This window comes from Streptomyces sp. NPDC029674, assembly GCF_044903205.1.
GTDB lineage: Bacteria > Actinomycetota > Actinomycetes > Streptomycetales > Streptomycetaceae > Streptomyces.
In genome coordinates, this window is sequence record NZ_JBJDPY010000019.1 from 1 (window position 1) to 55,470 (window position 55,470).

A 55,470-nucleotide genomic window follows, 5' to 3' on the forward strand; every position below is an offset into this window, starting at 1 on the left:
GGCGGCAACGCGGAGCGTTGACAACCGACGACAACGCCGCAGATCGGCGTGCCAGACCCCGCGGCCCGCGGCATGATCCGCCGGACAGGCCCTAGGCGGCCACGCCCGCGTGGTGCACGGCGGCTCGCGCCAGGGCCCGCACGATCGGGTGCGGGCGCGAGCCGTCGCCGCCCAGTTCCGGCTGGAAGAGGGTGATCAGGAAGAAGGGGTGGCCGGGGAGTTCGGCGATCCGGGGCCGGCCCTCCTCGTCCTCGCCCGTGAAGCGCAGCCCGTGCTCGCGGAGCGTGTCGAGGTGGGCGCCGGGGCCGTAGGAGCAGTGGTAGCGCTCGATCGACGTGCGGGCACCGACGACGGACTCGGCGAGCGAGCCCGGGGCGATGGTCACCGTGCCCTCGTGGCCGACCAGCGAGCAGGCGAGCGGAGCGATGAGGAGGTCGTCCGCGTCGGGGTCGTTCTCGGCGTGCGCGACACCGGTCAGACCGCACACGTTCCGTGCGTACTCGAGAAGTGTGTGCTGGAAGCCGCCGCAGGTGCCGAGGAAGGGGATGCCGCTCTCGCGCGCCGTGCGGATCGCGGTGAGCGCGCCCGCCTCGCTGCGGTAGGGGCTGCCCGGCAGCACCCACACCGCGTCGAAGCCGCGCACGGCGTCCGGGTCCTCGGCGTCCTCGGTCGGTATCCAGTACGGGTCGAGCGCGAGGTGGTCCGTGGCGGTGAGGGAGTCCAGGAGGAGCGGGATGCGGGTGTGGGCGGTGACATTGGGGGAGCGGTCACCGACGAGGGCGATGCGGGCGGCGCGGGACGCGGAGGCGTCGGGGGCCGCGGAGCGCTGCGTTGCTGTGGTCATGCCGATCATCCTGGGCGCGGTCGCGGTTCACGTCCAACGACGAAATCTGCACGCTTCATAAGCGTTACTGATGCCCAGCACGATCTGCCCTGCACGATCCTTGAGGGCATGGACCCGCACCTCCTGCGCACCTACGTGACAGTGGCCCGCCTCGCCTCGTTCTCCGAGGCCGCCCGCGAGCTCGGCTACACCCAGTCCGCCGTCTCCCAGCACATCGCCGCCCTGGAGCAGGACCTCGGCGCGGCCCTGCTGACCCGCCGCCCGGTGGCCCCCACTCCGGCGGGCGCGCGCCTCCTGGAGCACGCCGACCCCCTGCTGCTGCGCCTTGACGCGGCCCGCGCCGAGATCGTCCGCATGGCGGCCGCCCCCGAGCAGGGCCTGACGCTCGCGGCCACGCCGACCGCGCTGACCCGGCGCACCCTGCGGGCCCTGCCCCTCGCGGGGGTCACCCTGTCCGTACTGCCCCACGACGAGATACCCGCGGCCGTGGCGACCGGCACCGCCGACCTCGGCCTCGTCGACGGTCTCGCCGCTCCGAACGACCCGCTGCGCCTCCCGGACGTGGCGCCGTTGACCGCGCGCGGCATCGCGCAGGAGCCGGTCGCCGTGCTGCTCCCCATGGACCATCCGCTGGCCGGTCGCGCGGGGCTGCGGCTCGCCGACCTCGTCGATGCCCGCTGGCTCGACGCCCCCGGCACCGGCATGCCGTTGGCCCGGCTCCGCACCGCCTGCGGCACGTCGGGCTTCCGGCCCGCGCTGCGCTACGACGGCACGGACCTGCGTACCCTCGTGGCGCTGGTCGCGGCGGGCCACGGTCTCGCCCTGCTGCCGCGGCCGGTGGCCGACGAGGCGCCGGGCACGGTCGCCGTGCCGCTGACGGCGCCCCGTGTCGTCCACCGTACGGAGCTGCTCCACGCGGGCGCCCTGCGCGGGCCCGCGGCGGCACTGGCCGCACAGCTGGACGTCACCCGTTCGTGAGGCGTCACCGTGGGGTCACTCCGGGTAGAGCTGTGGCCGGAGGCGAGCCATGGATGAGACCACGTTGCGTCCCAAGCCGATGCCGGGCCGGCACCCCGGCCGGAGTCAGGGCCCTGCCCCCGGGAAGAGCCGTCGCCCGCATGCCGCCAGGCGCCGCGGCGGGCGCCTGACGACCCTGTGGTTCGGGCTGCTCGGCGCGGCGGTCCTGGTGCTCACGGGCATCGGCCTCGGCACCGTGGGCGCCACCGTCATCGGCATGAGCAAGCTGGCGGAGGTGCGGAGCGAGACGGGGAAGGCGCAGCCGGGGGCGGCCGCTCCCGGCTCGGCCGCCGCCCCCGGAAGGCGGCCGCCCGGCCACCCGAAGAGGCCCCCGCGGCCACCCGCCGCGCCGCCCCGCGCCGCCGCCCTCGGCATCGAGGCGGTCGACTCCCCGAGGGGCCGGGGCGCCCTCCTGGTGGGCGTCCACATCCCGGGCCCCGGCCACACGGCCGGACTGGTGCGCGGCGACACGCTGCTGGCGTTCGGCGGCACCCGGATCGAATCGGCGGCCGGTCTCGCCACGGCCGTCGGCGCCGCACGGCCCGGCAAGCCGGTCACCCTGACGGTGCGCCACACGAACGGCGCCCGTCAGCTCCTGTCGACCAGACCGGGCATCGTGACGTGACACCGCGCCTCGCCCCGAGCTAGGGCGTGTCTTTCGGATCAGCCCGGGCCGATCCAAAAGACACGCCCTAGCGCCCCCGGACGCCCGGGGGGAGGATTCCTGACGTAGCCCACAGGAGGTCCTCATGAGCAGCGCGCCCGCGCCCTTCACCGTCGACGACTACCGAGCACGCATGGAGCGCGCCGCCACCGCAGCCGCGGACGCCGGGCTCGCGGGCGTTCTCGTCGCTCCGGGGCCCGACCTCGTGTGGCTCACCGGGTACCGGCCGACCGCGGCCACCGAACGGCTCACGGTCCTCGTGCTGGCCGCCGGGCAGGACCCCGTCCTCGTCGTGCCGACCCTGGAGGCCCCGGACGCCGCGAAGGCCGCGGGCGCGCCCGCGCTCACCCTGCGCGACTGGACCGACGGCAAGGACCCGTACGCCGTCACCGCGCCCCTCCTGGACGTATCGGGCCGCTTCGGAGTGAGCGACAACGCCTGGGCGATGCACCTCCTCGGCTTCCAGCAGGCGCTGCCCGGCACCTCCTACGTCTCCCTCACCCAGGCCCTCCCGATGCTCCGTGCCGTCAAGGACGCCGCCGAGCTGGAGCGCCTCGCGGCGGCGGGCGCGGCGGCCGACGCGGCGTACGAGGAGATCCAGAAGGTGCCCTTCGCGGGGCGCAAGGAGACGGACGTCGCCGCCGATCTCGCGGAGCTGCTGCGGCGGTTCGGCCACTCCCAGGTGGACTTCACCGTCGTCGGCTCGGGCCCCAACGGCGCCAACCCCCACCACGAGGCCGGCGACCGCGTCATCCAGCGGGGCGACATGGTCGTCCTCGACTTCGGCGGTCTGCTGCACGGCTACGGCTCCGACACCTCCCGCACGGTCCACGTCGGCGAGCCCACCGCCGAGGAGCAGCGCGTCCACGACGTGGTGCGGGAGGCGCAGGCGGCGGGCTGCGCGGCGGTGCGGCCCGGCGCCGCGTGCCAGGACATCGACCGCGCGGCCCGCGACGTGATCACCGAGTTCGGCTACGGAGAGCACTTCATCCACCGCACCGGACACGGCATCGGCGTCACCACCCACGAACCGCCCTACATGATCGAGGGCGAGGAGCAGCCGCTCGTGCCGGGAATGTGCTTCTCCGTAGAGCCCGGCATCTATCTGCCGGGGCGCTTCGGAGTACGCATCGAGGACATCGTGACGGTCACCGAGGAGGGCGGGCGGCGGCTGAACGCCACCGCCCGCGAGATGGCGATCGTCAGCTGAGAGACGTCAGCTGAGAGACGTCAGCTGAAGTCCGTGCGGGGGCCGGTGCGCGGCTCGCGGCCCGGGTAGTACGCGAGGACGTCGTACGGGTAGGGCAGCGGCCGCGCGCTCGCCGCCGTCAGCCGCTCGTGCTGCTCGGGCGTCAACTCCCAGCCCACGCAGCCGAGGTTGTCCGTCAGCTGCTCCACGGACCGCGCCCCGACGATCGGCGCGGTCACCCCGGGCTGCTGGAGGAGCCAGCGCAGCGCCACCTGTGCCGGAGTGCGCCCGGCCTCCTCGGCGACCTCAAGGACGGCGTCGACGACCTGCCAGGTCTCCTCCGTGGCGCGCTCCTCCCAGCTGCCCGCGCCCCGCGTGCCCTCGGGCGGCGCCGCCATGCCGCGCCGGAACTTCCCGGAGAGCCAGCCGCCGCTCAGCGGGCTGTACGGAATGACACCGACGCCCTCCGCCGCGCTGAGCGGCAGCAGCTCCCACTCGGTCTCGCGCGCAAGGAGGTTGTAGAACGGCTGCAGACAGGAGTACGGCTCCCAGCCGTGCGCCCGCGCCACGTCGAGGGCCTTCTGCAACTGCGCCGCGGAGTGGTTGCTCGCTCCCAGGTAGCGGACCTTGCCCGCCTTCACCAGGGTGTCCAGGGTGGACAGGGTCTCCTCGACGGGCGTCGTCGCGTCCCACACGTGCGTCTGGTAGAGGTCGATGTGGTCGGTGCCGAGGCGCCGCAGGCTCGCGTCGACGGCCGACATGATGTGCTTGCGGCTCAGGCCGCCGGCGTTCGGCGCGTCGCTCATCGTCGAGAACACCTTGGTGGCGATGACCAGTTCGTCCCTGCGGCGGCCCTTGAGCCAGCGGCCGAGGATCTCCTCCGACACACCGCGGCCGTACATGTCGGCCGTGTCGATGAACGTGCCGCCGGCTTCCGTGAAGGCGTCCAGCATGTGGTGGGATGTCGCCTCGTCCGCACCGATGCCGAACATCATCGTGCCGAAGCAGACCTCGCTGACGCGCAGACCGGTCCGGCCCAGAAATCGTTGCTTCATCGTCCGTCTCCCCTTGGTAGGCCCTCCGGAGAGGGCGGACGTGACGCTACCGGGTGGCCAGGATCACGCATGATTCGGCGGGCAGGCGCACCACGCCGTCCGGCCCCGGCGCCGCCACCGGCTCCCACGCGGCGACCACGCGCGCGTGGCGCCCGTCCAGCGGTACGACGACGGGCTCCTCGCCGAAGTTCACGGCGATCCGCAGATCACCGCGGCGGAACGCGAACCAGCGGGCCCTCTCGTCGAAAGCGACCCGCACCGCCGCCAGGTCGGGGTCGGTCAGGTCGCCCCGGGAGCGCCGCAGGGCGATCAGCTCGCGGTGCCAGGCGAGCAGCCGGGCATGGTGGCCCCGCTCGGGCTCCGACCAGTCGAGACAGGACCGGTCGCGGGTCCCGTGGTCCTGCGGGTCGGGAATGTCCTCCTCGGCCCACCCGTGCGCCGCGAACTCCCGCCGCCTGCCCCGGCGCACGGCCTCGGCGAGCTCGGGGTCCGTGTGGTCGGTGAAGAACTGCCAGGGCGTCGTGGCCCCCCACTCCTCGCCCATGAACAGCATCGGCGTGAAGGGGCTCGTCAGGGTGAGCGCGGCCGCGCAGGCGAGCAGGCCGGGGGAGAGGGAGGCCGAAAGGCGGTCGCCCTGCGCCCGGTTGCCGACCTGGTCGTGGGTCTGCGCGTAGCCCAGGAAGCGGTACGCGGGCGTCCGCGCGCGGTCCACCGGGCGGCCGTGGGCGCGGCCCCGGAACGTCGAGTACGTGCCGTCGTGGAAGAACCCGCGCGTCAGCGTCTTGCCGAGCGCGGCCAGCGGGGCCCGAGCGAAGTCTTCGTAGTAGCCCTGCGACTCGCCCGTGAGCGCGGTGTGCAGCGCGTGGTGGAAGTCGTCGTTCCACTGCGCGTGCATGCCGAGGCCGCCGCTCGCGCGCGGGGTGACGATCCGCGGGTCGCCCAGGTCGGACTCGGCGATCAGGGACAGCGGTCTGCCGAGCTCAGCGGCCAACGCGTCGACGGCGGCCGAGAGTTCCTCCAGGAAGTGGCACGCGCGCGTGTCCCGCAGCGCGTGCACGGCGTCGAGTCGCAGGCCGTCGATCCGGTAGTCGCGCAGCCAGGCGAGGGCGCTGCCGATCAGATACGCGCGCACCTCGTCCGAGCCGGGCGCGTCCAGGTTGACCGCGGCGCCCCACGGCGTCTGGTGCGTCTCCGTGAAGTAGGGCCCGAACGCGGGCAGGTAGTTGCCGGACGGGCCGAGGTGGTTGTGGACGACGTCAAGGATGACACCGAGCCCGTGCGCGTGCGCCGCGTCGACGAACCGTTTCAACGCCTCGGGGCCGCCGTACGGCTCGTGCACCGCCCACAGCGACACCCCCTCGTACCCCCAGCCGTACCGCCCGGGGAAGGGGCACAGCGGCATCAGCTCCACGTGCGTGACGCCGAGCTCCGCGAGGTGTCCGAGCCGGCCCGCCGCCGCATCCAGCGTGCCCTCGCGCGTGTACGTCCCCACGTGCAGCTCGTACAGGACCGCCTCCCGCACGCCGCGCCCCGCCCAGGGCGTGCGCCACGCGTAACGGTCGTGGTCGACGACCGCGCTCGACCCGTCGGGGCCGTCCGGCTGGCGCCGCGAGCGCGGGTCGGGCAGGACGGGGCCCCCGTCCACCGAGAAGCCGTACCGCGTGCCGTCCTCGGCCTCCGCCTCCGCCGTCCACCACCCTCCGCGGTCCGCGTCGCGCTCCATCGCGCGCGTGGAACCCGCGCACTCCAGCTCGACCCGCTCGGCCTCCGGCGCCCACACTTCGAACCTCACCGACGGTTCTCCCTCGTCCGCTGTCCGTCACACCGTGCGTCCCATGGTGCGTCAGAAGCCGTCGTTCCGTGGGAGGAAGCGGTCGATCGGCCTTCGGTCCACCCGTTCTGGACACCCGGGGCGCGGGTGTCCGACAATTGCCTGGTGACATCCTCTTTCGAGTTCTCCACGTTCCCGGCGGCGCCCGCGCGGGTGACGGACGCCGAGCGCGACCGGGCGCTGGACGCACTCAAGGAGGGCGCGGCCGTCGGCAGGCTCTCGCACGATACGTTCCTGCGGCGCATGGAGCTCGCGCTCGCCGCCCGCAGGCCCGACGAACTGGCCGCACTCACCGACGACCTGCGGACCGAGGGCCGCTGGTCACGCATGGTGCTCGGCGGCGTGGAGGCCGTCTCCGGGTTCACGATGAAGCTGCGCAGGGCCTGGGAGGCCGAGCGCCTGCCGAAGCTGCTGCTGCCGTCGCCCGACAGCCCCTACCCGCTGCGGATCGGCCGCGACCCCGCCAACGGACTGCGGCTCAGCCACGACACGGTCTCCCGGGTCCACGCCGAGCTGCGGCGGCAGGGCGGCATGTGGGTGCTGCGCGACCTCGGCTCGACGAACGGCACGTCCGTGAACGGGCGCAGGGTGACCGGTGCGGCGGTCGTCCAGGACGGCGACTCCGTGAGCTTCGGCAGGATGGCGTTCCGGCTCGCGGTGGACTGAGACCTCTTCCGGCGGGGCGGGCGCTCAGTCGCGCGCGTGCCACGCGGCCGCGACCGTCGTGCGCGACTGGTGCTCCACCTGATGCTCCAGCGGCACCCAGCGGGCCCTGAACCGCTCGGCGAACGCCTCGCTCCACTGCGTCACGAGCCGTTCGAGGCGCGGCGCCGCCCGGTCGCCCGCCTCGTCGAGGACCCGCAGGAGCATCGCGGCCGCCCGCAGGGGCAGCCGCCGACCGAAGGCGTCGACGCTGCCGATGCACGCCATGGAGGTGCCCGCGGGCGGCAGCCGCCGCCAGTCGTCGGCGAGCCCCGGCGCAACCAGGGCGAGCGCCCAGCGCGCCGCCCGCAGCGGCGGCCCCTCGGCCCCGGAGAGCCGCGGCAGCGCCTCGGCCAGGATCTCCTCGACGAGCCGCGCGTCCCGCCGCAGCCGCCTCGCGAGCGCCCGCATCGCCCGCACCGGCGCTGGGTGCGCCACTGAGGCCATCGCAGTACGCCATGGGGCGGAGGGCGTGTCAAGGACGGCATCACCCGTACAGCCGTACGAGGCCTGCGGCGCGGGCCGCGTGGTGGTCGTCTTGAAGACACCCGCGCGGCCGCTCGCCGCGCCGACGCACAGGTGGGAGCCCCGCGGTGCGCTGCCTCTCCGTCCCGCCCGAGGAGCCGATATCCGCGGTCACCCCGCCCGGCCTCGTCTCGCCCGCGCTCGCGCGGGACCCGTACCCGGCGTTTCGCGTGCTGCGGGAGCGGTATCCCCTGGCGCGCGACGAGTTTCTCGGTGCGTGGCTGGTGAGCCGGTACGGGGACGTGTGCGAGGCCCTCGCGCGGGACGAGCTCGTCGCGCTGCCGCCCGGGCGGACCCTCACGCACATGGAGGGCGCCACGCACCGCGCGCACCGCGCCCTGGTCGAACCCGCGCTGCGGGGCCGCGCCGTCGCCGCCCTCGCCGCGGGCGCCTCGCGCACCGCCCACGTACTGGCCCGCCGGATCGCCGCCCGCCGGGAGACCGACCTCGTCGCCGAGTTCTGCCGGTGGCTGCCGACCGCCGCCGTCGTGGCCGCGCTGGGCCTGCCCCACGAGGACACCGCACGCGTCCAGGGGTGGTGCCGGGGCGGCCTCGCCCACCTCGGCGGCGGCCACCACCAGCTGGACGCCTGGCTCCGCCCCCACCTGGCGCGGCGACGGGCCCACCCCGGCGACGACCTGCTCTCCGTGCTGTGCGCCGCCGAGGTCGGAGGGCGGCCCCTCTCGGACGGCACCGTGGCCGGCCTCGTCGGCTCGCTGCTCGGCGGGGGAGGTGAGACCACCGCGCTCGCGCTCGCCTCCTTCCTCGCCAACCTTCTCGACGACCCGGCGCAGTTGGCGCTGGTCCGTGCGCGGCCCGAGCTGATCCCCGCCGCCTGGGCGGAGTCCCTGCGCCGCGACCCGCCCGCACCCGTCGTGCGGCGCCGCGCCGTCCGCCCGGTCGTCGTGGCCGGGGCCACGCTGCCCGCGGGCGCGGTCGTGGCGTGCCTGGTCGGCGCCGCGAACCGGGACCCCGCGCGGTTCGCCGACCCCGACCGCTACGACATCCGTCGCGCGGACCCGGGCCGCCTCGCGTTCGGCGCGGGCCGCCACGCCTGCCCGGGCGCCGAACTCGCGGGCCGCACCGCCGGGTACGGCCTGCACGCCCTGCTGGACGCCCTGCCGGGACTGCGCTGGGCGCCGGGCTTCAGACCGGATCCCCGGGGGCTCCTGACGCGCGGCCCGCGGACTCTGCTCGTACGCCCACAGTGACGTCCTCGGTGACGCCCTCCGTGACACCCGCGTCGGCGACCCGCTCCAGGAGCGCCACCGGCGACACGGCGAAGAGCTCCGCCACGCACGCGTGGCCCTCGAACTGCCTCCCCGGAGCGAGCAGATCAGCCCACCGGCCCGCCGGGAGCGCCAGCTCCGTCTCCCGCCAGCCGCCCGCGTCGTCGAGCCGCAGGGAGAGCCGGGTCACCGCCACCACGACCTCTCCGGAGCGGGCGAACGCCAGGCAGTGCGCCGCGCCGGGGCCCTCGGCGGCCAGCGGCTCGTACGTCGCCGTGCCCCCGAACAGCTCCGGCCGCCGCGCGCGCAGCCGCAGCGCCGTCGCGGTGAGGGCCAGCTTCTCCTCCGAGAGGTCCCACCGCTCCCGCTGCGAGTCGAGCCGCTCAAGGACGTGCGGCTGGAAGCGGGCGGGCTGCCGGTTGTCCGGGTCGACCAGGGCGCGGTACTCGCCCTCGGTGCCCTGGTAGAGGTCGGGCACCCCGGGCATCGTCAGGTGCAGCAGCGCCGCCCCCAGGACGTTGGCCCGCACGTGGCCGCCGAGCTCGCGCGCGAAGGACGCCACCGCGTACAGGGGCGGCCCGCACGGCCCCGCCTCCACGAACGCGCCCACCGCGTTCTCGTACGCCTCGTTGGGCTCGGTCCAGCTGGTGTGCAGCCCCGCCTCCCGCACGTGCTTCAGGAGGGCGTTCTGCAGCCGCATGTCGTAGGGGAAGCCGAAGCCGACCGCCGTCTGCCAGGCCGCCCACGCCAGTTGGGGGTCGGGCGCGCATGTGCCGCCCACGCGCGAGGTCTGCTCGGTGACCTCGACGAGGAGGTCGGCCCACCGGTCGGGGCACTGGGTCAGGACGGAGATACCGGCCCGTACGTCGGCGCTCCGCTTGGTGTCGTGGGTCGTCAGGACGGTGCCCGAGTAGGGCCAGTCGCGCTGCACGCGCGCGCAGTACGCGTGGAACTCCTCCACCGGCACCGCGGGACGCTCGGGCGCCCCGCCCACCTCCGCCGCCGAGAGGAGCGGCGCGTGCCGGTAGAACGCGGTGTCCTCGACGGCCTTGGCCCGCAGCGCCGAAGCGGTCTGCGCGAACCGCGCCCGGAACTCCTCCACGGCCGGCAGGACCTCCGGAGCCACCCGCAGCCGCCCCAGCGCCAGGTCCCGCACGACGTCGACCGTCCGGGCCTCCTCGGGCACGCTGAAGGCCGCCCTGGCCTCCTCGGCGGCACGGGCGGTGAGCACCGTCTCGGGCGCGTCGCCCCCGGAGACGTACGGCCGGTAGACGGGCAGCCGCACGAGCAGTTCCCTGAGCGCGGTGCGCAGCATCCACGGCGCGTGGTCGCGCAGCGCGGGGACAGCCGCGCAGACGGCGCCCGCCGCGCGCGTGAGGCGGTCGACCTCGGCGGCCAGCTCGCGCGTGACGACCTTGTACGCGGCCCTGCGCACCGTCGCGTCCCAGTCGCCGCCCCGGTCGGCGGGCGGCGCGGCGAAGCGGCGGTACTGGCCGAGGAGCTCGCCGGCGCCCGCCGGGTCGGTGAGGACGCCGTCGACGTGCCGCAGCGCGTCGTATCCGGTGGTGCCTGCCACGGGCCAGGCGGCGGGCAGGTGTTCGCCGTCGGCGAGGATCTTCTCGACGACCGTCCAGCGCCCGCCGGTCGCCTCGTGCAGTCTCTGGAGGTAGGCCCCGGGGTCGGCGAGGCCGTCCGGGTGGTCGATGCGCAGCCCTTCGACGACGCCCTCGTGGAGCAGCCGCAGGATCTTCCCGTGCGTCGCCTCGAAGACGTCCGGGTCCTCGACGCGCACGCCGATGAGATCCGAAATGGTGAAGAAGCGCCGGTAGTTGAGCTCCGTGCGGGCGAGACGCCACCAGGACAGGCGGTACCACTGCGCGTCCAGGAGCTCCGGCAGCGGCAGCTCCGCGGTGCCCTCCCGGATGGGGAACGCGTGTTCGTGGTAGCGCAGTACGTCCCCGTCGACCCGCAGCCGCCCCAGCTCGTCGCCGAGCCGGCCGCCGAGGAAGGGCAGCAGGACGCGCCCGCCGCCCGCGTCCCAGTCGATGTCGAACCAGCGCGCGTACGGCGACCCCGGGCCCTCGCGCAGCACCTCCCACAGCGCGTGGTTGTACCGCGGCACCGCCGCCATGTGGTTCGGCACGATGTCCACGACCAGGCCGAGCCCGGCCTGCCGGGCGGTGCGGGACAGGGACCGCAGCCCCTCCTCGCCGCCCAGCTCGTCGCGCACGCGCGCGTGGTCCACCACGTCGTAGCCGTGCGTCGATCCGGGGACCGCTTCGAGCACCGGTGACAGGTGCAGATGCGAGACACCGAGCGAGGCCAGATGGGGGACGGCGGCCTCGGCGGCCGCGAAGGGGAAGTCCGGCTGCAGCTGGAGCCGGTACGTGGCGGTGGGCGGTGGCGGTACCGCGGGGCCGGGGCGCCCCGGCGTCATGCGCGTCATGCGAACGTACGTACCCGGTCTGGAGGCTTTCGTGTCATCGACTCATGCGTGTCCGCACTACGACGTCGTTAGCGTCGGACGATGGCTCAGAACACCCGGGACGCATACCGCACGGTGATCCGGATGACGGGGGCGCCGCTCCCCGTCGTCTCGTTCTTCGGCAGGCTCCCCGTGGCGATGATCCAGTTCGGCAGCGTGCTGCTGGTCACCGAGACCAGCGGGTCGCTGGCCACCGGCGGGATCGTCGCCTGCGCGCTCGCGCTCGGGCAGGTCTCCCTGGGGCCGTTCGTCGGGCGGCTCGCGGACCGGCACGGCCAGCGCACCGTGGTGCTCGCCCTCTCGCTCGTCAACGCCGTGGCGATCGCCGCGTACACCCTGGGCGCCCTCGCGGACCTGCCCACGCCGGGCCTCGTCGCCCTGGGCGCCCTGGCGGGCGCGACGATTCCGGGGATCGGCCCGCTCGCCAGGGCCCGCGTCGTCCCGCTGGTGCGCGCCAAGGGCGGCGACGACCGGCTCGCGAGCACCGTGCTGTCCCTGGAGAGCACCATGGACGAGCTCTCCTTCGTGCTCGGCCCCGCCCTGGTGGGCCTCGCCGCCGTGGCGGGCCATCCGGCGTACGCCTTCGGGGCGGCCGCACTGCTGGTCGCGGTCTGCGGCACCGCCTTCGCGCTGCACCCCACGGGACGTACCGCCGAGGCGGTCACCGGGGGAGCGTCACGCGCGCGTGGCGGCCGTGCGCCGCTGCCGCGGTCCGTGTACGTGGTGCGGGCCGGCCTCCTCTTCCTGGGTGTGCTGCTCGGCGCCTGCGGGGCGGGGATCACCGCGCTGACCGAGGAGCTGGGCCGGCCGGGTCAGGCCGGGCTCGTGTACGCGGCGATGGGTGTGATGAGCGCGGTGGTGGGGATCTCCATGGCCGCGCTGCCCGAGCGCTTCGGGCTGATCGCGCGCTGGCGCGCGGCGACGGCGGCCGCGGCGCTCCTGTCGCTGCCCCTGGTGTGGACCGACAGCCTGCTGGGCCTCTACGTAGTGGTCACTTTCTTCGGCGCGGTCTACGCCCCGAACCTCATCACCGGCTTCGCGCTCACCGAGCGCGCCGTGCCGCCGCGGCGGCTCGCCGAGGGCATGACCTTCGCGGCGAGCGCCTTCGTCGGCGGCCAGGCGGTGACGCTCGCGGTGGCCGGGCGGCTCGCGGAGTCGCACGGCGCGGGGGCGGCGTTCGCCCTCGGCAGCGCGGCCGCGGCGGTGGCGTTCGTGGTCGCCCTGATCGCCCGCCACGAACCCCACCGCCCCGATGTCCCCGCTCAGCCGCCCCGCGCCGCCGTCACGCCGGACGCCGCAGCACCGTGAGGCTCCGGTCGGCCAGCGTGAGCCGGTCGCCGGCCCGCACCTTCGGCCCCGGCTCCGGCGGCACCCCGTCCTCGTGCGCCGTGTCGATCACGAGCTGCCACTGACGGCCGTGGTTGACCGGCACCACGAACTCGATCGGCTCCGGCGACGCGTTGAACATCAGCAGGAACGAGTCGTCGGAGATCCGCTCGCCGCGCGGCCCCGGCTCCGAGATGGCGTTGCCGTTCAGGAACACGCTCAGCGCCCGCGCCTGTGAGGCGTCCCAGTCCCGCTGCTCCATCTCCTCGCCCTCCGGGGTGAACCAGGCGATGTCCGACAGTTCGTCGTGCGTGCCCTGGACCGGCCGGCCGTGGAAGAACCGGCGCCTGCGGAAGACCGGGTGGTCGCGCCGGAGCATCGCCATCGTGCGGGTGAAGGCGAGCAGCGAGTTCTCGCCGTCCGGCCAGTGCACCCACGCCAGTTCGTTGTCCTGGCAGTAGGCGTTGTTGTTGCCGCCCTGCGTGCGCGCGAACTCGTCGCCGTGGCTGAGCATCGGCACGCCCTGGGAGAGCATCAGGGTGGCGGTGAAGTTCCGCATCTGCCGGGCGCGCAGCGCCAGCACGTCCGGATCGTCCGTCTCGCCCTCGGCGCCGCAGTTCCAGGAGCGGTTGTGGCTCTCGCCGTCCTGGTTGTCCTCGCCGTTGTCCTCGTTGTGCTTCTCGTTGTACGAGACGAGGTCGTGCAGCGTGAAGCCGTCGTGGCAGGTGGTGAAGTTGATCGAGGCCAGCGGGCGCCGCCCGTCGTCCTGGTAGAGGTCGGACGAGCCGGTGAGCCGGGAGGCGAACTCCGCGAGGGTGCGCTGCTCGCCGCGCCACAGGTCGCGCACCGTGTCGCGGTACATGCCGTTCCACTCGGTCCACAGGGGCGGGAAGTTGCCCACCTGATAGCCGCCCTCGCCGACGTCCCAGGGCTCGGCGATCAGCTTCACCTGGCTGACCACCGGGTCCTGCTGCACGAGGTCGAAGAAGGACGAGAGCCGGTCCACCTCGTGGAACTGGCGTGCCAGCGTCGCCGCGAGATCGAAGCGGAACCCGTCCACGTGCATGTCCGTGACCCAGTGCCGCAGCGAATCCATGATCATCTGCAGTACGTGCGGCGAGCGCATCAGGAGCGAGTTGCCGGTCCCCGTGGTGTCCATGTAGTAGCGGGGATCGTCCATGAGGCGGTAGTACGAGGCGTTGTCGAGGCCCTTGTAGGAGAGCGTCGGGCCCAGGTGGTTGCCCTCGGCCGTGTGGTTGTAGACGACGTCGAGGATCACCTCGATGCCCGCCTCGTGCAGCGCCTTCACGGCCTGCTTGAACTCCAGGACCTGCTCGCCGCGGTCGCCCCAGGAGGCGTACGCGTTGTGCGGGGCGAAGAAGCCGATGGTGTTGTAGCCCCAGTAGTTGTTCAGGCCCATGTCCACCAGGCGGTGGTCGTTCACGAATTGGTGGACCGGCATCAGCTCCAGCGCGGTGACGCCGAGGCCGGTGAGGTGCTCGATGATCGCCGGGTGCCCGAGCGCCGCGTACGAACCTCGGAGCTCGTCCGGCAGGTCCGGGTGCAGCATCGTCAGGCCCTTCACATGGGCCTCGTAGATCACCGTCTCGTGGTACGGGGTGCGGGGCGGACGGTCGTCGCCCCAGTCGAAGTACGGGTTCACCACGACCGACGTCATCATGTGCGGCGCCGAGTCGAGGTCGTTGCGCTCGTCCGGCTCCTCGAAGTGGTAGCCGTACACCTCCTCCCCCCAGTCGACGCGCCCGCTCACCGCGCGCGCGTAAGGATCGAGCAGCAGCTTCGCGGAGTTGCAGCGATGCCCCTGCTCGGGTGCGTAGGGGCCGTGCGCCCGGAAGCCGTAGCGCTGTCCCGGCATGATGCCGGGCAGGTACGCGTGGCGCACGAACGCGTCGGACTCGCGCAGTTCGACGGCCGTCTCCGAGCCGTCGTCGTGCAGCAGACACAGCTCCACGCGCTCTGCGGCCTCGGAGAAGACCGCGAAATTCGTGCCGGCTCCGTCGTACGTGGCACCTAAGGGATACGCCTGCCCAGGCCAGACCTGCATGAATACGACTCTTCCACTAACGCCCCCTCTGAGTGGGGCCACTTCGGCCAGAGTCGCCCGGAAAGTGGGGCAACCACCCTGGAGTTGTACCCGTCTAACCGTCTGACCACATACTCGGTATGCCCACGAATGGGGCGCCAGGGGAGTAGGGGGAGTAGTGCGAGAGATAGTCAGACGCCACTTGGGGAAGGTGGTGGCGGGCGCGGCGGTCGCGGCCGTCGCCACCGCCGTGCTCGTGGGCGTCGCTCTGCCGGGATCGGAGGCAGGCGGCTCGGGGGACCGCCAGGCCAACGCGGCAGCGGCGAAGCAGGACGCCATCGCGAAGGACGGCGTCGTGGAGGCCGCGCCCGAGGAGGGCGCCAAGGGCATCGGCAGCGACCCGCTGACCGACGAGGAGATCGAGCGCGCCGAGAAGGCGTCGGTATCGGGACAGCTGCGCTCCAGCGCCCGGGACGTCGAGGGGGACCGCGGCCCGCAGCTGCTGTCCACCAACCTCAGCGAGCCCGACCCGACGGACAGCGGTGACGCCCCGCGCAGGGCCGAGGTCGTCTACTACGACTACAAGAAGGACACCGTCATCACGAAGACGGTGAACGTGGAGACCGGCAAGGTGGACGAAACGGTCACCACGAAGAACGTGCAGCCGCCGCCGAGCCAGGAAGAGCTCGTCGAGGGCGCCAGGCTGCTGATCGCCGACCCGCTCGGCAAGGGCCTGAAGAAGGACTTCAAGCACGCCACCGGCAAGGCGCTGACCGGACCGGACCAGCTGCAGCTGAGCGGCATGGTGTTCCGCAAGGAGACCGTGAAGCGCGTGCCGTCCGACCTCACCGAGTGCGGCAAGCACCGGTGCCTCCAGGTCGTCACCAAGGTCAAGAACGGTCCGTGGATCGACACCCGGGCCCTCGTCGTCGACCTGAGCACCCGCACGGTGGGCCGTCTCGGCTGATCCCGGCCGCCCGCGCAGGACACCACACATCAACTTCTCCTCTTACGAGGGAGTGCACTCCGTAATGCACGTCAACAGACTTTCGCGCGCCCGCAAACGGGCCACCATGGCCCTCGCGGTCTCCGCGCTCCTCGGCGGCGCCGTCACCGTCGCCTCTCCCGCGTCGGCGGCCCCGGCCAAGGCTCCCGCCAAGGCCCCCGCCCCCGCGGCCGACTGCAGTGACGCCTACAAGATCGAGCAGACCCTCGACGGCGGCACGACCTGGCGCATGTGCTGGCACTACAACTCGCTCTCCGGCCTGATCCTCGACAAGGTCAGCTACCAGCCGAAGGGCGAGGCCAAACCGATCCCCGTCCTGACCAGCGCCCGGCTCGCCCAGGTGCACGTCCCCTACGACGACGGCCAGGCCGAGTACGACGACGTCACCGGCACCGACTTCGGCCAGGCCCTGCAGAACCTCAACCCCGCTGAGTGCCCCGGCGGCACCATCAAGACCGTCAAGGTCCCGCACCGGGGTGACGTGAAGGGCCTGTGCACCACCACGCGCGCGCGTGGGCACGCGTACCGCCTCAACGACGACGCGAGCACCGGCGGCACCGGCAAGGTCTACACCGGCCAGGCCAAGGACCTGCTGGTCTACACCGTGAACAAGGCCTCCTGGTACGAGTACATAACGGAGTGGCGGTTCTCCTCGGACGGCACCATCACGTCCAACGTGGGCGCCACCGGCAGCCTCTCCCCGTACGACTACGACGGCGGCGACAGCCGCGGCTGGCCGATAGGCAAGGGCGACCAGGCCAAGGCCGAGAGCCACGCCCACAACGTCTTCTGGCGGCTCAACTTCGGCCTCGACGGCTCCCCGAAGGCCAAGGTCGAGCAGTACGACTCCAAGGTCACCCCGCCGACCGGAGACGGCAGCCCCACCACCAAGACCACCCGCACCAAGGTCACCAAGGAGCTCGCGGGCGACCGCAAGGACATGCGCTGGTGGCGCGTGGTCAGCGGGGCCGGCAAGAACAAGGACGGCCACCCGCGGTCGTACGAGTTCGTGCCCGGGGCGAGCAGCAAGCACGCCGGCCGGCCCTTCACCAAGCACGACGTGTACTTCACCCAGTACAAGAAGTGCGAGCAGTACGCGAGCAACAACCCGGGCTGCCCCAACGGCACCCCGGACAGCGTGGACAAGTGGGTGAACGGCCAGACCATGGACCACCCCATCTCCTGGGTGCACATCGGCTACCACCACATCGCGCGTGACGAGGACCAGCAGCCCATGCCGGTCCACTGGCAGGGCTTCTCGCTGGCCGCCCGTGACGTCACCGCTATGAGCCCGCTCACTCCGGCGGACCTCGCGAACCAGAACGGCCAGCCGCCGATCGGTGGTTGAGAAACCACCCTGCCCATCGGGCTGCACCTCCTGCCGCTCCCGGAGTACCCTTCCTTGATCGTTGACCGGGGGAGTGTCCGGGAGCGGAAGGCGGTGCGCGGGTGAGCTCGGGTGGTCGGGAGCTGCCCCCTGGTGACGAGGGTCACGAGGGGAGCTCCGCCGACGTACCCGCTGGAGCGGTGTCCCTGGCCCGGCCGATGGAGACGGGATCTCAGATCGGACCCGAACTGGACTGGGACGCCGACGCCTGGCGCGAGGTCCGTACGCGCGCCCAGCGCGCCGGGCGGGCCTACATCTGGCTGAATCTGGTCGAGCAGCGGCTGCGCGCGGTCGTGGCCGCTGTTCTGCGTCCCGTCTACGAACCCGTCCACGCCGACGACTGGGTCGTCGCCGCGGCGGGCCCCGCCGGGCAGGAGTGGGTGCAGCGGGCCGTCGCGGTGCGCGAGGTGAGCCGCCGCAAGGGATACCTGCTCGATCCGGCCGACGACAACGTCCTCAGCTTCCTCACGCTGCCGCAGCTGCGCGAGCTGATGGTGCAGCACTGGCCCTGCTTCGAGCCGTACTTCGACGACCGGCGCGACGTCGAGCTCGCCCTCGACGAGCTGGAGGTCACCCGGAACGTCGTCTCCCGCAACCGGGCCCTCTCCGAGGCGGTCCTCGCCCAGGCGGAGCGCGCCTCGGCCCGGCTCCTGGACATGCTCGGCTCGGGCACCGACACGCCCTCCGCGCGCCGGCTGCCCGTCGACGCCGTGGAGGACCTGGTCGGCGACCGGTACGCGGACGTGGTGGGGGTCTACGGGGACCGGGTGCGGCTGCTGCGGCAGTTCCCCGCCGAGGACATCTTCGGCGGCGCCCGCCGACTCGACGCGATCGGCATCGGCCTCAACCTCCTCGTGCAGAACTTCTCCGGGCGCCGCCTGGTCAGGCTCGCCGAGTCCGGGTGCCGGGTGCGGCTGCTGTTCCTCAACCCGGCGAGCAGTTCGGTCAAGCGACGGGAGCGTGAACTCGGCATTAGGAAGGGCGAGTTGAGCCGTTCCGTCGAGATGAACATTCTGCACATGCGCCGGGTCAGGGCGCGGCTGCGCGATCCGGGCGCCTTCGAGATCCAGGTCTTCGACGAGACGCCGCGCTTCACCGCGTACCTGGTCGACGGGGACGGTGCGGACGGCATCGCCGTCGTCCAGTCGTACCTGCGCAGGACCCGTGGGATGGAGGCGCCGGTGCTGGTGCTGCGGGGTGGCAGCCGGGTGGTGAAGTCGGGCGATCCGGGCGAGGGCGGTCTTTTCACCACATACCGCGAGGAGTTCGAACTGGCCTGGGCGGACTCGCGGCCGGTCTCCTGACCTCCGGGCCACCCTCCTGACCGGCAGAAGCGGAATGCGGTCCTCGGATTGTCAGTGGCGCATGGGATCGTGGTGGTCACTGGGGGAAAGCACCACAAAGAAGGGGGCGGCCATGGGCTGGCACCAGGAGCTGCTGATCGGTTTCGACCTGGAGACGACGGGGACGGACCCGAGCGAGGCGCGCATCGTCACCGGCGCTGTCATCGAGGTCAAGGCCGGTGAGACGCTGGGGCACCGCACCTGGCTCGCGGACCCGGGGGTCCCGATCCCCGCCGACGCGGTGGCCGTGCACGGCATCACGAACGAACGGGCGGCGGCCGAGGGCAGGCCCGCCGACGAGGTCGCGGACGCGCTCGCCGGCGTCCTCACCTCCTACTGGCAGTCGGGCGTCCCGGTCGTGGCGTACAACGCGGTCTTCGACCTGAGCCTGCTCTCCGCGGAGCTCCGCAGGTACGGCCTGCCGTCGCTGCGCGACCGCCTCGGCGGCATCGACCCCGGCCCGGTGATCGATCCGTACACGATCGACCGCTCCGTGGACCGCTACCGCAGGGGCAAGCGGAACCTGGAAGCGGTCTGTACGGAGTACGGCGTGCTCCTGGAGGCCGCCCACGACGCCGCGGCCGACGCCCAGGCCGCGGCCCGCCTCGCCTGCGCGATAGCCGACCGCCACCCGAAGGTCGCCTCCCTCGGCCCGGCGGACCTGCACCGCCGCCAGATCGAGTGGTACGCGGAATGGGCGGCGGACTTCCAGAACTTCCTGCGCAAGAAGGGCAACGCGGACGCGGTGGTGGACGGTGTGTGGCCCCTGAGGGTCGAGGGCGTCGAGGGCTAGCCCCTCAGAAGGGGTACCAGCGGACGGTCGCGTCGCCGTCCCGCAAGGACGCCACCCGCCGGCGGAACTCGGCGAGCGCCTTCGGGTTGGCCGGCGCGTGCTGCGCGACCCACGCGCAGCTGGCCGTCTCCCGGGCGCCGCGCAGCACCGCGCACCCCTCCCACTCCCGCACGTCCCACCCGTAGACCGACACGAATCCGTCGTACGCCTCCGGGGAGAGGCCGTACCGGTCGCGGGAGAGTGCCATGACGACCAGATCGTGCTCCCGCAGATCGGAGGAGAACGTCTCCAGGTCGACCAGCACGGGCCCACTCGGACCGACCACGACATTGCGGGGGAGCGCGTCGCCGTGGATCGGCCCCGGCGTGAGGTGCGGGGTCAGCGCCGCCGCGGCGGCGAACCCGTCCCTGCGCTCGCGCAGATAGTCCGCGTCGGCCGGGTCGATCGCGTCACCGGCGAGCCGCAGCCAGCGCTCGACGCCGCCGAGCAGTTCACGGCGGGGCAGTTCGAAGGAGGGGGAGCCGGAGGAGGGAGAGCCGGAGAGGGAGTCGGAGGGGGAGTCCAGTTCGTGGACGAGACGGAGCAGGGCGGCGACGTCGCGCGGCTCGGCCGGCCGCACCGCCTCGGGGAGACGGTGCCAGAGCGTCACCGGATGGCCGTCGACCAGCCGCGCCTCCGCTTCGGCGGCCCGCACGGCGGGGACGCCCGCCTTCTCGAGCCACGCGGCGACGGTCAGCTCGCGGCGCGCCCTCGCGAGGAGTTCGGGGACGGCGCGACCGACCTTGACGACCAGCTCGCCGACGGCGAACACCGCGTTCTCGCCGAGCGTGAGCAGCCGGGCCCCGCCCGCCGGAACCGGCAGCTCCGCCGCGTCCAGTACGTCCCGCGCCCGCGCCTCGTCCATCCCGTGCCTCCCGCACCTGTCGCCCCGTTCGTCCGACAGTCTCGCATTCGCACAGGCCAACCGGCGTGCGAGGGCGCGCAGCTGCTTGACGTACCAAGATCACATCAGCACGATGACGGGGGCCGCCGGGGCGGCCGGACCCGTACGAGCCGCCCGAAGGAGCCGATTCCGTGACATTGGCGACCGCGCCGAAGCGGTCAGCGAGAGGCGCGCCGGGGCGCGGGGCCGCGGACCACGGCGCGTGGTTCCTCGTGCTGCCCGCCCTGATCCCGATCCTGGTCCTCAGCGTCGGCCCGCTCCTCTACGGCATCGCGCTGGCCTTCACCGACTCCCAGTCGGGCCGCACCGAACCCACCCAGTGGATCGGCGCCCTCAACTTCCAGGACCTGCTGCACGACACGCTGTTCTGGGACTCGTTCAGGATCGGCCTGCTGTGGGCCGTCGGCGTCACCGTGCCGCAGTTCTTCCTCGCCCTGGGCCTCGCCCTCCTGCTCAACCAGCCGCTGCGGATGCGCTGGCTGGCGCGGGCCCTCGCGATCATCCCGTGGGCGATGCCCGAGGTGGTCGTCGGCATCATGTGGCGGCTCGTCTACCACCCGGACGCGGGCGTGCTCAACGAAACGCTCGCCGACCTCGGCCTGGGGGACGGCAAGGACTGGCTGACCGGCACGGCCACCGCGCTCCTCGCCGTGATCGTCGTCGGCATCTGGGCGGGCATGCCGCAGACCACCGTCGCCCTGCTCGCCGGACTGCAGAACACCCCGCGCGAACTGCACGAGGCCGCCGCGATGGACGGCGCGGGCGCCTGGCGCCGGTTCCGCACCGTCACCTGGCCCGCGATCAAACCCATCGCCCTCGCCATCACGGCGCTCAATTTCATCTGGAACTTCAACTCCTTCGCCCTGGTCTACGTCCTCACCCAGGGCGGCCCCGGCGGCCGCACCCGCCTGCCCATGCTCTTCGCCTACGAAGAGGCGTTCCGCTACGGCCAGTTCGGCTATGCCGCCGCCATGGGCTGCGTGATGGTCGCCGTGATCTCCGTCATCCTCGCCTTCTACCTCGTGGGCCGCCTGAAGGGAGGCGACGAGGCATGATGCGTACAAAGAAGTCGACACGCGCCGCGCAGTACGTGGCGCTCGCCGCCTATCTGGTCTTCCTCGCCTTCCCGTTCCTCTGGCTGATCTCCACGGCCTTCAAGCCCGCACGGGAACTGGGCAGCCTGCACCCCACCTGGATCCCGAAGGACCCGACGCTGGAGAACTTCCGGCAGGCCTTCGACGAGCAGCCGCTCCTCCGGGCCGCCGGCAACTCGCTGATCGCGGCGCTCAGCGCGGCCCTGATCGCGGTCGTCATCGCGACCCCGATGGCGTACGTCATGGCCAGGCACCGCAGCCGCCTCGCGAAGGCGGCCACCGGCTGGGTGGTGATCAGCCAGGCGTTCCCGTTCGTCCTGATCATCATCCCGCTGTTCCTGATCCTGAAGAACCTGCACCTGATCAACTCGCTGGCCGGACTGATCCTGGTGTACGTGGTGTGGTCGCTGCCGTTCGCGCTGTGGATGCTCGTCGGGTACGTCCGCGCGGTCCCCACGGAGCTGGAGGAGGCCGCGGCGGTGGACGGCGCGAGCAGGGTGCGGACGTTCGTGTCGGTCGTCGCGCCGCTGCTCGCGCCCGGCATCGTGGCCACGGCGATGTTCGCCTTCATCACCGCGTGGAACGAGTTCTTCTTCGCGCTCGTCCTGCTCAAGACCCCGGAGAAGCAGACCTTGCCGGTCATCCTCAACCGTTTCATCGGCTCGGAGGGCGTCGCCGACCTCGGGCCGCTCGCGGCGGCGGCGTTTCTCGCGACCATCCCCTCGCTGGTCATCTTCGCGATCATCCAGAAGCGGATCACGGGCGGCATGCTGGCCGGGGCGGTGAAGGCATGATGCGTACGACACCACGGCTGCTCGCGGCCACGGCGACCGCCCTCGCACTGCTGCTCACCGGCTGCGGTGGCGACTCCGGCGACGACGACGGGAAGATCACCCTCCAGTTCCAGTCCCTGGCCTGGCAGAAGGAGTCCGTCGACGCCAACAAGGCGCTCGTCGAGGAGTGGAACGCCACACACCCGGACGTCAAGGTCGAGTACCTCCAGGGCAGTTGGGACAACGTCCACGACCAGCTGCTCACCTCCTTCGAGGGCGGCGAGGCGCCGGACATCATCCACGACGCCTCGGACGACCTCGCCGACTTCGCATACGGCGGATATCTCGCGGACATCGGCGACCTGCTCCCCGAGCGCCTCAAGGCCGACATCCCCGAGCGCAGCTGGGAGACGACGACCTTCCGGGGCAAGGTCTACGGCGTGCCGTTCCTCCAGGAGCCGCGCGTCCTGATCGCCAACGCGAAGTGGCTGAAGAAGTCGGGCGTACGGATCCCGACGCCCGAGAAGCCCTGGAGCTGGGCGGAGTTCCAGCGGATCACCAAGGAGCTCGGTGCCGGCGAGGACGGGAAGTACGGCGTCGCCTGGCCGCTCAAGGAGCCGGTCTCCGCGACGCTCAACCTCTCGCTGTCGACCGGCGGCAGGATGTTCCACCGGGGTGCGGACGGCAAGGTCGACGTCCGCTTCGGCGCGGCCGACGCGATCATGCCGCGCACGGTTCACGACCAGGTCAACAACGACAAGAGCGCCTCGGGCACGACCCTCGGCATGGGCGGCTCCGACACCCTGCCCGGCTTCTTCGGCGGCAAGTACGCGATGGTTCCGCTCGGCTTCTCGTACCGCCAGCAGATCGTCCAGCAGGCGCCCGAGGGCTTCGACTGGCAGGTCCTGCCCGCCCCGGCGGGCGAGGACGGGCTCGCGCAGGGCGTCAGCCCGCAGACCCTGTCCGTCTCCGAGGACAGCCCGCACAAGAAGGAGGCGGCCGAGTTCATCGACTTCTTCCTCCAGCCGGACAACATGGTGAAGCTCGCGCGCGGCGACTGGATGCTGCCCACTGGCACGGAGGCCCTGAAGGATCCCGCCCTGCGGACGGAGAAGGACGACTGGGCCGCGGGTACGGTGCTCGCCGAGCATCTGCGGCCTGCGCCCGCGCAGACGGTGCGGGGTTATCCGGAGTGGAAGGACAAGGTCGCGACGCCTGCGCTGCAGGAGTACTACAGCGGGGCGATCGGCCTCGATGAGCTCAGGAAACGGCTCGTCAAGGACGGGAATCTGGTGCTCAAGAGGTATCAGCGGTAAGGGCTTCGTGGGTGTTCTTCCCTGCGGGCGCGCTGTGGCTGGTCGCGCAGTTCCCCGCGCCCCTTAAGAACCCCAGTTCCCCTGGCCCGCCCGCACGAGCCCCGACTCGTACGCGGCGATGACCGCCTGCGCGCGGTCGCGGACGCCCAGCTTGGCGAAGATGCCGGTCGCGTGGTTCTTCACGGTCTGGACGCCGATCGACATCCGCTGCGCTATCTCGGCGTTGTCGAGGCCCGCGGCGATCAGCCGGAGCACCTCGACCTCGCGCGGGGTGAGTCCGGAGAGGTCCCCGGCCGGCGGGTGCGAGGCCGGGGCCGGGGTCACGAAGGTGGCGAGCAGCCGGGTCAGCAGCCGCGGGGCGACGACGGCCTCACCGCGGTGGACGGTGCGCAGCGCGGCCACCAGCTCCTCCGGGGAGACGTCCTTGGGCAGGAATCCCGAGGCCCCGGCCCGCAGCGCGCCGACCACGTGCTCGTCCATGTCGAAGGTGCTGAGCGCGAGGACCCGGCACCGGGGCAGTTCGGCGGCCAGCCGCTCGGTGGCCCTGACGCCGTCGAGAACCGGCATGCGGATGTCCATCAGGATGACGTCGGGGCGGAGTTGGCGGGCGGCCGTGATGGCCTGCTCGCCGTCGCCGACCTCGCCGACGACCTCGATGGCGGGGTCCGAGCGCAGGATCAGGGACAGGCCCCGGCGTACGAGTGGCTGGTCGTCGGCGATGAGGACGGTGAGCCGCTCCGTGTCCGGTTCGGCTCCGGACACGGGCCCGTGGGGAGAGGTCATCGCGTCCCGTCCTTCTCATACGTGTCGGCGGTGTCAGCGCTGTCGGGGGTTTCGGCGTCGTGCGTGCCGACGGGCAGCGGCACGCTCGCGACCACCTCGAACCCGCCCTCCGCACGGCTGCCGACGTGCAGGGAGCCGTCGTGCAGAGCGATGCGTTCCCGCATGCCGAGGAGACCGTATCCGCTGCCCCCGACGGGCGCCCGGCCGCCCCCGGCACCGGCCTTCGTGCCGGCCCCGTCGTCGGTCACTTCCACGGTGACGCGGTCGGGAAGATAGGCGAGCCGCACCGTCGCGCGGGCGGGCCCCGCGTGTTTGCGGGCGTTGGTCAGCGCCTCCTGCACGACGCGGTAGAGCGTGAGCCCGACGGTCATCGGGAGCGGGCGGGGCCGCCCCGTGACGTGGAGTTCGGCCGGCAGGCCCGCGGCGCCCGAGTCGGCGACGAGCCGCTCGATGCCGTCCACCCCGGGCTGGGGCTCCGACGGTGCCTCCTCCAGGGTGTCGGTGCTGCGCAGCACGCCGAGGAGCTGCCGCATCTCGTGCAGGGCGGTGCGGCCGGACTCCTCCAGGGTGACCAGCGCCTCGCGGGCCGTCTCGGGGTCGCGGTCCAGGGTGGACCTGGCGCCGCCGGACATCAGGTACATGGTGGTGATGTGGTGGGCCACGATGTCGTGGAGCTCCCGCGCGATGCGGCGGCGCTCCTCGGTGACCGCGCGGTCGGCGAGCAGCTTCCGGTTGATGTCCAGCTGCCGCTTCCACTGCCGCACGGCCAGGCTGACGGCGACGATGAGGCAGGGCGTCACGAGTACGTCGGTGAGGCCGACCCCCAGGAACGCCACGTCGTTGTGCCAGTACCGCACGATCTGCACGGGCGCGGTGGCCACGACGCCCAGTGCCACGGCGCGCCGCCCGCTGTATCTGGCCACGGTGTAGAGCGCCACCGCGACGGCGCCGCCGTAGCTGTTCGACATGGGCGCGCCCGGGTCGACGGCGAGCCCCAGATTGACGGCCAGCTGCACGGCGAGGGTCGCGCCGAGCACCGGCACGGGGTGACGGCGCCTGAAGAGCAGCGGGACCAGGGAGACGATGATCAGCAGGACACCCGGCACGGTGACGGGCGCCCCCGTGCCCTCCTCGCCCGGGGCGAGGTACGCCAGCACGTCGAGCCCCACCGCGACCACGGCGACCGCCACATCACCCGGCGTAGGACGGGTCCCGCCGGTGGGTGGTACGGGCGGGAAGAAGTCGCGGCCCATGCGGGCGCCTCCAAGTCGAACCAGTCCGGCGGGCCCTGATGTCCCGCCTTTCCGCTCCATTACATCCCGGCCGCGGAGGGCTCCGGATCGGCGCGGGGTCGGTTCTCCGTACCAGTACTGGAGTACTGCCCGCGGCGACGTACCGGACCACGGTCACGGGTGCGTCCCCTTCCGGCGGCCGACGCCCTCAAGGGCCGCCGCGTGATGACCTGTTGGCATGATCCGCAAGCTGACCTCTCTCTCCACCCGGCACCGATGGCTGACGGTCGTCGTCTGGACCGTCCTCGGAGCGGCACTGTCGTTCGTGGGGCAGACGATGATGTACGACGTCACCGACTCCCAGGCCGGGGACTTCCTGCCCAAGAAGTACGACTCGGCGGTGGCGCTGCGCATCGCGGAGGACGAGTTCGGCGCGAAGCCCGACCCCAACGCGCTGACCGTGCTCGTCGCCAGGGACGACGGCGGCAGGCTGACCGCCGGCGACCAGCGGCGCATCGCGGACACCGCGGCCGGTCTGGGCCGGGAGCGGATCGTCGCGGCCAAGCCCGAACCGCTCATGAAGGACCACTCGCAGACCCCGCGCGTCTCACCGGGGGCCGTGGCGCCGGACCGGAGTTTCCGGCTCCTGACGGTGTCCCTCGACGGAAACCCGCAGGACCCCGGGCTCCAGGGCGTCTACAAGGAATTCCGCGACACCGCGAAGAAGGAGTTCGCCGACGCGGACATGCGGGTCGGATTCACCGGCGGCATCGCCTCCACGGTGGACGACACGGAGGCCGAGGAATCCACCGCGAAAGTCGTCTCCAGCCTGACGATGGGCCTCATCGTCCTCCTGAACGTGCTGGTGTTCCGCAGTCTCGCGGCCGCGTTCGTGCCGCTGATCGCGGTCGCGCTGATCGGCGGAGTCGCCTCGGGGGCCGTGGTCGGCGCGGCGAAGCTCTTCGGCATCAGCCTCGACGCGTCGACGCCTTCACTGATCGGCGTCGTCCTCATCGGCATCGGCATCGACTACTTCCTCTTCCTGATGTTCCGGTTCCGGGAACAGCTCAGGAACCATCCCGAGCAGGACGCCCGGACGGCCGCGGCCGTGACGACCGGGCGGGTGGGAGGGGCGATCACCTCGGCGGCGCTGACGATCGTCGCCGCCTTCGCCACCCTCGGCCTGGCCAGCTTCGGGCAGTTCCGGGTGCTCGGCCCGGCCATCGCGATCTCCGTACTCGTCATGCTCCTCGCCAGCCTCACCCTCATGCCCGCGCTCCTCGCCATCCTCGGCCGCGGCATGTTCTGGCCCGCGCGCGCCTGGAAGAAGGAGCGCACCGGCGGCTTCGCCGCACGCCTGGGCCACGCGGTGAGCAGCCGGCCCCTGCGGTACGCCCTCGGCAGCCTGGTGCTGCTCGGCGCGCTGGGCGCGGGCGCGCTCGGCATGAAGATGAGCTACGACCAGCAGGGCCTGCACGAGACGGCCGCCGTCAGGACCGCCGAACGGATCTCCCGCAGCCTGCCCGCGGGCGTCTCCGACCCGCACACCGTGTACGTGCGGAGCACGAACGGCGGCGACATCAAGGCGAGTTCACTCACCGCCATGACCCGCTCCCTCGCCGAGACGGAGGGTGTCGGCGAGGTGGGCAAGCCGGTGCTCAACAAGGACCGCACGGCCGCGCGGGTCGATCTGTTCCTCGGCGTCAAGTCCGATACGCAGAAGGCGCGGGACCTGGTCTCCGGACCCGTCAGGGAGACGGCCGCGCGGACCGCTCCCGAGGGCACCAAGGCGTACGTCACGGGGACCGCCGCCGTCTTCGCCGACATCTCGACGGCCGTGGAGAAGGACCTGCGTCTGGTCTTCCCGGTCGCAGCCCTGCTGATCGCGGTGATCCTCTTCCTGCTGCTGCGCTCCCTGCTCGCCCCGGTCGTGCTGATGATCGCCGTGGGCCTCGGGTTCCTGGCCACGCTCGGCGCGAGCACGCTGCTGTTCCAGCACGGCCTCGACCGGCCGGGCGTCTCCTTCACGCTGCCCCTCGTGCTCTTCCTCTTCGTCGTCGCGCTCGGCACCGACTACAACATCCTGATCACCGACCGGATCAGGGAGGAGATGGCGAAGCCGGTCACCGCCCGGCGCGCCGTGGCCGAGGCGGTACGGCACACGGCGCCCGCCATCGCCACGGCAGGCATCGTGCTCGCCGGTTCCTTCGCGAGCCTGGCCGCGAGCCCCGCCACCCAGGAGATCGGCTTCGCCACCGGCCTGGGCATCCTCCTCTCCTCGCTCGTGCTCTCCCTCGTGCTGGTGCCCGCGCTGGCCGCGGTACTCGGCCGCGGTCTGTGGTGGCCGCGCAGGTCGGGACGGACGCAGGGCCGCCACCACGCGCCGGACGGGCCGCGCGCCCCCGAACAGCGGCAGCCGCAGTACCAGTACCAGCCCTAGAGACCGTCGCCGCACGCCCTCCCTCGGACCGCTTGCACTCTTGCACGAGACGTCTCGTCTCGTCTAAGGTCGGGGCATGACCTCACCAGGGCCCGCCCACATCGCCATGTTCTCGATCGCCGCCCACGGGCACGTCAATCCGAGCCTCGAAGTGATCCGTGAGCTCGTCGCACGCGGGCACCGCGTCACGTACGCCATCCCGCACGCCTTCGCCGGGAAGGCCGCCGAGACCGGTGCCGAGCCCCGGCCCTACACCACCACGCTGCCCTCCCCGGACGACGACCCGGAGGCGTGGGGGACCGAACTCATCGACAACATCGAGCCGTTCCTCGCGGACGCGATCCAGGTCCTGCCGGAGCTGGCCCGCGCCTATGAAGGGGACGAGCCCGACCTCGTCCTGTACGACATCACCTCCTACCCGGCGCGCGTCCTCGCCCGCCGCTGGGGCGTCCCCGAGATCTCGCTCTCGCCGAACCTCGTGGCCTGGGACGGCTACGAGGAGGAGGTCGCCGAGCCGATGTACGCGGAGCTGAAGGAGACGGAGCGCGGCCGGGCGTACTACGACCGCTTCACCGGCTGGCTCGCCGGGAACGGCATCAGCCAGCACCCGGACCCGTTCGTCGGCCGGCCGCCGCGCTCGCTCGTGCTGATCCCGAAGGCGCTGCAGCCGAACGCCGACCGGGTCGACGAGAGCGTCCACACGTTCGTCGGCGCCTGCCAGGGCGACCGGGCGGCGCAGGGCGACTGGGAGCGGCCGGCGGGCGCCGAGAAGGTGCTGCTCGTCTCGCTCGGCTCGTCGTTCACCAAGCAGCCCGGCTTCTACCGTGAGTGCGTCAAGGCCTTCGGGGACCTGCCCGGCTGGCACGTGGTGCTCCAGGTGGGCAGGCATGTCGACGCGGGGGAGCTGGGGGACGTACCGGCGAACGTAGAGGTGCACCCCTGGGTGCCGCAGTTGGCGGTCCTCAAAAAGGCCGACGCCTTCATCACCCACGCCGGCGCGGGCGGCAGCCAGGAGGGTCTGGCGACCGCGACGCCGATGGTGGCCGTGCCGCAGGCCGTGGACCAGTTCGGCAACGCGGACATGCTCCAGGGGCTCGGTGTGGCCCGGCACGTGCCGATGGAGGAGGCCACCGCCGAGACGCTGCGCGAGGCCGTCCTCACGCTGGCCGGGGATCCCGATGTGGCCCGCAGGCTGGGGGAGATACGGGACGCGATGGCGGCCGAGGGCGGTACGCGGAGAGCGGCCGACCTCATCGAGGAGGAGCTGGCGAAAGCGCAGGCCCGAAGGTCCTGACGTGACGCTGCGTGACGCGGTTCCCGTGACGGCCCGGTTATTCGGTAACGCTCTGATAACACGGCCCCGTCCTGGAAGGGCCATTGACTCGTCCTGAAAGGTTGACCGTTACCCCGGGCCAAAGGTTGCACGCGGCAGATCTTGTTCCTTGGGCAACCATCTTCCTAGCGTGGGGTGAACTTTCGCCGAACACCAGGAAGTTGACCCCCATGCGTCGAGACATACCGCCCCTCGCCGAGGTGCGCCGCATCACCGAGAAGAAGCGCGACGCGTGGTGGACCGTGTTGCTTGTCGACCCGGTCGCCACGCCCCTCGTGCGGTTCACCGCGATGCGGACGAGAGTCACGCCCAACCAGATCACCTGGGGCGCGTTCATCCTCGGCCTCGGTTCGGCGGCGTGTTTCGCCTTCGGCGACTGGAAGTGGCTCGCCCTCGGCGCGGTCATCTACCACTTCAGCTTCATCTTCGACTGCATGGACGGCAAGCTCGCCCGCCTCACCGGGCAGGGCTCCGTCTTCGGCGCCTGGCTGGACTTCGTCTTCGACCGGATCCGCGTCATGGTGTGCGGCGTCGCACTGATGTGGGGCCAGTACGACCGCACCGGCGACACCCTCTACATCTGGCTCGCGCTCGCCGTCGTCGCGCTCGACACCCTGCGCTACATCAACTCGCTGGAGATCTTCAAGATCCGGCACACCATGCGCAAGCAGATCAAGACGCGCATGCGGGCCGCGCGGCGCGCGCAGAACGAGGCGGAGCTCGCCTTCATGGAGGACCTGCTGCGGGACAACCCCTCGGCGGACATCGAGCAGGACCTGCAGCGGGCCGCGGGCGAGGCGCCCTACGCGCAGCCGACCGAGCGGGGCGTGGACGACGGGGAGGCGGCCCCGGCCCCCAAGCCCCAGGTGATCGACCTGCACCAGGAGTTCCGGCGCAAGTTCCCCGCGTACCTGCGGGTCCGCTCCTTCCTGCTGCGCCACCGCATCCGCGCGCACCTGGTGAGCGGAATCGAGTTCCAGATGGGCGTCTTCATGATCGGCCCGCTCTTCGACGCGGTGATACCCGCGACGATCATTTCCGGTGCGCTCCTGCTGGTCTTCGAACTCGCCATCATCTACAAGCTGTTGCTTTCGACCCGGGATTTCACCCGGACCATCGACTCCTTCGAGGCGGAGAAGGTTCTGACGACGGTCTGAACCACGTTCCTCGCACCACCGGGCGGGCTGGAATCTCCAGCCCGCCCGGTGGTGCGTGTGGGCTCAAAGTGACTGCTGTTACCGCGAGTTGGGGGGTTTGTGGCCCAGGATGTCCGTTCCGGTGCAACAGATCCGGTTTGTTATTACGGAACCTTGTTGAACAAGTCACAGCTGTATGTAGGTATTGATCTGCGCGCGTCAATCAGACAGGGTTTCGTCCCAACACCCGGAGATCTTCCGGTCCCCAAGGGATGCCGCGACGAACTTGTTGCCGCGGCGAACCTTTGGCAACACAGCTGAATACCCCCCACATCCCCCCACACACAGCACTGAGGAGACCCCTCTTCATGGCAACACACAAGCGTGCCCGCACGATGAAGCTCACCGCCGCGATAGCCACCGCCGCCACCGCGGTCGGTGTCACCGTCTTCGCGACCTCCTTCGCCGGCGCGGCCACCCCCGCCGAGGGCAAGGTGTACGGCCTGGACGCCAAGGGCGCCGTGGCCGGCAGCTACATCGTGATGCTCGACGAGAAGGTCGACAAGGCGGGGAAGACCGACCTCGCCGAGGAGTACGGCGGCGAGCTCAAGCGGAACTACTCCTCCGCGATCAACGGCTTCTCGGCCAAGGGCCTGAGCGAGACCGAGGCCAAGCGCCTGGCCGCCGACCCGTCCGTCGGCAAGGTCGTCCAGTCGAAGAAGTTCACCATCGACGCCACCCAGGACAACCCGCCGTCGTGGGGCCTGGACCGCATCGACCAGGCGGACACCGCGGCCGACAAGAAGTACACCTACCCCGACGCCGCGGGTGAGGGCGCCACCGCGTACGTCATCGACACCGGTGTCCGCGTCAGCCACAAGGACTTCGGCGGCCGCGCCGTCTCCGGCTTCGACGCCGTCGACAACGACGACAACGCCGACGACGGCAACGGCCACGGCACCCACGTCGCCGGCACCATCGCCGGTGACGCGCACGGCGTCGCCAAGAAGGCGAAGATCGTCGCCGTCCGTGTCCTCGACGACCAGGGCTCCGGCACCACCGAGCAGGTCGTCGCCGGCATCGACTGGGTCACCAAGAACCACCAGGGCCCGTCCGTCGCCAACATGAGCCTCGGCGGCGGAGCGGATGAAGCGCTCGACGCGGCCGTCCAGAAGGCGATCGACGCCGGCGTCACCTTCGCGGTCGCCGCGGGCAACGAGTCGACCGACGCCTCCCAGGGCTCCCCGGCCCGCGTGAAGGACGCCATCACGGTCGCCTCCTCCACCAAGGACGACGAGCAGTCGGACTTCTCCAACTACGGCTCAATCGTGGACATCTACGCCCCGGGCTCGGACATCACGTCCGCCTGGAACACCGGTGACGACGCCACCAACACCATCTCCGGAACGTCGATGGCCACCCCGCACGTCGTGGGCGCCGCCGCCGTCTACGTCGCCGCCCACCCGGACGCCAAGCCCGCGGACGTCGCCAAGGCGCTGACCGACGGCGCCACCCCGGACAAGATCTCCAACCCGAGCGAGGGCACGCCCAACAAGCTCCTGAAGGTCGTCGAGTAACCCTCGCCGCCTGCTGAGCCGCGGCCGTCGTGCCCACCCCCACGGGGCACGGCGGCCGCTCTATCGTGTGCGCATGGCGATCACGACATACGCGGCGCTGCTCCGCGGCATCAACGTGGGCGGTCACAAGAAGGTGCCGATGGCCGAACTGCGGGCGCTCCTGGAAGGGATCGGCCACGGCGGCGTACGGACCTATCTGCAGAGCGGCAACGCGGTCTTCACCGCGGACCACGGCGACGAGGAGTCCCTGGCGGCCGAGGTGCGGGCGGCGATCGAGGAGCGCTTCGGCTTCGCCGTCGACGTCCTCGTGCGCGACAGCGCGTACCTCAAGGCGGTGGCCGACGCCTGCCCGTTCCCCGCGGCCGACCTCCAGCCCAAGCAGCTGCACGTCACCTACTTCTCCGCACCCGTCGACGGGGAACGCTTCGCGACCATCGACCAAGCCTCCTTCCTCCCCGAGGAGTTCAGGCTCGGCGACCGCGCCCTCTACCTGTACGCTCCCGAGGGCCTCGGCCGTTCCAAACTCGGTGAACAGCTGGCGAGGCCCGCCCTGAACAAGGGGGTCATCGCCACCACCCGCAACTGGAACACCGTCACGCAACTCGTGGAGATGACCCGTGGCTGAGCGCACCCCCGCCGTAGAGGCTGCCATCGACGGAGAGCTGCGTCTCCTCGACCCCGAGGTGCGCGCCTCGCCCGAACTCTTCGGAGATCTTCTGCACCCGGAGTTCACCGAGTTCGGCGCCTCCGGCACGCGCTGGGACCGCGCCTCGATCGTGCGCGTCCTCACGGCGAGCGGGGAACCCGGCACCCGCCTCGTCACCACCTCTCACATGCGGGGCGTCCAGCTCGCCGACGACCTGGTGCATCTGACGTTCGACACGGACAGCAACGGCCGCCGCGCGCACCGCAGTTCACTGTGGCGACGCACCGGCGGCAACTGGCAGCTCTGGTTCCATCAGGCGACACCGTTCAGCGAGGAGTGAGGACGCCCATGCGCTACATCATCATCGGAGCGGGAGCGGTCGGCGGCACCGTGGGCGGGCGGCTCGCCGAGGCCGGACACGAGGTGGTGCTCGTTGCGCGGGGCGCCCACGCCGCGGCACTGCGGGACGGCGGACTGCGCCTCAGGACGCCCGAGGGGATACGGACGCATCGGCTGCCGGTGACGGAACACCCCACTGAGCTGGGCGAGTTGCGGCCCGACGACATACTCTTCCTCGCCGTGAAGACCCAGGACGCCACGGCCGCCCTCGACACCTGGGGCGGACGCCCGGTGGCCGGCGGCGGTACGGCGGCCGAAAGGCTCCCCCTGGTCTGCGCGCAGAACGGCGTGGAGAGCGAGCGCATCGCCCTGCGCCGCTTCCGGCACGTGTACGGCGTATGCGTCTGGATGCCCGCCTCCCACACCGAACCAGGCGTGGTCCTTGCCGCAGGCAGCCCCCACTCGGGCATGCTCCACATCGGCCGCTACCCGGCCGGTACGGACGACACCGTCCGGCGGATCGCCGAAGACCTGGAGAAGTCGCGGATCCTCGCGCCCGTCGTCGCGGACGTGATGCGCTGGAAGTACGCGAAGCTGCTCGCCAACCTGGCCAACTCCGTCGAGGCGGTCACCGGACCGATCACCGGCGACGAGGCCAGGAGCCTGTACGCCAGGGCCCGCGCCGAGGGCGAGGCCGCGCTCACCGCGGCCGGGATCGCCTGGGTGGACGACGAAGAGCAGCGCAGGGCCCGCGCCGACCGCGTCCGCTTCGACCCCTTCGACGGCTCCCCGCGCGGCGGCGGCTCCTCCTGGCAGAGCCTCGACCGCGGCACGGGCAGCATCGAGGCCGACTACCTCAACGGCGAGATAGCCCTGCTCGGCCGGCGGCACGGGGTGCCGACGCCGGTGAACGACGCCCTCCAACGGGTGGCGAACACATTCGCCCGCGAGCGGCGGCCCGCGGGATCCATGACGGTCGCGGAGCTGGCGCGGGAGGTCGACGGCGGCTGAAGTGGCCCGGCTCTTCGGCGGATTCAGCCCTCGGAGCGCCGCGACGTCAGCTGGACGGTGAGCGTGCCGGACTCCTCGGCGACCGTGCGGGTCCGTGTGTAGCCGAGGCGTTCGAGGAGGGCGAGGGAAGGGGCGTTCTCCGAGTCGACGGTGGCGTGGACCTCGGACAGGCCCAAAGTCTCGTGCCCGTACGAGGTGAGGAGCCGCGCCAGCTCGGTGCCGAGGCCGAGGCCCCAGCTCTCCCGGGTCAGGCCGTAGACGATCTCGTGGCCGTCGAGCCAGGCCTCCGGCGAGGGCTTGATCTCGGCGTGGCCGGCGTAACGCCCCTCGTACCGGACCGCCCACACGGAAAAGAGCCTCTCCGCGTACACACGGCTGAAGATCCGCCCGAACAGCTCCCGGTCCGCCGCCTCGCTCTGCATCCCGTCCCCGAACCAGCGCCCCACCGCCTCGTCCTGGAACAGGGCCACGAAGTCCGCCTCGTCGGAGGCGGCGTAGGGGGAGAGGGAAAGGCGTTCGGACCGCAGTTCGGGTGTCATCCGCGTGACGGTAGGGCGCCCGGTGCGGGGGTGCAAACGGATTCGCGCGGGACGCTCAGCCCACCGCCCGCGGCAGTCCGATGGGGTTCGGGAACGGCAGGACGTCCGAGTCCAGGATATGGCGGGCCGCCGGTTCCAGCGCGGCGAGCAGCGCCTCCGTCTCGCCGTGGGGCAGCGGGCGCAGCAGGCGTGCCGCGAGGCGGTCCGTGTCGTCCTCGATCAACTCCCGCTCCGTCACGCCGCGTTCCGTCACCCGGCCCGTCGCGTCGAGCAGGCCGAGGCCGCGCATCCGGTCGACGGACGCCGCCCACTCCTCCTCGGACCAGCCCCGGTCCTGCCGGATGCCGGCCGGGTCCACGCGGTCCGTCGCGGCGGCCAGGACGAGGCTCTCGCGGGCGTCCAGGCCGTGGTCGGCGAGGACCGCGACATGTGCGTCGCCACGGAACTCGCGTACGCAGGTGACCAGTTGCCAGAGCCGCTCGACCGGGTCGGAGCGGTGTGCCAGGTCGCGGTTGGCGGCGAACAGCGGGCGGGCGAGCGACGGCGCGTCCTCGACCATGGCCATCAGGGGGCCGTTGACCGCGTCCGCCAGCGCGTCGGCGAACGGCACCAGTTGGCGCAGGGCGGCAGCGGTGAGGCGGGCCCGCTCCTCGATGACGCGGTCCGGTGACGCGTACTCCCAGGCCGACGGCAGTGAGCGCGCCACCATGCCGGGGGCGAAGACACCGAGTGCCGCGGCGGCCACTCCCGGCCCGACCCGGCCCATCGGCGCGGTGCGGGCCGCGAAGTACCCCATCCAGAAGCCCTTGAGGCCCACGGCCCTGCCGAGGCCCTGGCAGCGGTCCTCGAAATAGACCACCGCGTGCAGCGGTTCGGTGCGCAGCCACAGGGTGCGGGATCGGCTCGGGGTCATGAACCCACAAGCTAGGCCAGTGCGGGAGTCCGCGCCAGGGGCGCAACCTGGCAGGTGCCAGGCGCATAGGCCTCGTCGTAGCGCCGCACCAGGAGCCGGGCGACCGCCGGCGCCGGTCCGAGGACGTCGGCCAGGACGTCGGCGTCGGCCGAGCCCCGCGCGATGCGGTCCGGCAGGAAGCCGGGGGCCAGGACGTAGGGGGCGACGGCCACCCGCCGCACCCCGGCCACGGCCCGCAGCTCGCGCACGGCGTCCTCCGTGCGCGGCAGAGATGCGGAGGCGAACGCAGGCCGCACGGCGCACCAACCGGTGTGCCGCCACTCCCGCGCGATTTCAGCGATCACTGCGATCGCCTCCGGGTCCGATGACCCCGCCGAGGCCAGTACGACCCCGGTCGAGGACCTGTCGGCGGGGTCGAGCCCCGCCTCGTACAACCGCTGTTCCAGGGCGGCCAGGAGCAGCGGGGACGGGCCGAGCACCGCCGCCTGCCGGACGCGCAGCACCGGCGGTGCCTCGCGCAGCACCGCGGGGATGTCCGCCTTGGCGTGGAACGCCCGCGTCAGGAGGAGCGGGAGCGCCACGACGTCGCGCACGCCCTCGGCCGCGAGCCGCTCCAGCACCCCGGGGACGGAAGGGGTGTTGAAGTCGAGGAAGGCCGTCTCCACGCGCAGCCCGGGGCGCAGCGACCGCACCCGGCGCACCAGCGCGTGCACGGTCGCGGCGTGCCGCGGGTCGCGGCTGCCGTGGGCGACGACGAGAAGGACGGGGCGGACGGGACGGTGCACGGGACTCAGCTCCTCACGAGGAGGCCGCGGCTGCGCAGGACGCGCCGCTCCAGCGGGCTGAAGATCAGCAGGTCGATGGCGATGCCCACGATCAGGATGAGCAGGATGGCGAGGAAGATCATGGGCATGGAGCTGGCGTTGCGGCCGTTCTCCAGGAGCTGGCCGAGACCGACGCCCAGCTCCGGCGAGGACGCGATGATCTCCGCGGCCATCAGCGAACGCCAGGAGAACGCCCAGCCCTGCTTCAGCCCCGCGAGATAGCCGGGCAGCGCCGCGGGGAGCACGATGTGCCAGGTGTGGCGCAGACCCGTCGCGCCGAGCGTGCGGCCCGCGCGCAGGAACAGCGGCGGCACCTGGTCGACGCCCGACACCAGGCCGTTGGCGATGGAGGGGACCGCGCCGAGCAGGATCACCGCGTACATCATCGAGTTGTTCAGGCCGAGCCACAGCACCGCGGGCGGCACCCACGCCACCGACGGAAGTGACTGCAGACCGGAGAGGATCGGGCCGATCGCGGCGCGGATGAACCGTACCCGCGCGACGATCAGGCCGAGCGGCGTGCCGATCGCGAGGGCGAGCAGGAAGCCGAGCAGACCGCGCGAGACGGAGGTCCAGATGTAGTCGAGCAGTGTGCCCTGCAGCCACGCGTCGGTCACCTCGTCCCACACCGCGGACGGCGAGGGCAGCTTCGTCGGATCGTCGACGATCTTGAAGGAGACCAGCGCCTGCCACACGAGCAGGACGAGGATCACGGCGGTGAGCGGCGGCAGCACCTTCTGGACGAGGACCTGCCGCACCGGCGTGCGGGTGGGGCCCGCCTTCGTCTCCAGCGCGTCGAGGCCCGCCTCCAGGCCGGCGAGGTCCTGGCCGTCCTCGGCTTCCTTGACCGGTCCTGTCGTCTCAGTGCTGGCCATGGCGGCGGATCTCCCCACGCAGTTGTTCGGTGATCTCGACGGACAGTTCCGCCACGGCGGTGTCCTCGATGCGGCGCGGGTGCTCGATGCCGACCCGCCACTCGTGCGCCACCCGGCCGGGACGCGACGAGAGGAGCACGACGCGCTGGGCGAGCCGCACGGCCTCGCGGACGTTGTGCGTGACGAAGAGGACGGAGACGTTCGTCTCGCGCCAGATGCGGGTCAGCTCGTCGTGCAGCACGTCGCGCGTGATGGCGTCCAGTGCCGCGAACGGCTCGTCCATCAGCAGCAGCCGGCTGTCCTGGGCCAGCGCCCGGGCGAGCGCCACGCGCTGGCGCATGCCGCCGGACAGCTCGTGCACCCGCTTGCCGTACGCGCCCTTGAGCCGGACCAGTTCGAGGAGCTCCTCGGCCTTCGGGCGGCGCTCGGTCTTCGGCACGCCGCGCAGCTTCAGGGCGAGCTCGATGTTCTTGCCCGCGGTCAGCCACGGGAAGAGGGCGTGCTCCTGGAACATCAGGGCCGGGCGGCCGTCCGTCGCGATGGTGCCCGCGGACGGCTCGTCGAGCCCGGCGACCAGGTTGAGCAGGGTCGACTTGCCGCAGCCGGAGGCTCCCAGGAGGGTGACGAACTCGCCCGGCGCGACATCGAGCGTGATGTCGTCCAGGACCAGCTGGGGTCCGGCGGCACCGTCGAAGGACTTCGAGACGTGCTCGATCCGCGCGGCTTGTCCGGCCGTGGTGCGGGTGTCCTCCGCGGCCTTGGCGAGGGTGGTTGCCATGGTCGTCACCTCCTGGGAACGGGTCGTGGTCCGGGGCTACTTGACGCCGAGACCGGCGTCGTCGACCGGGGACTCGCCCGCGGCCTTGAGAACCTTGTTCAGCGGGCCGAGGTCGTAGATGCCCTTGAGGTCGGGCTTCTCCAGGAGACCGGCCTTGACGGCGTGGTCCGCCTCCGCGTCGAGGGTGGCGGCCAGCGGGTCGTTGGTCGTCTCGATCGACTTCCACGCCGGGTCGAGGACCTCGGCGGGCAGCGCCTTGCCGGAGTCCGCCTTCAGCCGGGCGTTCGCGGCGGCCTTGGCCTTCTCCGGGTTCTTCTCGATCCACGCGTTGGTCTTCACGGCGCCGCGCAGCACGGCCTCGACGACCTTCGGGTGCTCCTTCAGGAACTCCTGCCGCACGATGATGTTCGTGATCACGAACTTCTTGTCCGGCCACAGGTCGGCCTCGTCCAGCAGGACCTTGCCGCCCTCGGCGACCAGCTTGGAGGCGGTCGGCTCCGGCACCCAGGCGCCGTCCACGGAACCGGACTTGTAGGCGTCCGGGGTGATCTTGTTGTCGGTGCGGACGACCGACACGTCGCCCTTGCCGCTCTCCGCGTCGACCTTCCAGCCCCGCTCGGCGATCCAGTTGAGGAAGGCGACGTCCTGGGTGTTGCCGAGCTGCGGCGTCGCGATCTTCTTGCCCTTGACGTCGTCCAGGGACTTGATCTTCCCGGGGTTCACCACGAGCTTCACGCCGCCGGAGGCGGAACCGCCGATGATCCGCAGGTTCTTGCCCTGCGACTTGGTGTAGCCGTTGATGGCGGGCGACGGGCCGATCCAGCCGATGTCGATGGAGCCCGCGTTGAGCGCCTCGATCTCGGAAGGGCCCGCGTTGAAGTGCGAGTACTTCGCCTCCGTGCCGCCGAGCTCCTTCTGGAACAGGCCCTCCTGGCTGCCGACGAGGGCGGTGGCGTGGGTCAGGTTCGGGAAGTACCCGATCTTCACGCTGTCCAGGCCGTCGATCTTCTCGGCGCCCTCGACGACCTTGGACTTCTCGTCGGCGTCGGACGCCTCGGAGCCGTAGCCGCAGGCGCCGAGCGCCAGGGCAAGGAGGGGCAGTGCCGCGAGGGCGGCGAGGCGGGTGCGTGGTGCAGGCACGGGAGGTGGTCCTCTCGTTGGCCCGGTCTCACGCCGTCAGGTCGTGGCCGGGTGGTCGGCAGGTCTTCGTCTTCGTACGGGGGCGCCGGTGCGGCAGGGGCGGGCGTGGGCGCGCACGCGGAGCGCGTGCGCGAGGCCCGCCGGGGGCGTCACGCCGCACATCGCGCCACCCCGCCCTGCCCGCTGCCGAGGGCGCCGCTGCCGATGCGGCCGCCCTCCTTCGCGAACGTCGCGAACACGTCGACGTAGGTCATGGTCAGAAGTCCCAGCCCTCGTCGTCGGCGGTGGCGGAGCCGGTCTCCGCCACGGCGTCGGTGGGCGCGGCGAACGCGTCGCCCGCCATGCCCGCGGCGAGCGTCGTGCCGTCCGCCGGGTCGATGAGCAGGAACGAACCGGTGCGGCGCGAGTCGGCGTACGCGTCGAGGGCGAGCGGCTCTGCGGTACGCACCTTCACGCGGCCGATGTCGTTGGCGACGAGCTGCCCGGGCTCGGGGTGCTGGGAGAGGTCGTCGAGGGTGAGCCGCGACGGGATCTCCTTCACGATCGCCTTGACCGTGCGGGTGGTGTGCTTGAGCAGCACCCGCTGGCCGACGGTGAGCGCGGTGTCCGCGACGTGGCAGACCGTCGCCTCGATGTCCTGCGTGGTCGGCGGGGTGTCGCTGCTCGGCACGATCAGGTCGCCGCGCGAGATGTCGATGTCGTCCTCGAGGAGCAGGGTGACGGACTGCGGCGTCCACGCCACGTCCACCGCCTTGCCCAGCAGGTCGATCCCGGTGACCTTCGAGGTGCGGCCCGACGGGAGCACCGTCACGGACTCGCCGACGCGGAAGGCGCCGGCCGCGATCTGTCCCGCGTAGCCGCGGTAGTCGGGATGCTCGGCGGTCTGCGGGCGGATCACGTACTGGACGGGGAGGCGCGCGTGGCAGGTGGTCAGGTCGTGGCTGACCGGGACCGTCTCCAGGTGCTCGAGGACCGTGGGGCCGCCGTACCAGTCCATGTTCGAGGACGGCTCGACGACATTGTCACCGGCCAGCGCGGAGATCGGGATCGCGGTGATCTCTGGGACGCCCAGCTCGCCGGCGTACGCGGTGAACTCCTCGGCGATCCGCGCGAAGACGGCCTCGTCGTACGCGACGAGGTCCATCTTGTTGACGGCGAGGACGACGTGCGGGACCCGCAGCAGCGCGGCGACCGCGGCGTGGCGGCGGGTCTGCTCGATGACGCCGTTGCGGGCGTCGACGAGGACCACGGCGAGGTCGGCCGTGGACGCGCCGGTGACCATGTTCCGGGTGTACTGCACGTGCCCGGGGGTGTCGGCGAGGATGAACCGGCGCCGGGCCGTGGCGAAGTAGCGGTAGGCGACGTCGATGGTGATGCCCTGCTCGCGCTCGGCCCGCAGGCCGTCGGTGAGCAGCGCCAGGTCGGGGGCGTCGGCGCCGCGGCTCGCCGAGACGCGCTCGACGGCCTCCAGCTGGTCGGTGAGGACCGACTTGGAGTCGTGGAGCAGGCGGCCCACCAGGGTGGACTTGCCGTCGTCGACGGAGCCGGCGGTGGCGAACCGCAGGAGGGTGGTGGCCGACAGCTGCTCGGTGGAGAGCGGCTGTACCGGCTCAGTGGTGCTGTTGCTCATGGTTAGAAGTACCCCTCGCGCTTGCGGTCTTCCATCGCGGCCTCGGAGAGCTTGTCGTCGGCCCTCGTCGCGCCGCGCTCGGTGAGGCGGGACGCGGCGATCTCGGTGATGACGGCGTCCAGCGTCGTCGCGTCGGAGTCGACGGCTCCGGTGCAGGACATGTCGCCCACCGTGCGGTAGCGGACCAGCCGCCGCTCGACCGTCTCGCCCTCCTTGGGGCCGCCCCACTCGCCGGCGGTCAGCCACATCCCGGAGCGCTTGAAGACGTCCCGCTCGTGCGCGAAGTAGATCTGCGGGAGCTCGATCTCCTCGCGGGCGATGTACTGCCACACGTCCAGCTCGGTCCAGTTGGAGAGCGGGAAGACGCGGACGTGTTCGCCCGGCGCGTGCCGGCCGTTGTAGAGCTGCCACAGCTCGGGGCGCTGGCGGCGCGGGTCCCACTGCGAGAACTCGTCGCGCAGCGAGAACACCCGCTCCTTGGCGCGCGCCTTCTCCTCGTCGCGGCGCCCGCCGCCGAAGACCGCGTCGAACTTCTCGCTCTGGATCTTCTCGGTGAGCGGCACGGTCTGCAGCGGGTTGCGCGTCCCGTCGGGGCGCTCCCGCAGCTTTCCGGCGTCGATGTACTCCTGTACGGACGCGACGTGCAGCCGCAGCCCGTGCTCGGCGACCACCCGGTCGCGGTACTCGATGACCTCGGGGAAGTTGTGTCCCGTGTCGACGTGCAGCAGCGAGAAGGGCACCGCCGCCGGGGCGAACGCCTTCAGCGCCAGGTGCAGCATGACGATGGAGTCCTTGCCGCCGGAGAAGAGGATCACCGGCCGCTCGAACTCGCCCGCCACCTCGCGGAAGATGTGCACCGCCTCGGACTCCAGGGCGTCCAGGTGGCTGAGCGCGTAGGGGCTGTCGGTGCCCTCGTCGGTCACTGTGGCGACGGTCGTCATGCGAGACCCCTCTCGGTGAGCAGCGCGTGGAGAGCCGCCGCTGACTCCTGCACGGTCTGGTTCTGCGAGTCGATGCGCAGGTCGGGCGATTCGGGCTCCTCGTACGGGTCGTCGACCCCGGTGAGCCCGGAGAGTTCGCCCTTCGCCTGCTTCGCGTACAGGCCCTTCACATCCCGTACGGAGCACACCTCGACCGGCGTCGCGACATGCACCTCGACGTACGCGGTGCCGTTCACCTGGTGGCGCTTGCGCACCGCCTCGCGGCTGTCCGCGAACGGCGCGATCACCGGCACGAGCGCCAGCACGCCGTTGCGGGCGAGCAGTTCGGCGACGAAGCCGATGCGCTGCACGTTGGTGTGCCGGTCCTCGCGGCTGAAGCCGAGGCCCGCCGAGAGGAACTCACGGATCTCGTCGCCGTCGAGCACCTCGACGCGGCGGCCCTCCTCGCGCAGGCGGCCCGCCAGTTCGTACGCGATGGTGGTCTTGCCGGCGCTGGGCAGGCCGGTGAGCCAGACGGTGGCTCCGGTCGTCACGTGGTTCTCCCGGGTCTGTTGCTGCTGGGTCTGAGGGGCGGTCATCCGTGGATCCCGCACTCGGTCTTGGCGTTCCCGGCCCAGCGGCCTGCCCGCGCGTCCTCGCCCTCCAGGAGGCGGCGGGTGCAGGGGGCGCAGCCCACCGAGCCGTAGCCGTCCATCAGGAGCGGGTTGGTGAGGACGCCGTGCTCGGTGACGTACGCGTCGACGTCGTCCTGGGTCCAGCGGGCGATCGGCGAGATCTTGACCTTGCGGCGCTTCTCGTCCCAGCCGACGACCGGGGTGTTCGCCCGGGTCGGCGACTCGTCGCGGCGCAGGCCGGTGGCCCAGGCGGCATACCCCGCGAGCCCCTCCTCGAGCGGCCGCACCTTGCGCAGCTTGCAGCACAGGTCGGGGTCGCGGTCGTGGAGCCTGGGACCGTACTCGGCGTCCTGCTCGGCGACGGTCTGCCGGGGCGTCAGGGTGATGACGTTGACGTCCATCACGGCCTCGACGGCGTCGCGCGTGCCGATGGTCTCGGGGAAGTGGTAGCCGGTGTCCAGGAACACGAGGTCGACGCCGGGCCTGGCCCGCGAGGCGAGATGGGCGACGACCGCGTCCTCCATCGACGAGGTGACGCAGAACCGCGCGCCGAACGTGTCGGCGGCCCACTGGAGGATCTCCAGGGCGGAGGCGTCCTCCAGGTCGCGCCCGGCCTGCTCGGCGAGCGCCTTCAACTCGTCGTCGGTGCGCCGCTGTTGGTCCTGAGCGGTCGTCATATCCGGTCCTCTCCACCGCTGGTGTGCTGAACGCCCCGGGCGAGCAGCCCGAGGAACTTCAGCTGAAAGGCCCGATTGCACGCCGCGCATTCCCATGCGCCGTGCCCGGTCTCGTTCGGGCGCAGGTCCTCGTCACCGCAGTAGGGGCAGTGGAACGGGGCGGCTCGCTCGCTCACTTGAGGGCCTCCTCGGACGCGCGCGAGGCCCAGGTGGCGAACCGCTCGCCGTCCTCGCGCTCCGCCTGGAAGTGCCCGAGGACCCGCTCGATGTAGTCGGGCAGCTCGGCCGCGGTGACCTTCAGGCCGCGGACCTTGCGGCCGAAGCCGGCGTCCAGGCCGAGCGCGCCGCCCAGGTGCACCTGGTAGCCCTCGACCTGGTTGCCGTCGGCGTCGAGCATGAGCTGGCCCTTGAGGCCGATGTCGGCGACCTGGATGCGGGCGCAGGCGTTCGGGCAGCCGTTGATGTTGATGGTGATCGGCTCGTCGAACTCCGGGATGCGGCGCTCCAGTTCGTCGATGAGCGAGGCGCCGCGCGCCTTGGTCTCGACGATGGCGAGCTTGCAGAACTCGATGCCGGTGCAGGCCATCGTGCCGCGCCGGAAGGGTGAGGCGTTGACGCGCAGGTCGAGGGCTTCGAGCGCGGAGACGAGCGAGTCCACCTGCTCCTGCTCGACGTCGAGCACGATCATCTTCTGCTCGGCGGTGGTGCGCAGGCGGCCGGAGCCGTGCGCCTCGGCGACCTCGGCGATCTTCGTCAGGGTCGTGCCGTCCACGCGTCCGACGCGCGGGGCGAAGCCGACGTAGAAGCGTCCGTCCTTCTGGCGGTGGACGCCGAGGTGGTCGCGCCAGGTGCCGGCGGGCTGCTCGGGGGCGGGCCCGTCGACCAGCTTCCGCTGCAGGTACTCGTCCTCGAGGATCTGCCGGAACTTCTCCGGGCCCCAGTCGGCGACGAGGAACTTCAGCCGGGCACGGTTGCGCAGGCGCCGGTAGCCGTAGTCGCGGAAGATGCCGATGACGCCGCCGAACACGTCCGGCACCTCGTCGAGCGGCACCCACGTGCCGAGCCGCACGCCGAGCTTGGGGTTGGTGGAGAGGCCGCCGCCGACCCACAGGTCGAAGCCGGGGCCGTGCTCGGGGTGGTGGACGCCGACGAAGGCGACGTCGTTGATCTCGTGCGCCACGTCGAGCTGCGGCGAGCCGGAGATCGCGGTCTTGAACTTGCGCGGCAGGTTCGAGAAGTCGGGGTTGCCGATGAAGCGGCGCTGGATCTCGTCGATGGCGGGGGAGCCGTCGATGATCTCGTTCTCGGCGACGCCCGCCACGGGGGAGCCGAGGATGACGCGGGGCGTGTCACCGCAGGCCTCGGTGGTGGAGAGCCCGACGGCTTCGAGCCGCCGCCAGATCTCGGGGACGTCCTCGATGCGGATCCAGTGGTACTGGATGTTCTGCCGGTCGGTGAGGTCGGCGGTGCCGCGCGCGAACTCCTGCGAGACCTCGCCGATGACGCGCAGCTGCTCGGTGGTCAGCCGGCCGCCGTCGACGCGCACCCGGAGCATGAAGTACTCGTCGTCCAGCTCCTCCGGCTCCAGGATCGCGGTCTTGCCGCCGTCGATCCCGGGCTTGCGCTGGGTGTAGAGCCCCCACCAGCGCATCCGGCCACGGAGATCATTCGGGTCGATGGAGTCGAATCCACGCTTCGAATAGATCGTCTCAATACGTGTCCGCACATTGAGACCGTCGTCGTCCTTCTTGAACTGCTCGTTCCCGTTGAGCGGCGTGAAGTGACCTGCGGCCCACTGGCCCTCGCCGCGGTGACGGCTCGCCTTGCGGCGGGGCGTGGCTGGGGCGGGCTTCTCTGGCGTGGTGGGCATCGGGGTACGTCCTTCGGGCAGCGGAAAAATGCGGCTCTGACCTGCGGGGATGGGCACATGACGAGATGTGCGCGCGGCGCTGCGCAGGGAGGGAGTCAGGGGGGATCGGTGATCAGATGTGCGGCGGTGCTGAGCTGATCAGCAAGCCGGACACATGGCGCTGGACATGCGGCCGAGGTCGACGTGACGTCGACTCACCAAGGCGTTTCCAGTGCGATCCATGCCGGAAGCGTGTCACGGGACTTTCGGCCCAGTCCAGCATTATCCAAAATGCGGACACCCTTGTCCCGCATCGTGGACAAGGGTGTCGTGGGTCACTGCTGAGCCGGGGGCCGCCCCGGGGGGTTCAGGCGCGGTGCGCTCCCGGCCAGGGCCCCGGGGACGGCGCCTCCGACTCCTGCTCGACCTTGGTGTCGAAGAGCTTGAAGCCGCGCCGCCGGTAGTTGTCCATGGCGTGCTCACCGTCCTTGGAGCAGGTGTGCAGCCAGACCCGCTCGGTCGGCGCGAGCCCCGGCCACCGCTCGGCCAGGTCCCAGGCGCGCGCCACGGCGTACGACAGGAGGTGCCCGCCGATGCGGCGCCCACGGAAGGCGGGCAGCAGCCCGAAGTACACGATCTCGACGACGCCCTCCGCCGCGTCCCCGTTCTCACCGCGCGCCGCCAGCTCCACGTACCCGGCGGGCGTCCCCTTCTCGTACGCGACCCAGGTCTCCACGCCCGGCCGCTCCAGCAGCTTCTGCCACTCCGCGTAGGTGAGGGAGAGCCGGTCCGACCAGTGGATGTCCCCGCCGACGGACGCGTAGAGGAACCGGCTGAACTCGGGCGAGGGGACTTCGGCCCGCACGATCCGTACGTCGCCGTCGGGTGCGGCGGCCGGGAGCAGGTCGGTGGGTGACGTCTGCTCGAGGGACCAGGTGGTGACTGTGATGCTCATGCGGCACAGAGAATCATGGCCGCTCAAGGCTCCGCGACCCGTCTCGCCGCGCGGACCGCCGGCGCCGTCGAGTGGGGCAGCAGATCCGCCGGGCTGTCCGGCATGACCACGTCGACATCGATGTCCTCGTGGAAGCGGTAGGGCCGGTGGGCGAGCAGACCGCCCAGGTAGCGCCGCACGCGCGACAGCTCGGCGCGGACCGTCACCGTGCGCGCCGGGTCGCCGAACATGTCCTCGGCGAGGCCCGAAGCGGTGCGCCCCGTGCGGTACGTGCAGAGCAGGAAGAGGAGTTCGGCGTGGCGCGGGCTCAGCTCGTGCGTCCAGTCGTGGGCGCCGCCGAGCACCGACAGCGTCCAGCGGCGCGGACTGCTCACGTCCAGGACGAGCCGCGTCGCGGCGACCGGCCGGGGCGCGTCACCGGGGTCCTCCGCCCGCAGCAGCCAGCCGCCGGGCAGCGGCTCCACCAGACAGGAACCCAGCGACGGCAGCCAGGTGCGGCCCGCCCCGAAGGACTTGGGGAGGGCGAGGCGGTCCGCCGGCGGCATGCCCGTCACCGCGGCGGTCCAGCCGTGCGTGTCCACCGCCACCGCCCGCCCGTCGAGCCGGGCGAGGACCGGGGCCGCCACCGCGCGCAGCCGGTCGAGCGCCGTCACGTGCCGCTCCCGCAGCCGGGCCTCGGCGAGCTTGGCCACCGAGTCGACCAGCGAGAGGGTCGCCGGATGGATGGTCCGCAGCGGGCCGCTCACGTCGACCACGCCGAGCAGCCTGCCGTCGCGCGGATCGGTCACCGGGGCGCCCGCGCACGTCCACGGGTGGTGGGTCTGCACGAAGTGCTCGGCGGAGAACACCTGCACGGGGCGGCGCACCACCAGCGGAGTCCCGATGCCGTTCGTGCCGACGACGCTCTCGCCCCAGTCCGCGCCCGGTTCCAGGCCGTGCGTGTCCGCCTGGCGCAGCACCGCGGCGCTGCCCTCGCGCCACAGCACCCGGCCTTCCGCGTCGCACACGATCATGATGTGCTGCGCGGCGTCGGCCACGGAGACCAGGGCGTTGCGCAGGACGGGCAGGATCTCCAGGAGCGGCGACGTCCTGCGGCGCTCCTCCAGCTCCTCCTCGGTCAGCAGCCGGGACCGGATGTCGCGGTCGGGGTCGACACCGCCGTGCAGCATCCGCCCCCACGAGTCGCCGATCACCGGGCGCGGCAGCACCCGCGGCCGCTGCCCGGAGAGCGTGGCGTCGCGCACACCCTTCAGGAGGTGCGCGGCGTGCGTGAGGTCCATGGCGGATATCCGCGCGAGATCGATCGTCGACGGGGCGTTCATGACCACTGGGTCCTTTCCGGCCAGACCAGTGCGGAGCGGCAGGCATCCATCGTGCCCCCTGCGGGCACCCCCGGGGGCCGCATCGGCGTGCCGGACCCCCGGACGGCGCGGCCGGTTGCAACCTCCTGCAACCCTGGCCGACACCCGGCCGGTGCCCGAATCTGTACACCACACCGCCCGTGCGGTGTTCACGCTCCTCAAGGGGCCTGAATGACGGGGGTGGTGCCGTGTCGGCGCGGCGCCACCCCTGTGTCAGACCCCGGGTGCGGCCCTCTCCACCACCGTGGCCAGATCGAGGCTGTGCGGCAGCGTGCCGAACGCCGCGCCCCAGTCCCCGCCGAGCCGTGACGCGCAGAACGCGTCGGCGACCTCCGAAGGCGCGTACCGCACGAGCAGCGACCCCTGGAGCACCAGCGCCATCCGCTCCACGAGCCGCCGCGCGCGGCCCTCGATGCCGTCCAGGTCGGCCAGTTCGGTCAGCAGGTCCTTGATCGCCCCGTCCAGACGGTGGTCGGCGCCGCGCGCCGCACCGACCTCCTGGAGGAACGCGTTGAGGGCCAGCGGCTCACGCTGGAGCGCCCGCAACACGTCCAGCGCCTGCACGTTCCCCGAGCCCTCCCAGATGGAGTTGAGCGGCGCCTCGCGCAGCAGCCGCGGCATGCCCGACTCCTCCACGTAGCCGTTGCCGCCCAGGCATTCCAGGGCCTCGCCCACCATCGGCGTGCACCGCTTGGTCACCCAGTACTTCGCGGCCGGCACCGCGAGCCGCAGGAACGCCTGCTCCTGCTCGCCCCCGTCGTCGTACGCCGCCGCGAGCCGCAGCGCGAGCGTCGTGGCCGCCTCCGACTCCAGTGCCAGATCCGCCAGTACGTTGCGCATCAGCGGCTTGTCGACGAGCTTGCCGCCGAACGCCTCCCGGTACGTGGCGTGATGCACCGCCTGCGCGACGGCCTGCCGCATCAGAGCGGCCGAACCGATCACGCAGTCGAGCCGGGTCGCCGCCACCATCTCGATGATGGTGCGCACCCCGCGCCCCTCGTCGCCGACCCGGCGCGCCCACGTCCCGTCGAACTCCACCTCGCTCGACGCGTTGGACCTGTTGCCCAGTTTGTCCTTGAGCCGCTGGATGGCGAACGGGTTCCGCGTGCCGTCCTCCAGGACCCGCGGCACCAGGAAGCACGTCAGCCCCTGCTCCGCCTGCGCGAGCACCAGGAACCCGTCCGACATGGGCGCCGAGCAGAACCACTTGTGGCCCGTCAGCGCATACGTCCCGTCCTCCGCGAGGGCCTGCGCGCGCGTCGTGTTGGCCCGCACGTCGCTGCCGCCCTGCTTCTCCGTCATGCCCATCCCGAAGAGGGCACCGGCCTTCTCCGACACCGGGCGCAGCCCGTGGTCGTACACGATCGAGGAGAGGCGCGGCTCCCACTCGGCGGCGAGCACCGGGTCGGCGCGCAACGCGGGCACCGCGGCGTGCGTCATCGAGACGGGACAGCCGTGCCCTCCCTCGACCTGCGTCCACACCAGGAACCCCGCAGCCCGCCGCACATGGCCGCCGGGCCGCGTCCACGCGGTGGTCAGGCCCGCGGAGACGGCCTTGCCGAGCAGCCGGTGCCAGGCCGGGTGGAACTCGACCTCGTCGATCCGGTTCCCGTAACGGTCATGCGTGTGCAGAACGGGAGGATTGTCGTTGGCCTGATCTCCCCACTTCCGCGCCTGGGCGGAACCCGCCGCACGGCCGAGCAAGGAGAGTTCATCGCGGGCGGTGCCGAGGAGCGCCGGATCCAGATGCCGCTCGACGCCCTCCACGAGGGCCCGGTCGGACGCGAATACGTCATATCCCACCAGGGGCGGAGCCTGGTTGGTCACTGTGTGGGTGCTGGCTGCCATGCCGCTACGGTAAGGAGGTGCACCAGGCAAAAGAAACACCCGGGCGGCCGTCGGGCCGCTGGTACCGGGCCCGCGCTCTCTACCGGAACGTCTCCAAGCGCAGGACCGCCTGGCTGCTGCTCAAGGACACCGTCAACTCGTGCATCGAGTACCGCATCCTGGGGCTCGCGGCCGAGGCTGCGTTCTTCACGCTGCTTTCCGTCCCGCCGTTGCTGCTGAGCCTGATCGGCCTGCTCGCCTACGTCGACCGGTGGACCGGCGCGGACACCATCGCCAGCGTCCAGAACAACATCCTGGAGGCGTCCCGCACGATCCTGTCGGACCGTGGCGTCCACCAGATCGCGGAGCCGATACTGGACGACGTGATGCGGGTCAGCAGACCCGACGTCATCTCCATCGGCTTCCTCTTCGCCCTGTGGTCCGGCTCGCGCGCCGTGAACGTCTTCATCGACACCATCACCGTGATGTACGGCCTCGACGGTGTGCGCGGCATCGTCAAGACCCGCATCCTCGCCTTCGGCCTGTTCCTGGTGGCGCTGCTCATCGGCTCGGTGGCGCTGCCGCTGATGGTGGCGGGCCCCGACGCGGTGGTGAAACTCCTGCCGGGCTCCACGACGGTGGTCCAGATCCTCTACTGGCCCGTCGTCGTCATCCTCTCCGTGATCTTCCTGACGACGCTGTACCACGTGTCGGTGCCGGTGCGTTCGCCGTGGGTCGAGGACATGCCGGGCGCGCTGATCGCGCTCGCCATGTGGGTGCTCGGCAGCTTCCTGCTCCGCATCTACCTCACCAGCACGGTGGAGGGCCCCACCATCTACGGCTCGCTCGCCGCACCGGTCGCCGTGCTGCTGTGGATCGGCGTCTCGGCGTTCGCGGTCCTCGTCGGCGCCGCGGTCAACGCGGCGATCGACCGGGTCTGGCCGTCCGTCGCCACGGCCGTGGCGCGCGCCGCCAACGACCGCATAAGGGAGGCGCAGGCCGCGGAGGTGGTGGCCCGCGCGGCTGCCGCGCGCGAGGCGGCCGCGGAACTCGACGACGACCCCGACGACCCCGAGATGCCGTCCGAGTTCCCCGAACGCTGGTCCCGCTTCCTGCCGCCGGACGACGTGACGTCGCGCCTGCGGACGCCGGCGAAGCAGGGGAAGCATGCGAAGCGGCCCGGTTCGGGGGACCCCCCACCGGAGTAGGGGGCGCCGTTCATCACCGGCTTCGCCGAGTTCGTCCTCAAACGCCGGACGGGCTGGAAACCCAGACCCCGGCGCACTCGCGGGCGAAGTCGGCGAAGTCCCTGGGCTCCCGGCCCAGTACCTCCCGCACCCCCTCCGAGAGCTTCGCGTTCCTGCCGTCGAGGTTCGTCTCGAACAGCTCGACCAAGAACTCCACTTCCCCGGCCGGCACCCCGAACCCGGCGAGAGCCGCCCCGTACTCACGGGCCGACACCGGCACGTACGTGATCTCCCGCCCGGCCGCCGCCGCGACCTCCGCCACCGCCTGCCGGAAGGAGAGGAGCCGCGGCCCGGTCAGGTCGAGGGTCCGGCCCGCCCACCGGTCGCCGCCCGTCAGCGCGGCCACCACCACATCCGCTATGTCCCGTGTGTCGATGAAGGGTTCGAGCACCTCACCGGCCGGGAAGACCAGCTCGCCGCCCCGCATCCCGTCGAGCAGCGGGCCCTCGCTGAGGTTCTGCGCGAACCAACTGGCCCGCACGACCGTCCACTCGGCGCCCGAGTCCCGCACGGCCTGCTCCGTCGCGTGCGCCTGGTCCTCGCCCCGCGCCGAGAGCAGCGTGAGCCGCCGTACGCCGAGGCCGACCGCCTGCCGCGCGAACGCGCCGACCGCCTCGGCCGCGCCGGGCGCCCCCACGTCCGGCAGATACGCGAGGTGCGCGGCGTCCGCGCCCCGCAGCGCGTCTGCCCACGTCGACCGGTCCGCCCAGTCGAACCGCACCGCGCCGGACCGCGAGGCCGCCCGCACCGTGAGGCCCGCCGCCTCCGCCGACTCCACCACCCTGCGGCCCACCCGCCCGCCCGCACCCGTCACCAGAACCGTCATGTTTGTTGTGTTCGTCGTCATGTACGTCAGTCAACTGCCGCGCCCGCCTGCGGACCATCGGCGAGCCGCTCACGCCCATACGCGTGCGTCTACGCTGCCCACATGGACGTACTGGCCGGCCTCCTCGAAGGGCCGCGGGCGCGCGGCGCCTTCATGCTGCGCGCGCTCTTCGACCCGCCCTGGTCCGTGCGCATCGCGGACGAGGCGCCCCTCTCCGTCATGGTCATGGTGCGCGGCACCGCCTGGATCACGCCCGCCGACGGAACGCCCGCCCAGCGCATCGGCCCCGGCGACCTCGCCATCGCCCGCGGCCCCGACCACTACACCTGCGCCGGCGACCCCACCACCGCCCCCTTCGCCGAGATCCGGCCCGGGGAGCAGTGCGTACCGCTCGACGGCGCCCCCGTCGCGCGCTACCGCGACCTCGGCCTGCGCGCCTGGGGCGAGTCGCGCGACAGCTCCGTGGAGCTGCTGATCGGCACCTACCAGATGCGGGGCGAGATCACCGGACGCCTCCTCGACGCGCTGCCGCCACTGCTCGTGCTCCCCACCGAGGTGTGGGACTGCCCGCTCAGCCCGCTGCTCGCCGACGAGCTCCACAAGGACGAACCGGCCCAGGACGTCGTCCTCGACCGGCTCCTCGACCTGCTCCTGATCGCCGCGCTGCGCGCCTGGTTCTCCCGCCCCGAGGCGGCGGCGCCCGCCTGGTACCGGGCGATGGGCGACCCCGTCGTGGGCCGCGCCCTGCGCCTGCTCCAGGACGACCCGGCGCACCCCTGGACGATCGCGGGCCTCGCGGCGAAGGCGGGCGTCTCGCGGGCCGCGCTGGCCCGGCGGTTCACCGAGCTCGTGGGGGAGCCCCCGATGACGTACCTGACGAACTGGCGGCTCGCGCTCGCCGCCGACCTGCTGCGCGACAGCGAGCTGACCATCGGCTCGATAGCCCGCCGCGTCGGGTACGGCAGCGCGTTCGCGCTCTCCGGCGCCTTCAAGCGGGTGTACGGGGTCAGCCCGCAGGAGCACCGCACGCGAGCGGCGTAGCCTTCTGTACGTGCCGCACGTGACCGAGGAGACCCGCCCCGGGGACGCGGGGGCCTACCGGGAGCGGCCGTCCGCGCTGCCCGGCGCGGTCGTGTGGACCCGCACGGCCACCGGCGCCCCCGGCGACGCCCGTCCGGTGCTGCCCGACGGCTGCATGGACCTGCTGTGGACCGAGGGCAGACTGTTCGTCGCGGGCCCCGACACGCGTGCGTACGCCCCCGACGGCGGGCCGGGACGGTACGTCGGCATCCGCTTCTACCCCGGCACCGCCCCCGCCCTCCTCGGCGTCCCCGCCCACGAACTGCGCGACCGGCGGGTGGAGCTCGCCGACCTGTGGACCGCCGCGCGGGCGCGCCGCCTCGTCGAGCGGGTGGACGCCGCGCCCGACCCGGTGGCCGCCCTGGAGGCGATCGCCACGGACCGCGCCGCCCGCGTCGGACCGCCCGACCCGCTCCTCGCCCACGTCGTCAGGTCCCTGAGCGCGGGCCACTCGGTCGCCCGGACCGCGGCGGACGCGGGCGTCAACGCCCGTCTGCTGCACCGCCGTTCCCTGCCCGCGTTCGGGTACGGCCCCAAGACGCTGGCCCGGGTGCTGCGCCTCCAGCGGGCGCTCGCGCTGGCCCGCGAGGGGCTGCCGTACGCGGCCGCGGCGGCCGTCGCGGGCTTCGCCGACCAGGCTCATCTCGCCCGGGACGTCAGGGAGTTCACGGGCCTGCCGCTGAGCCGGCTACTCACCCAGGGGCGCGAAGAGGTCGACGCCGTTGCCGTCCGGGTCGAGGACGACGGCGTACCGCTGGCCCCAGGGCGCGTCGAACGGCTTGAGCCCGCTCGCGTGACCGGCGCCCGTCATGTCGTCGTACACCGCGTCGACCCCGGCGGGCGTGCCGCAGTGGAAGGCGAGCCCGATCCGGCCGGCGCTCGCGGGGGGCTGCCAGTCCGGGTGGAAGGACCGGATGGTGTCCTCCGTGTCGAGGGCGAGCCGCAGACCGCCGGGGAGCGCCGCCTCGACGTGCGGGGCGCTCTCCGAGCCGGCGGGGAACTCCAGGCCGAGGCGGCGGTAGAAGGCGATCGACGCGGTCAGGTCGGAGACGACGAGGCCGATCAGGTCGAAGCGGGGAGTGGGTGAGCTCGGTGTACTGTTCATGCCCGGCAGCGTAGGCAGCGGGCGGGCGCCCGGTCTTGAAGGAATCGGACAGGTCTACGGCACTCGGTTGACGGACGTCTACCTTCCGGTCCGGCCCGACCAGCGGGAACGCGGAACGGCCTCCGGCGGGCCGCCGCACCGGCTGTCACCGTGCCCGGATCCCCGCTACTTTGGAGGACATGGACTATCCCGGTGACAACCGGCTCGCGGCGGCTGTCGTGGTGTTCCGCCGCCGTGTGCTGCTCGTGCGACGCAGCGAGACCGAGCGGTTCCTGCCCGGCGTGTGGGGCGTACCGTGCGGGAAGCTGGAGCCCGGCGAGAGTCCGCGGGACGGCGTCCTCAGAGAGCTCAAGGAAGAGACGGGCCTGCTCGGCCAGGTCCTGCGCAAGGTCGGCGAGTCCTCCTTCGTCAGCACCTACCGCGGGCATGAGGTGAAGAACTGGCAGGACAACTTCCTGGTCCGCCCCCTCACCTTCGACGTGACCCTGCCCCTGCCCGACCAGGAGCACCGCTGGCTCGCCCCCGCCGACCTCGGCACGGTCCGCGTCGACGCCTACAACCGCGAGATCGTCCGCCAGGCCTTCGGCTGAGCCGCACCCGCCGGCCCGTCGGTACCTCAGCCGAGCAGCTCCGCCAGCGCCGACAGCTCGGTCAGATAGTCGTTCACCTCCAGGGGCTTCTTCGCCACCGCCCGGCCTCCCTCCGCGTGGGACCCCTCCTCCCCGGACCCTGCGAACACGTCCGTGTACCGCCGCCGCCCTGCTCCCGTCTCCAGGAACAGCGTGACCGCGGGCCCCGACGAGGCGCACCACGCCCGGTGCAGGACGTGCGGCGGCAGCGCGTAGCCGCTTCCCGCCGCGTACTGCGCGGTCTGCGTGAGCCGCAGCCGCGCGCCGCCCGCCGGCTCCAGGAGCCAGTCGCCCTCCTCGCCGGTCAGGGACTCCCGGTACCAGGCCGTGGCGATGCCCTCGCCCGCCGCGGGGTCCACCGGCTCGTACAGCTCCATGCCGAGGGCGCCCCGCACCACGAAGGAGGCCAGCGGGGAACGGTGGTTGTGGATGTCCTCGCGGGTGCCCCGCCCCGGATGCCACACGTGCGCGCGCAGCATGTGGCGCGGGCCGCCGTCGATCAGCAGCAGCTTGTCGAAGCCGAGGACGTGGCGGTACGAGAGGAGCGCGCATCCCGAGGGGTCGCCCGCGCCGGCCGCCAGCTCGCGGATCAGCGGCAACAGGCGCCGCGGGGAGCCCAGTTCGGCGACGGCCGAGCGGGCGGCCCGCACCAGCTCGTCCCCCGTCGACCGGTCCAGCGTCTCCGCAAGGAGCCGCGTGGCGTCGTGGACGTGCCGACCACCCAATGCACTCTCCCCCTCGTCCGCGCGCCCCGCGCCGGCCGGGGGTTCGAAGACAGGCTCTCAGGCACCCGGCTGATACATCCATACGGCATGTGCGCGCAGCGCGGAAAGGCCTTGGTAGGTCATCCACAGCGGGTGGGCGAGATCGACCCCGTCCCACGTCCAGATCCCGTTGTCCTGCTGCCGCCACACGGACGCGGCCGAACCCGACAGCATCTCCTGCCAGACCGGCTCCCTGCCCTCGTCGGCGGCGACCGCCGGGGCGCCCGGGGTGAGCAGCGCCCGCACCACCCAGGCCGCCGAGAAGTGCCGCACGGACAGCACCTCGTGGCGCGAGGCGTCGACGGGGTGGGGGCGGCGCACCGTCTCGTGGCCGCTCTCCAGGTCGTCGCAGCCGTCGTGCGCGGGCCCGGGGCAGGAGAGCAGCCAGCGGATGCCCTCCTCGCGCGTCGCGCGGGCGTTCGCGTCCTCGCCGAGCACCCGCGCCGCCCGGTCCAGGGCGACGACGGCCTGCGCGGTGTGCACGGCCGACCGCGCCACCGCCCTGCCGCGCGGCGGCGTGAGCCGGGAGCCCCAGCAGCGCCGGTGCCCGCGCGCCGGATCGGTGACGGCCCCGTCGACGAGCGCGTCCCGCAGGAGCGGCAGGGCGGGCGAGTCGGGCGCGGCACGCAGCAGCCCGCGCAGCACCGTCGTCACGACGTGCGTCAACTCGATTCCTGCGGGCTCCAGTTCGTGGCTGAACCGCTCGGTGCACCGCTCCGCCTCGGTCGCGAGGAGGCGCGGGTCGGCGCCCGCACGCGCGAGCGCGCCGAGGACGAGCGCGGTCACCTCGGGCCGTCCCACCGCGCCCTGCGAGCGGGCCGCCCAGCCGCCCT

At 72.2% G+C, this 55,470-nt stretch carries 51 protein-coding genes and 2 pseudogenes (1 of these 53 only partly in view); 24 read left to right on the forward strand and 29 right to left on the reverse strand.

Translation table 11 applies throughout. The features are described from left to right. Positions 1-91: 91 nt before the first annotated feature. Entirely contained in the window at positions 92-844 is a 753-nt protein-coding gene (locus ACI2L3_RS33375) for a hypothetical protein (RefSeq protein ID WP_404756150.1), read from the reverse strand. Positions 845-952: 108 nt separating this feature from the next. Here ACI2L3_RS33375 and ACI2L3_RS33380 point away from each other — a divergent pair, with 108 nt between their 5' ends. From ACI2L3_RS33380 to ACI2L3_RS33390, 3 genes are all read left to right on the forward strand, one after another. Further along, the gene (locus tag ACI2L3_RS33380) at positions 953-1,822 is read left to right on the forward strand and encodes a LysR family transcriptional regulator (RefSeq protein ID WP_404756151.1); all 870 of its coding nucleotides are present in this window, start codon (positions 953-955) and stop codon (positions 1,820-1,822) included. Between the two features lie 49 nt (positions 1,823-1,871). Next, complete coding sequence (locus tag ACI2L3_RS33385) at positions 1,872-2,486, forward strand: PDZ domain-containing protein (RefSeq protein WP_404756152.1); 615 nt, start codon at positions 1,872-1,874, stop codon at positions 2,484-2,486. 124 nt (positions 2,487-2,610) lie between these two features. Continuing rightward, complete coding sequence (locus ACI2L3_RS33390) at positions 2,611-3,735, forward strand: M24 family metallopeptidase (protein WP_404756153.1); 1,125 nt, start codon at positions 2,611-2,613, stop codon at positions 3,733-3,735. Positions 3,736-3,755: 20 nt separating this feature from the next. Here the strand turns inward: ACI2L3_RS33390 and ACI2L3_RS33395 are convergent, their stop codons facing one another. Further along, positions 3,756-4,769: an aldo/keto reductase gene (locus ACI2L3_RS33395; RefSeq protein WP_404756154.1), complete on the reverse strand. Its 1,014-nt coding sequence runs from the start codon at positions 4,767-4,769 to the stop codon at positions 3,756-3,758. A gap of 46 nt (positions 4,770-4,815) precedes the next feature. Further along, a complete protein-coding gene (treZ, locus tag ACI2L3_RS33400; RefSeq protein ID WP_404756155.1) occupies positions 4,816-6,561 on the reverse strand; it encodes a malto-oligosyltrehalose trehalohydrolase in 1,746 nt (581 codons plus the stop codon). A 144-nt stretch (positions 6,562-6,705) separates the two neighbouring features. Between treZ and ACI2L3_RS33405 the strand changes: the two genes are divergently transcribed. After that, entirely contained in the window at positions 6,706-7,266 is a 561-nt protein-coding gene (locus ACI2L3_RS33405; protein WP_404756156.1) for an FHA domain-containing protein, read from the forward strand. Between the two features lie 24 nt (positions 7,267-7,290). Here the strand turns inward: ACI2L3_RS33405 and ACI2L3_RS33410 are convergent. Further along, positions 7,291-7,740, reverse strand: a pseudogene (locus ACI2L3_RS33410) (3-hydroxyacyl-CoA dehydrogenase); the annotation flags it as partial. A 155-nt stretch (positions 7,741-7,895) separates the two neighbouring features. On the opposite strand from ACI2L3_RS33410, the gene ACI2L3_RS33415 reads away from it, so the two are divergent. Continuing rightward, complete coding sequence (locus ACI2L3_RS33415; protein ID WP_404756157.1) at positions 7,896-9,038, forward strand: cytochrome P450; 1,143 nt, start codon at positions 7,896-7,898, stop codon at positions 9,036-9,038. Here ACI2L3_RS33415 and treY read toward each other — a convergent pair. Further along, positions 8,974-11,493, reverse strand: coding sequence for a malto-oligosyltrehalose synthase (gene treY / locus ACI2L3_RS33420; protein WP_404756269.1), 2,520 nt, complete (start codon positions 11,491-11,493; stop codon positions 8,974-8,976). The genes ACI2L3_RS33415 and treY overlap by 65 nt on opposite strands. A gap of 90 nt (positions 11,494-11,583) precedes the next feature. Between treY and ACI2L3_RS33425 the strand changes: the two genes are divergently transcribed. Beyond that, positions 11,584-12,849 carry an MFS transporter gene (locus ACI2L3_RS33425; RefSeq protein WP_404756158.1) on the forward strand — a complete coding sequence of 422 codons (1,266 nt, stop codon included), beginning with the start codon at positions 11,584-11,586 and terminating at the stop codon, positions 12,847-12,849. Here ACI2L3_RS33425 and glgX read toward each other — a convergent pair. Further along, the gene (gene glgX / locus ACI2L3_RS33430; RefSeq protein WP_404756159.1) at positions 12,824-14,932 is read right to left on the reverse strand and encodes a glycogen debranching protein GlgX; all 2,109 of its coding nucleotides are present in this window, start codon (positions 14,930-14,932) and stop codon (positions 12,824-12,826) included. The two genes, ACI2L3_RS33425 and glgX, sit on opposite strands and share 26 nt — an antisense overlap. Before the next feature lie 190 nt (positions 14,933-15,122). Here glgX and ACI2L3_RS33435 point away from each other — a divergent pair, with 190 nt between their 5' ends. From ACI2L3_RS33435 to ACI2L3_RS33450, 4 genes are all read left to right on the forward strand, one after another. Further along, the gene (locus ACI2L3_RS33435; protein ID WP_404756270.1) at positions 15,123-15,878 is read left to right on the forward strand and encodes a Tat pathway signal sequence domain protein; all 756 of its coding nucleotides are present in this window, start codon (positions 15,123-15,125) and stop codon (positions 15,876-15,878) included. 64 nt (positions 15,879-15,942) lie between these two features. Then, entirely contained in the window at positions 15,943-17,265 is a 1,323-nt protein-coding gene (locus ACI2L3_RS33440) for a copper amine oxidase (RefSeq protein WP_404756160.1), read from the forward strand. A gap of 101 nt (positions 17,266-17,366) precedes the next feature. Next, on the forward strand, positions 17,367-18,608 hold the full coding sequence (locus ACI2L3_RS33445) for an SAV2148 family HEPN domain-containing protein (RefSeq protein WP_404756161.1): 1,242 nt from the start codon (positions 17,367-17,369) through the stop codon (positions 18,606-18,608). 112 nt (positions 18,609-18,720) lie between these two features. Further along, positions 18,721-19,440, forward strand: a complete 720-nt coding sequence (locus ACI2L3_RS33450; RefSeq protein ID WP_404756162.1) for a 3'-5' exonuclease — start codon at positions 18,721-18,723, stop codon at positions 19,438-19,440. 4 nt (positions 19,441-19,444) lie between these two features. On the opposite strand, the gene ACI2L3_RS33455 is transcribed toward ACI2L3_RS33450, so the two are convergent. Further along, positions 19,445-20,344 carry a phosphotransferase gene (locus tag ACI2L3_RS33455; protein WP_404756163.1) on the reverse strand — a complete coding sequence of 300 codons (900 nt, stop codon included), beginning with the start codon at positions 20,342-20,344 and terminating at the stop codon, positions 19,445-19,447. A gap of 170 nt (positions 20,345-20,514) precedes the next feature. On the opposite strand from ACI2L3_RS33455, the gene ACI2L3_RS33460 reads away from it, so the two are divergent. The 3 genes from ACI2L3_RS33460 to ACI2L3_RS33470 are packed head-to-tail and all read left to right on the forward strand — an operon-like array spanning position 20,515 to position 23,566. Then, positions 20,515-21,438 carry a carbohydrate ABC transporter permease gene (locus ACI2L3_RS33460; RefSeq protein ID WP_404756164.1) on the forward strand — a complete coding sequence of 308 codons (924 nt, stop codon included), beginning with the start codon at positions 20,515-20,517 and terminating at the stop codon, positions 21,436-21,438. Further along, the gene (locus ACI2L3_RS33465; protein ID WP_404756165.1) at positions 21,435-22,271 is read left to right on the forward strand and encodes a carbohydrate ABC transporter permease; all 837 of its coding nucleotides are present in this window, start codon (positions 21,435-21,437) and stop codon (positions 22,269-22,271) included. Before ACI2L3_RS33460 ends, ACI2L3_RS33465 begins: the two co-directional genes overlap by 4 nt. Next, positions 22,268-23,566 carry an ABC transporter substrate-binding protein gene (locus ACI2L3_RS33470; RefSeq protein WP_404756166.1) on the forward strand — a complete coding sequence of 433 codons (1,299 nt, stop codon included), beginning with the start codon at positions 22,268-22,270 and terminating at the stop codon, positions 23,564-23,566. The genes ACI2L3_RS33465 and ACI2L3_RS33470 overlap by 4 nt, the downstream gene beginning before the upstream one ends. A 63-nt stretch (positions 23,567-23,629) precedes the next feature. On the opposite strand, the gene ACI2L3_RS33475 is transcribed toward ACI2L3_RS33470, so the two are convergent. Next, positions 23,630-24,349: a response regulator gene (locus ACI2L3_RS33475; RefSeq protein WP_404756167.1), complete on the reverse strand. Its 720-nt coding sequence runs from the start codon at positions 24,347-24,349 to the stop codon at positions 23,630-23,632. Beyond that, positions 24,346-25,602, reverse strand: coding sequence for a sensor histidine kinase (locus ACI2L3_RS33480; RefSeq protein WP_404756168.1), 1,257 nt, complete (start codon positions 25,600-25,602; stop codon positions 24,346-24,348). The genes ACI2L3_RS33475 and ACI2L3_RS33480 overlap by 4 nt, the downstream gene beginning before the upstream one ends. 217 nt (positions 25,603-25,819) lie before the next feature. On the opposite strand from ACI2L3_RS33480, the gene ACI2L3_RS33485 reads away from it, so the two are divergent. The 7 genes from ACI2L3_RS33485 (at position 25,820) to ACI2L3_RS33515 (ending at position 34,063) form a co-directional block, all read left to right on the forward strand. After that, positions 25,820-28,021, forward strand: a complete 2,202-nt coding sequence (locus ACI2L3_RS33485; RefSeq protein ID WP_404756169.1) for an MMPL family transporter — start codon at positions 25,820-25,822, stop codon at positions 28,019-28,021. A 76-nt stretch (positions 28,022-28,097) separates the two neighbouring features. Beyond that, complete coding sequence (mgt, locus tag ACI2L3_RS33490) at positions 28,098-29,315, forward strand: macrolide-inactivating glycosyltransferase (RefSeq protein WP_404756170.1); 1,218 nt, start codon at positions 28,098-28,100, stop codon at positions 29,313-29,315. Positions 29,316-29,524: 209 nt separating this feature from the next. Then, positions 29,525-30,511: a CDP-alcohol phosphatidyltransferase family protein gene (locus ACI2L3_RS33495; RefSeq protein ID WP_404756171.1), complete on the forward strand. Its 987-nt coding sequence runs from the start codon at positions 29,525-29,527 to the stop codon at positions 30,509-30,511. A gap of 347 nt (positions 30,512-30,858) precedes the next feature. Next, the gene (locus ACI2L3_RS33500; RefSeq protein WP_404756172.1) at positions 30,859-32,067 is read left to right on the forward strand and encodes a S8 family peptidase; all 1,209 of its coding nucleotides are present in this window, start codon (positions 30,859-30,861) and stop codon (positions 32,065-32,067) included. A 73-nt stretch (positions 32,068-32,140) separates the two neighbouring features. Then, positions 32,141-32,692 (forward strand): DUF1697 domain-containing protein, encoded by a 552-nt coding sequence (locus ACI2L3_RS33505; protein ID WP_404756173.1) that lies wholly within the window; start codon positions 32,141-32,143, stop codon positions 32,690-32,692. After that, the gene (locus ACI2L3_RS33510) at positions 32,685-33,053 is read left to right on the forward strand and encodes a DUF4440 domain-containing protein (RefSeq protein ID WP_404756174.1); all 369 of its coding nucleotides are present in this window, start codon (positions 32,685-32,687) and stop codon (positions 33,051-33,053) included. Before ACI2L3_RS33505 ends, ACI2L3_RS33510 begins: the two co-directional genes overlap by 8 nt. Before the next feature lie 8 nt (positions 33,054-33,061). Beyond that, the gene (locus tag ACI2L3_RS33515; RefSeq protein ID WP_404756175.1) at positions 33,062-34,063 is read left to right on the forward strand and encodes a ketopantoate reductase family protein; all 1,002 of its coding nucleotides are present in this window, start codon (positions 33,062-33,064) and stop codon (positions 34,061-34,063) included. A 23-nt stretch (positions 34,064-34,086) separates the two neighbouring features. Here ACI2L3_RS33515 and ACI2L3_RS33520 read toward each other — a convergent pair whose 3' ends face one another. From ACI2L3_RS33520 to ACI2L3_RS33595, 16 genes are all read right to left on the reverse strand, one after another. Beyond that, the gene (locus ACI2L3_RS33520) at positions 34,087-34,602 is read right to left on the reverse strand and encodes a GNAT family N-acetyltransferase (protein ID WP_404756176.1); all 516 of its coding nucleotides are present in this window, start codon (positions 34,600-34,602) and stop codon (positions 34,087-34,089) included. Positions 34,603-34,657: 55 nt separating this feature from the next. After that, positions 34,658-35,515, reverse strand: coding sequence for a hypothetical protein (locus tag ACI2L3_RS33525; protein ID WP_404756177.1), 858 nt, complete (start codon positions 35,513-35,515; stop codon positions 34,658-34,660). Positions 35,516-35,526: 11 nt separating this feature from the next. Then, entirely contained in the window at positions 35,527-36,300 is a 774-nt protein-coding gene (locus ACI2L3_RS33530) for a sirohydrochlorin chelatase (protein WP_404756178.1), read from the reverse strand. Between the two features lie 5 nt (positions 36,301-36,305). After that, positions 36,306-37,214 carry an ABC transporter permease gene (locus tag ACI2L3_RS33535; protein ID WP_404756179.1) on the reverse strand — a complete coding sequence of 303 codons (909 nt, stop codon included), beginning with the start codon at positions 37,212-37,214 and terminating at the stop codon, positions 36,306-36,308. After that, a complete protein-coding gene (locus tag ACI2L3_RS33540) occupies positions 37,201-37,992 on the reverse strand; it encodes an ABC transporter ATP-binding protein (RefSeq protein WP_404756180.1) in 792 nt (263 codons plus the stop codon). Before ACI2L3_RS33540 ends, ACI2L3_RS33535 begins: the two co-directional genes overlap by 14 nt. A gap of 36 nt (positions 37,993-38,028) precedes the next feature. Continuing rightward, positions 38,029-39,132 (reverse strand): aliphatic sulfonate ABC transporter substrate-binding protein, encoded by a 1,104-nt coding sequence (locus ACI2L3_RS33545; protein ID WP_404756181.1) that lies wholly within the window; start codon positions 39,130-39,132, stop codon positions 38,029-38,031. Between the two features lie 256 nt (positions 39,133-39,388). Further along, positions 39,389-40,762, reverse strand: a complete 1,374-nt coding sequence (locus ACI2L3_RS33550) for a sulfate adenylyltransferase subunit 1 (RefSeq protein ID WP_404756182.1) — start codon at positions 40,760-40,762, stop codon at positions 39,389-39,391. Positions 40,763-40,764: 2 nt separating this feature from the next. Continuing rightward, entirely contained in the window at positions 40,765-41,703 is a 939-nt protein-coding gene (cysD, locus tag ACI2L3_RS33555; RefSeq protein ID WP_404756183.1) for a sulfate adenylyltransferase subunit CysD, read from the reverse strand. Beyond that, positions 41,700-42,281 carry an adenylyl-sulfate kinase gene (gene cysC, locus ACI2L3_RS33560; RefSeq protein ID WP_404756184.1) on the reverse strand — a complete coding sequence of 194 codons (582 nt, stop codon included), beginning with the start codon at positions 42,279-42,281 and terminating at the stop codon, positions 41,700-41,702. Before cysC ends, cysD begins: the two co-directional genes overlap by 4 nt. Further along, on the reverse strand, positions 42,278-42,994 hold the full coding sequence (locus ACI2L3_RS33565) for a phosphoadenylyl-sulfate reductase (protein WP_404756185.1): 717 nt from the start codon (positions 42,992-42,994) through the stop codon (positions 42,278-42,280). The genes cysC and ACI2L3_RS33565 overlap by 4 nt, the downstream gene beginning before the upstream one ends. After that, a complete protein-coding gene (locus ACI2L3_RS33570) occupies positions 42,991-43,170 on the reverse strand; it encodes a hypothetical protein (protein WP_404756186.1) in 180 nt (59 codons plus the stop codon). Before ACI2L3_RS33570 ends, ACI2L3_RS33565 begins: the two co-directional genes overlap by 4 nt. Then, positions 43,167-44,864 (reverse strand): nitrite/sulfite reductase, encoded by a 1,698-nt coding sequence (locus ACI2L3_RS33575; protein WP_404756187.1) that lies wholly within the window; start codon positions 44,862-44,864, stop codon positions 43,167-43,169. Before ACI2L3_RS33575 ends, ACI2L3_RS33570 begins: the two co-directional genes overlap by 4 nt. Positions 44,865-45,002: 138 nt before the next feature. Next, positions 45,003-45,086, reverse strand: a complete 84-nt coding sequence (locus ACI2L3_RS33580; RefSeq protein WP_317850486.1) for a putative leader peptide — start codon at positions 45,084-45,086, stop codon at positions 45,003-45,005. Between the two features lie 124 nt (positions 45,087-45,210). Beyond that, the gene (locus ACI2L3_RS33585; protein WP_404756188.1) at positions 45,211-45,798 is read right to left on the reverse strand and encodes a GNAT family N-acetyltransferase; all 588 of its coding nucleotides are present in this window, start codon (positions 45,796-45,798) and stop codon (positions 45,211-45,213) included. 23 nt (positions 45,799-45,821) lie between these two features. Further along, positions 45,822-47,120 (reverse strand): GAF domain-containing protein, encoded by a 1,299-nt coding sequence (locus ACI2L3_RS33590; RefSeq protein ID WP_404756189.1) that lies wholly within the window; start codon positions 47,118-47,120, stop codon positions 45,822-45,824. A 252-nt stretch (positions 47,121-47,372) separates the two neighbouring features. Then, positions 47,373-49,007, reverse strand: coding sequence for an acyl-CoA dehydrogenase family protein (locus ACI2L3_RS33595; RefSeq protein ID WP_404756190.1), 1,635 nt, complete (start codon positions 49,005-49,007; stop codon positions 47,373-47,375). Between the two features lie 17 nt (positions 49,008-49,024). Here ACI2L3_RS33595 and ACI2L3_RS33600 point away from each other — a divergent pair, with 17 nt between their 5' ends. Continuing rightward, the gene (locus ACI2L3_RS33600; protein ID WP_404756191.1) at positions 49,025-50,194 is read left to right on the forward strand and encodes a YihY/virulence factor BrkB family protein; all 1,170 of its coding nucleotides are present in this window, start codon (positions 49,025-49,027) and stop codon (positions 50,192-50,194) included. Positions 50,195-50,231: 37 nt separating this feature from the next. On the opposite strand, the gene ACI2L3_RS33605 is transcribed toward ACI2L3_RS33600, so the two are convergent. Further along, a complete protein-coding gene (locus ACI2L3_RS33605) occupies positions 50,232-51,080 on the reverse strand; it encodes an NmrA family transcriptional regulator (RefSeq protein ID WP_404756192.1) in 849 nt (282 codons plus the stop codon). Between the two features lie 81 nt (positions 51,081-51,161). Between ACI2L3_RS33605 and ACI2L3_RS33610 the strand changes: the two genes are divergently transcribed. Next, positions 51,162-52,100 (forward strand): AraC family transcriptional regulator, encoded by a 939-nt coding sequence (locus tag ACI2L3_RS33610; protein WP_404756193.1) that lies wholly within the window; start codon positions 51,162-51,164, stop codon positions 52,098-52,100. A 19-nt stretch (positions 52,101-52,119) separates the two neighbouring features. Further along, positions 52,120-52,839 (forward strand): annotated as a pseudogene (locus tag ACI2L3_RS33615) (DUF6597 domain-containing transcriptional factor); the annotation flags it as partial. On the opposite strand, the gene ACI2L3_RS33620 reads toward ACI2L3_RS33615, so the two are convergent. Continuing rightward, entirely contained in the window at positions 52,828-53,244 is a 417-nt protein-coding gene (locus tag ACI2L3_RS33620) for a VOC family protein (RefSeq protein WP_404756271.1), read from the reverse strand. The pseudogene ACI2L3_RS33615 and the gene ACI2L3_RS33620 sit on opposite strands and share 12 nt — an antisense overlap. A gap of 179 nt (positions 53,245-53,423) precedes the next feature. Between ACI2L3_RS33620 and ACI2L3_RS33625 the strand changes: the two genes are divergently transcribed. Further along, positions 53,424-53,834 carry an NUDIX hydrolase gene (locus ACI2L3_RS33625; RefSeq protein WP_404756194.1) on the forward strand — a complete coding sequence of 137 codons (411 nt, stop codon included), beginning with the start codon at positions 53,424-53,426 and terminating at the stop codon, positions 53,832-53,834. 26 nt (positions 53,835-53,860) lie between these two features. Here ACI2L3_RS33625 and ACI2L3_RS33630 read toward each other — a convergent pair whose 3' ends face one another. Together ACI2L3_RS33630 and ACI2L3_RS33635 are read right to left on the reverse strand one after the other, a co-directional pair. Beyond that, positions 53,861-54,598, reverse strand: coding sequence for a hypothetical protein (locus ACI2L3_RS33630; RefSeq protein WP_404756195.1), 738 nt, complete (start codon positions 54,596-54,598; stop codon positions 53,861-53,863). Between the two features lie 57 nt (positions 54,599-54,655). Beyond that, positions 54,656-55,470, reverse strand: partial view of a hypothetical protein gene (locus tag ACI2L3_RS33635; RefSeq protein WP_404756196.1) — the 3' portion only. 619 nt of this gene lie beyond the right edge of the window; only the last 815 of its 1,434 coding nucleotides appear in the window; its start codon lies off the right edge, out of view; its stop codon occupies positions 54,656-54,658.

Excerpts from the sequence above, each read along its gene's own strand:
- ACI2L3_RS33390 (WP_404756153.1), top strand. The coding sequence starts at position 2,611 with ATGAGCAGCGCGCCCGCGCCCTTCACCGTCGACGACTACCGAGCACGC.
- ACI2L3_RS33535 (WP_404756179.1), bottom strand. The coding sequence starts at position 37,214 with ATGGCCAGCACTGAGACGACAGGACCGGTCAAGGAAGCCGAGGACGGC.
- cysC (WP_404756184.1), bottom strand. The coding sequence starts at position 42,281 with ATGACCGCCCCTCAGACCCAGCAGCAACAGACCCGGGAGAACCACGTG.
- ACI2L3_RS33585 (WP_404756188.1), bottom strand. The coding sequence starts at position 45,798 with ATGAGCATCACAGTCACCACCTGGTCCCTCGAGCAGACGTCACCCACC.
- ACI2L3_RS33475 (WP_404756167.1), bottom strand. The coding sequence starts at position 24,349 with ATGACCTCTCCCCACGGGCCCGTGTCCGGAGCCGAACCGGACACGGAG.
- ACI2L3_RS33485 (WP_404756169.1), top strand. The coding sequence starts at position 25,820 with ATGATCCGCAAGCTGACCTCTCTCTCCACCCGGCACCGATGGCTGACG.
- ACI2L3_RS33575 (WP_404756187.1), bottom strand. The coding sequence starts at position 44,864 with ATGCCCACCACGCCAGAGAAGCCCGCCCCAGCCACGCCCCGCCGCAAG.
- ACI2L3_RS33425 (WP_404756158.1), top strand. The coding sequence starts at position 11,584 with ATGGCTCAGAACACCCGGGACGCATACCGCACGGTGATCCGGATGACG.
- ACI2L3_RS33380 (WP_404756151.1), top strand. The coding sequence starts at position 953 with ATGGACCCGCACCTCCTGCGCACCTACGTGACAGTGGCCCGCCTCGCC.
- ACI2L3_RS33520 (WP_404756176.1), bottom strand. The coding sequence starts at position 34,602 with ATGACACCCGAACTGCGGTCCGAACGCCTTTCCCTCTCCCCCTACGCC.
- ACI2L3_RS33480 (WP_404756168.1), bottom strand. The coding sequence starts at position 25,602 with ATGGGCCGCGACTTCTTCCCGCCCGTACCACCCACCGGCGGGACCCGT.
- ACI2L3_RS33385 (WP_404756152.1), top strand. The coding sequence starts at position 1,872 with ATGGATGAGACCACGTTGCGTCCCAAGCCGATGCCGGGCCGGCACCCC.
- ACI2L3_RS33610 (WP_404756193.1), top strand. The coding sequence starts at position 51,162 with ATGGACGTACTGGCCGGCCTCCTCGAAGGGCCGCGGGCGCGCGGCGCC.
- ACI2L3_RS33450 (WP_404756162.1), top strand. The coding sequence starts at position 18,721 with ATGGGCTGGCACCAGGAGCTGCTGATCGGTTTCGACCTGGAGACGACG.
- ACI2L3_RS33515 (WP_404756175.1), top strand. The coding sequence starts at position 33,062 with ATGCGCTACATCATCATCGGAGCGGGAGCGGTCGGCGGCACCGTGGGC.
- glgX (WP_404756159.1), bottom strand. The coding sequence starts at position 14,932 with ATGCAGGTCTGGCCTGGGCAGGCGTATCCCTTAGGTGCCACGTACGAC.
- ACI2L3_RS33565 (WP_404756185.1), bottom strand. The coding sequence starts at position 42,994 with ATGACGACCGCTCAGGACCAACAGCGGCGCACCGACGACGAGTTGAAG.
- ACI2L3_RS33595 (WP_404756190.1), bottom strand. The coding sequence starts at position 49,007 with ATGGCAGCCAGCACCCACACAGTGACCAACCAGGCTCCGCCCCTGGTG.
- ACI2L3_RS33440 (WP_404756160.1), top strand. The coding sequence starts at position 15,943 with ATGCACGTCAACAGACTTTCGCGCGCCCGCAAACGGGCCACCATGGCC.
- ACI2L3_RS33580 (WP_317850486.1), bottom strand. The coding sequence starts at position 45,086 with ATGGATCGCACTGGAAACGCCTTGGTGAGTCGACGTCACGTCGACCTC.
- ACI2L3_RS33500 (WP_404756172.1), top strand. The coding sequence starts at position 30,859 with ATGGCAACACACAAGCGTGCCCGCACGATGAAGCTCACCGCCGCGATA.
- ACI2L3_RS33495 (WP_404756171.1), top strand. The coding sequence starts at position 29,525 with ATGCGTCGAGACATACCGCCCCTCGCCGAGGTGCGCCGCATCACCGAG.
- ACI2L3_RS33605 (WP_404756192.1), bottom strand. The coding sequence starts at position 51,080 with ATGACGACGAACACAACAAACATGACGGTTCTGGTGACGGGTGCGGGC.
- ACI2L3_RS33590 (WP_404756189.1), bottom strand. The coding sequence starts at position 47,120 with ATGAACGCCCCGTCGACGATCGATCTCGCGCGGATATCCGCCATGGAC.
- ACI2L3_RS33540 (WP_404756180.1), bottom strand. The coding sequence starts at position 37,992 with ATGGCAACCACCCTCGCCAAGGCCGCGGAGGACACCCGCACCACGGCC.
- ACI2L3_RS33625 (WP_404756194.1), top strand. The coding sequence starts at position 53,424 with ATGGACTATCCCGGTGACAACCGGCTCGCGGCGGCTGTCGTGGTGTTC.
- ACI2L3_RS33395 (WP_404756154.1), bottom strand. The coding sequence starts at position 4,769 with ATGAAGCAACGATTTCTGGGCCGGACCGGTCTGCGCGTCAGCGAGGTC.
- ACI2L3_RS33550 (WP_404756182.1), bottom strand. The coding sequence starts at position 40,762 with ATGAGCAACAGCACCACTGAGCCGGTACAGCCGCTCTCCACCGAGCAG.
- cysD (WP_404756183.1), bottom strand. The coding sequence starts at position 41,703 with ATGACGACCGTCGCCACAGTGACCGACGAGGGCACCGACAGCCCCTAC.
- ACI2L3_RS33455 (WP_404756163.1), bottom strand. The coding sequence starts at position 20,344 with ATGGACGAGGCGCGGGCGCGGGACGTACTGGACGCGGCGGAGCTGCCG.
- ACI2L3_RS33470 (WP_404756166.1), top strand. The coding sequence starts at position 22,268 with ATGATGCGTACGACACCACGGCTGCTCGCGGCCACGGCGACCGCCCTC.
- ACI2L3_RS33465 (WP_404756165.1), top strand. The coding sequence starts at position 21,435 with ATGATGCGTACAAAGAAGTCGACACGCGCCGCGCAGTACGTGGCGCTC.
- ACI2L3_RS33525 (WP_404756177.1), bottom strand. The coding sequence starts at position 35,515 with ATGACCCCGAGCCGATCCCGCACCCTGTGGCTGCGCACCGAACCGCTG.
- treY (WP_404756269.1), bottom strand. The coding sequence starts at position 11,493 with ATGACGCCGGGGCGCCCCGGCCCCGCGGTACCGCCACCGCCCACCGCC.
- mgt (WP_404756170.1), top strand. The coding sequence starts at position 28,098 with ATGACCTCACCAGGGCCCGCCCACATCGCCATGTTCTCGATCGCCGCC.
- ACI2L3_RS33505 (WP_404756173.1), top strand. The coding sequence starts at position 32,141 with ATGGCGATCACGACATACGCGGCGCTGCTCCGCGGCATCAACGTGGGC.
- ACI2L3_RS33620 (WP_404756271.1), bottom strand. The coding sequence starts at position 53,244 with ATGAACAGTACACCGAGCTCACCCACTCCCCGCTTCGACCTGATCGGC.
- ACI2L3_RS33375 (WP_404756150.1), bottom strand. The coding sequence starts at position 844 with ATGACCACAGCAACGCAGCGCTCCGCGGCCCCCGACGCCTCCGCGTCC.